The sequence below is a fragment of the Sphaerisporangium sp. NPDC005289 genome, assembly GCF_040607455.1.
GTDB lineage: Bacteria > Actinomycetota > Actinomycetes > Streptosporangiales > Streptosporangiaceae > Sphaerisporangium > Sphaerisporangium rhizosphaerae.
In genome coordinates, this window is record NZ_JBEXGS010000002.1 from 515,651 (window position 1) to 572,658 (window position 57,008).

Genomic DNA, 57,008 nt, shown 5'->3' on the forward strand with positions numbered 1-57,008 from the left:
ACTCCGACGGCCGCGCGCCGCCACTCCTCCCGGGTGCCGGGCGCGAAGCCCGCCCCCGGGCGGAACTCCTCATGCTCCACCGTCATGACATGGATCGTAATGGCCCCCCGTCATGACAGGAATCGGCGGTGGCGGCCGGCCGTGCCGTCCCCGGGACCGCGTCACCGGACCGCGCCGCCGGGCGGGCTCAGGTGATGGGGGCCTCGAAGGAGGCGTTCCAGGTCTGCCTGCCGACGATGCCGTCGGCGTCGAGCTTCTGCTGCTTCTGGAAGTCCAGGCAGACCTCCCGGGAGGCCGGGCCGTAGGCGCCGTCGGCGTCGATGGTGAAGCCGCGCTTGTCCATCTGGGCCTGCCAGGTGCGCACGTCGTCGCCGTGCATGACCGGCGGGTACTTCAGCAGCCTGCCGGGCCACTGCGGGTGCTGCTCCGGGGGGTTCTGCGGGCCGGGTCCGCCGGCGCCGCCGGGGCGCGGGGCGCCCTTGCGCACCCACGCGTACAGCGGCTCGCCGGGGCAGTCGGTGGAGTAGCCGTCGCGGTGCCCCTTGATCTCGGTGCCGGCCTTGCCCTGCTTGCGCAGGTATTCGATGGCGTCGACTATGCCCTCGAGCATGGCGTCCGGCGGCTGGACCAGGCCGCTGTTGCCCACCAGGCCGAGGACGGCGTAGTGGTCGCTGTTCAGCCCGGCGCCGTTGGCGGCGGGCAGGTGGTGGGGGCCGCGCCCGACGAAGACCTTGCGGTGGGGGCAGGCCACCATCGAGTATCCGATGTCGAGCCAGCCGTTGCCGTCCATGTGGAAGTTCTGGATGGACTTCACCATGGCGACGCATTTGGCGTGGTCGTTCACGATCGCGGGGTCGACCCGGCCGCCGGTGTAGTGCACCTTGACGCCACGATTCTCGGTCACCGTCGAATAGGAGCCGCGCGGGGCACGGGCGCCCCAGGCTTCGCGCGACACGAGGTCGATTGCCACAGAGTTCTCTCCTGGTGGTGCGACGTGTATGCGGACTCAGGGCCACTGTCCACCGGAAGAGACGTCAAACTGTCTCCGAAGGGTTCCCAGCGCATCGAATCCGCATGGACACCCTAGCTACCGACACAACACCACATGGGGTGATTTACCAATCACGCATCGGGAGTGGGCGGTTTCGGACAGGCGTACGGGAAAATCCGTGGACTCGCCCCATGGGCGGCCGGAATCATGAATATATGTCCGTTGTGGAGGAGGTCCGTTTCCCCGCCGCCGAAGCCCTGCCGATGAAGGTATGGCTCGACGACGGCGACTCGCCGGTCGATGTCATCGACGCGCTCGCGCTGTCCCCGTTCGCCACGGGGAACCAGCCGTGGGCGCGCACCGCCAACCTGGAGAGGGTGCGCCCCGACGCCCCGCTCATGCCCGCACGCGCCCGGCTCACCCGCTCCGCCAAGGAGGACGACGGCCGCGACTCGCGGCTGGCGTGCGGCGACGGCTGGACGCTGCGGGTCGTACGGTTCCGCAACCGCACGGCCGTGCTCACCGTCACCGCCGTCAGCGACGAGCTGGCGCGCTCTGTGCTGGAGGAGTCCACCAGGGACGCCGTCGAGCCGCTGCCGCAGGACACCGACCACGTGGAGATGGGGTTCTGGTGGACGGGCGCCCACGGCCCGCGCCGCACGCAGCGGCCGATCAGCGCGCCACGCTGGCCGTCGATCAAGGAGAACTACACCCGCGGGGCGGGCGAGTCGCTGGAGCGCCTGATGGCGGTCACCCCCACGGAGATCAACGGCCGGCTCATCCTCCTGCACGGGCCGCCCGGCACCGGCAAGACGACGGCCCTGCGCGCGCTGGCCAGGCAGTGGTCCGGCTGGTGCCAGGTGGACTGCGTGCTGGACCCCGAGCGGCTGTTCGCCGAGCCCGGCTACCTGATGGAGGTCGCCGTCGGGTACGACACCGACGACGACGACCACCGCTGGCGGCTGCTGGTGCTGGAGGACTGCGACGAGCTGATCCGCGCGGAGGCCAAGGAGGCCACCGGCCAGGGCCTGTCGCGGCTGCTCAACCTGACCGACGGCCTGCTCGGCCAAGGCAGGGACGTGCTGGTGGCGGTGACCACCAACGAGGACCTGGCCCGGCTGCACCCGGCGGTCGTGCGCCCCGGGCGGTGCCTGTCGCAGGTGGAGGCCGGCCGCATGTCGGCCGAGGAGGCCGCCGCCTGGCTCGGCGCCGCGGACGGCGTGCCGCGCTCGGGGGCGACGCTGGCCGAGCTGTACGCCCTGCGCTCCGGCCGCGCGCCCGCCGCGTCGGCGGCGCCGGCGGAGTCCACCGGCCTGTACCTGTGACCCTTCTGGGCGGGCGCCTCAGGCGCCCGCCCAGAAGGGCCCGACGAGGCCGAGCTCCTGGAACAGCGCTCGCGCCTCGTCGGGCGTGCGCCGGCGGTACTCCCTGGTGAGCCGGCCGGCGTACCAGCGGGTGGCCAGCAGCCACAGCGTGCGCATGTCGAGGATCGCGCCGCGCGGGCGGCGGTTCTGGCGCAGCCACCGCCCGACGTGCTCCTCCGAGCAGAACAGCGCCTGGTGCGCGCAGGTGTAGACCACGTCGTCCCACATGCGCGGAATGGGGACCAGGAAGTGGGCGACCAGGTCGACGGCCGGGTGCTCGTCGGGGCACACGTCCACGGCCAGCGCCCTGCCGCAGCCGGGACAGTGCGTCGCCACCAGGCACTCGCGGCCGACCAGCGCGGGGATGGCGAAGGAGTCCCAGGCGCAGCCGCCCCACCACTTCACCCGGTCGTCGGTGACGACGAAGCCGAGGGACACGGCCGACCACGGGTGGGCCATGAGGATGCCGCGCCGGTCGGCGTCCAGGACGATCAGGTGGCCGTCGTGCAGCGCCCCGAGCGCCTCCAGCGCCACGGGCACCTCCAGCCCGAACTCCCTGGCGACGTCCTGCGGGCGCGGCGGCTCCCCCCGCTCGGCGAACCACCGGTAGACGAACATCCGCACGTCGGCAAGATCGCGCATGGAACCGACCTACCCGCTCCGACCGGCCGCGATGCCACCCGGCCGGCCTAAAGGCCACTCGACCACAGCGCGGCGGCCCGCTCGTAGGCGTCGTGGACGTCGTCACCGAACCCCGGCGAGTAGATCCGGTCGAACCGCCGGTCGCCGTCGGCGTCGGCGTATCCGGCGACGACGCCCGCCACGTACCCGAGATGTTTCCCTTTGTCGTACCGGATGAGCAGGGGTCCGCCGTCGGCGCCGGGAGTGAACGGACAGGACAGCACATCTCCCCGCGGGATCCTGCCGGAGGAGGAGGCGGCCCGGATGGTGCCGGCACACCACTTGGGCGTCACGCCCGTGTAGCCGCGGTCGCCGTCGGGATGCGCCCCCGCCGGATACCCGAAGGCGTACGCCGAACTGTCGCCGTCGAGGTTCCAGGCCAGCCCTTGCCCGCCCACGGTGTCCCCGAGCCGTTCGCCGTTCGTGCCGTTGTACACGACCACGAAGGCGACGTCGTGCGCCTGATCCCCCGAACGCAGGAAACGCGTGTCCACCGAGGCCGCCCTGCCGACGTAGAGGCCGTAGGGCTTCCTGCCCTCGTAGAAGCCCGGGACGAATGCCCAGCCCTCGCGCGCGCGCCCCGTCGCCGGGTCATAGACGCAGTGGGCGGCCGTGAGGACCACGTTGTGGTACTTGGACTGCACCGAGGTGGCGGAACACCAGTGCCGCTCGCCCCCCACCCGGAAGAAGACCTTGCCGAGAGTTTTCGGGAACCGCACCTCGCCCGCCTTGTCGCGTAGCGGCGGCGCCACCTCCAGGCCCGTCTTGTAGGGGCGCACGCTCGGCGCGTAGGCGAAGTACGTGGCGGTCCTGAGCGCCGGGTCGGTCCACTCGGCCACCACGTCACGCCCCGCCTGCGTGGTGGCCGCCAGCGCGAGGGTCCCCTTGGGCAGGTCGGAGGCGGAGGTGTGGGAGGGCGAACCGCCCGGGGAGGGGGTGGAGGAGGGGTGGCCGGACGAGGTCGTGGCGTTCGGGCCGGGAGTACCGGCGAGCACGGTGGACAGCATTCCGGGCAGCACCGTCCACGCGGCCACCGCGGCCGCGGCGAGGGCACCCCCGGACGCCAGCAGCACCGGCACGCGTCGCCCCGGGCGGCCCCGTCTCGTCCCGGCGAGGAGCGCCGCCACGCCGAATCCGCGCCGGGCCGTGACGCGCCGGCCGGTGTCCCCGGCTCGGCCGCCGTGCACGGGTGTGCGCGTCTCCGAGTCCCGGCCGGACTCGCCGGACGTCCCGCTCTCCCCGGCCGGAAACCGCCCGGACTCAGGCTCTCCTGGCCTCCAGGGCGCCCGCGAGGGGCCGTCGTCCCCTCGCACGTGAGGTCTCGGGCTGCGGGCGACGTGGAGGGTGCCCTCGATGTCGCCGCGCATCTTGGGCGTCTGCTGCGGGAAGCCGGCGCGGACCCGGTCGTAGACGTAGTCGTACAGCTCCCCGACGTCCACGTAGCCGTCGCCGTCCCGGTCGGCCTCGCCGCTGCGCAGCCCGTGGATGAGCGCCTCGGAGAAGACCGACGAGGCGCCGCCGGCCAGGCGCGTGACGCCTGCCGGCCTGTTGCCGTCGTCCACCTCGAAGGCGTACTCCAGCTCGGAGGTGGCCGTGAGCACGACCCGCCCCCGCCCGGACAGGCGCTCGACCACGTCCACCGGGGCCGCGCCGCGGTGCCGCGTGCCGAAGGGGAACGCGCCGGAGTAACAGCAGTCCAGCGCGACGACGATGCGGCGCGAGCGCGACCGGTGCATCTGGGCGCGCACGAACTCGGCGGCGACCGACGTGGAGGCCATACGGGTTCTGAGCGAGTCGCGGGCGGCGAAGGACAGCACCCCGAAGTCGTCTTTGTACCCGTGACCGGACAGATACAGGAACAGCAGGTCGTCGCGTCCCCGGCCGTCGAAGAAGTCCTCGACGGCCAGGTGTAGTTCCCCGGCCGGCCGGTTGTGCAGGACGCGCACGGCGTAGCCGCCGATCAGCGGGTCCGCCAGCACCGCGGCGAGCGCCGCGGCGTCGCTGCCGGGCGTGCGCAGGTGGCCGAAGGCCGGGTCGTCGTAGTGGTCGGTGGCGATGAGGAGCGCGTACGCGCGGGTCCCGCCGGACGGGCTAACCACGCCGGTCCCGCTCCTGTCCGGCCTCCAGCGCGTCCGGCTTCGCCTCCGCCGCGTCCTTAAGCGCCTCCGCCGCGCGCCGCGTGGTCTCCGCGTCCATCGCGAGCAGCATGGCGTCGATGATCCGCCGCTGCTGCTCGGCGGTGAGGCCGGTGACCTCCAGCGACCGGTCGCCGTCGCTGATCTTCGCCTGCCGGCCGGCGCCACGCGTGGTCCATTCGCGGACGGCCTGCACGACCGCGACCAGGACGGCCGAGTTGGCCAAGGTCACGACCAGTGTGCCGATGAGGGACCCGTCGCCCTTGGCCCCGGCGGGCGCCCGCCCGGCCGGAAAGGCCACGTCGTCCACGGAAAGCTCCAGCAGGTGCGCCCGCAGGCGCGAGGCGGCCTCGTACACCTCCTGATCGTCCGCCCCTGCCATCAGCAGGTCCACCAAAATGGCATGCAAAATCGAACTCCCTATCACATGCCCCCGAATCACATCAAACCGACTGAAAGTAATGACGGCGCCAAAGAGTCAAATAAGCAGATAAACCGTCCCCTTTGCCTCCCTTGTCGCGCCGCGACACCGTAATGGACGGCCGAGAACGGAGGGAGGTTGCCAAGCGGCGCCCACCACCGGGCGGCTGGGCTCGCGGCGAGGTGTCAGATACGTAAACCATCCGATGCGCCGCACTGCGGGCGAAACCACAATCGACAGCGTGGTCAAGCCGTCCGCCGACACGCTTCCCGTGGCCTTCCACCGATGGACCGACGTGGTCCCCTCGGAGAGCGGCGTCACGTCCTACCTCGACCCCTTCGGCGGTTCGGCCACCACGTGGCCCTACCGCCGCTGGACCTCCGAGGAGCGCGAGATCGGCTTCCCGGCGACCGAGCTGGTGCCCTCGTGGACGGCCGCCGCGCCGCCGGGCTCCTGGCTGCGCGTCGAGCTGCGGGCGCGCACCGTCACCGGCGGCCTGACCAAGTGGTACGACATGGGGCGCTGGGCCGAGGGCGGCGGCGACATCCACCGCACCTCGCTGCCCGGCCAGGGCGACGAGGACGGCGACGTCGCCGTGGACACCTTCGTCGCCCGGCGGCCCGTCTCGAGCTACCGGCTGCGCGTCACGCTGCACGGCCCCGGAGCGGCGGTGCGCTCGGTCGGGGTGATGGCCTCGGCGCTGCCCACGCGCGCCGGCGTCCCGCCCAGCGTGCCCGGCCCCGCGGCCGGCGTCGAGCTGAGCGTGCCGCCGCGCTCGCAGCGCCTGCACGCCGGCCACTACCCCGAGTGGGGCGGCGGCGGCGAGGCGTGGTGCAGCCCGGCCTCGACGACGATGGTGCTGCAATACTGGGGACGCGGGCCCAGCGCCGACGACCTGCTGTTCGTCGATCCCGGCGACCCGTGTCCCGCCGTGGACCACGCGGCGCGCGACATGTACGACCACAGCTACCAGGGCACCGGCAACTGGCCGTTCGGCGTCGCCTACGCCGGGCGGTACGGGCTCGCGGGGTTCGTCACCCGCCTGCGCTCGCTCACCGAGGTCGAACGCCTCGTCGCGGCCGGCATCCCGGTGATCACCTCCCAGTCGTTCAAGGAGCACGAGCTGCCGGGGTCGGGCTACTCCACGCGCGGCCACCTGATGGTCGTCACCGGGTTCACCGCCGATGGTGACGTCATCGCCAACGACCCGGCCGGCGCCTCCGACGACACGGTCAAGAGAACCTATCCGCGGGCCGCGTTCGAGAACGTGTGGTTACGGACCACGAGCAGCGGGGGAATCGTCCATGTCGTCCACCCGCACGACATCCCGCTCCCATCCTCGGAGGGCAACTGGTGATCCGGTCTCCCATCACTGCCGTTGACGTCGCACGCGTGGACGCCCGCCCGTTCTGGGTGGAGATCGTGCCCACCGCCGGCGGTGAGGAGGTCTGGTGGGACGAGCCGCGCCCGGCCGAGGGCGGGCGGCGCTGCGTCGTCCGGCGCGGCCCGGACGGCGAGATCCACGACGTCCTGCCGCCGGGCTGGAACGCCCGCAACCGGGTGATCGAGTACGGCGGCCGCTCCTGGCGTCCACTGCCCGGCGGCGGCCTGGTCTTCACCAACTGGCAGGACCAGCGGCTGTACCTCCTGCGGCCCGGCGCCGGCCCCGTGCCGCTCACCCCTCCCGGCCCGTCGCGCTACGCCGACCTTGTCGTGTACGGCGAGGAGGTGTGGTGCGTGCGCGAGACCGAGGACGAGCGCGACCTGGTCGCCGTCCCGCTGGAGGGCGGGCCCGCGCGCGTGGTGGTCAAGGCGCAGCACTTCATCTTCAACCCGCGGGTCTCCCCCGGCGGCGGCCAGATCGCCTGGATCGGCTACGACCACCCCGCCATGCCCTGGGACGGCACCTCGCTGTGCGTGGCCCCGCTGCGGGAGGACGGCACCGCCGGGCCCCACCGCGTGGTGGCCGGCGGGCCCGAGGAGGCGGTGGCGCAGGCCGAGTGGCGCGACGACGGCGCCCTGTACGCCGTGACCGACCCGACCGGCTGGTGGAACCTCCACCTGGTCACGCTGGACGGCGCCCCGCCGCGCAACCTCACCCCGCGGCCGCAGGAGTTCGGCGACGCGGCCTGGAAGCTCGGCTACCAGTGGTTCACCCTGGCCGGCGACCGCGTCGTGACCGTGCACGGCACCGCCGACGGCAAGCGGCTGGGCGTGCTGGACCCGGCCACCGGCGAGATCGCCGACGTGGGCGGCGCCTACACCTACTGGGCGCCGGCGCTGTCGGCCTCCCCCGGCGGCGGCGCCGTCGTCGCGGTCGGCGGGTCGCCGCTCAGGCCGTTCGAGGTGGTCCGCGTCGAGCTGTCCACCGGGGCCCACGAGGTGCTGTCGCGTGCCAAGGAGCTGCCCGACCCGGCGGTGCTGCCGGTGCCGCGCGCGATGGAGTTCGACGGCGTGCACGCCCATGTGTACCCGCCGGCCGGCGCCGTGGAGGGCGTCGCCTCGCCGTACGTGATGTTCGTCCACGGCGGCCCCACCGGGTCCAGCCCGATGGTGTTCGACCTGGAGATCGCCTACTTCACCAGCAGGGGAATCGGCGTCGCCGAGGTCAACTACGGCGGCTCCACCGGGTACGGCCGGGCCTACCGCGAGCGGCTGCGTCACAACTGGGGCATCGTGGACGTGCGCGACAGCGAGAGCGTCGCCCGCGGCCTGATCGCCGCCGGGCTCGCCGATGCCGGGCGGGTGGCGATCAGGGGCGGCAGCGCGGGCGGGTGGACGTCGGTGGCCGCGCTGGTGCACAGCGACGTCTTCCGCGGCGCGGTGGCCCACTACGCGATCACCGATCCCGAGGGCTGGGCGCGGGAGACCCACGACTTCGAGTCGCGCTACCTCGACGGGCTCATCGGCCCGCTGCCCGAGACCCGGCAGCGCTACCTCGACCGCTCCCCCACCCTGCACGCCGCCCGCGCCTCCGGGCCCGCCCTGCTCATGCACGGCCTGGAGGACGCCATCGTCGACCCCGGCCAGGCCGAGCGCTTCATCGCCGCGCTGGACGAGCACGGCGGGCGGTGGGCGTATCTCACCTTCCCGGGGGAACAGCACGGCTGGCGGCGGGAGGAGACGATCGTCGCGGCGCTGGAGGCCGAGCTGGCGTTCTACGGGCTCATCTTCGGCTTCCCCACCGACGAGGTGCCGCCGCTGGCACTGAAAGGAAGAACGTGAGCGAGGCGAGGACGACCGGAGCGTACGGGGCACGGGCGAACGGGGCGGGGCCGACCGGCCCGGGCGCGGACGGCGCGACCGGCGTCGCGGGCATCTGCTCCGATCTGCTCAGGATCGACACCACCAACGACGGCACGCCCGGCGGCTCGGGCGAGCGCCAGGCCGCCGAGTACGTGGCCGGGCTGCTGTCGGAGGCCGGCGTGGAGCCGACGGTGTTCGAGTCGGCGCCCCGGCGCACCAGCGTGGTGGCGCGCATCCCCGGCGACAGCCCCGACGCGCTGCTCATCCACGGGCATCTGGACGTCGTCCCGGCCGACCCGGCCGAGTGGCGCACGCACCCGTTCTCCGGCGAGATCGCCGACGGGTGCGTCAACGGGCGCGGCGCGGTCGACATGAAGGGCTCGCTGTCGATGACGCTGGCGCTGGTGCGCGAGTGGGCCCGGCGCGGCGCGCGGCCGAAGCGTGACATCGTGCTGGCGTTCCTGGCCGACGAGGAGGCCACCGGCGAGTACGGCGCCGGGTACGCCGTCACCCGGCACCGCGACCTGTTCGAGGGCTGCACCGAGGCCATCAGCGAGTCCGGCGGCTTCAGCGTGACCGGCCCCCACGGAGGGCGGGTCTACCCGGTGGCGGTCGGCGAGCGCGGCACGGCGTGGATGAAGGTCACCGCGCACGGCGTGGCCGGGCACGGCTCCAAGCCGCCGGTGGACAACCCGGTGGCCGAGCTGTGCCGGGCGCTCGCCCGCCTGGCCGACCACCGGTGGCCGGTGCGCCTCACCCCGGCCGTCGCCACGCTGATCAGCGACCTGGGCAAGGCGCTCGGGACGAGCATCGACCTCGACCGGCTGGACGAGGAGGCCGAGCGGCTCGGCCGGGCCGGCACCCTGTTCAAGGGCGTGATCCGCAACTCGGCGAACCCCACCATGCTGGAGGCCGGCTACAAGGTCAACGTGATCCCCGGCACGGCCGAGGCGCACGTGGACGGCAGGTTCCTGCCCGGCTTCCGCGAGGAGTTCCTGGAGACCGTCGACCGGCTGCTCGGGCCCAAGGTCACCCGGGAGTTCGTCAGCTTCGGCGACGGAGTGGCCTCGCCCACCGAGGGGCTGTTCGACGAGCTGTGCGGGGCGCTGCTGGCCGAGGACCCCGAGGGGCGGCCGGTGCCGTACGTCATGACCGGGGGCACCGACGCCAAGTCCTTCGCCACGATCGGCATCCGCGGGTACGGCTTCGCGCCGCTGATGCTGGACCCGGGGCTGGACTACTTCGGCATGTTCCACGGCGTGGACGAGCGGGTGCCGGTCGCCGGACTGGAGTTCGGCGTCCGCGTGCTGGACCGCCTGCTCACCTCTCCCGCCGCCTGAGCCGTCCTGCTCGAAATGGACTAATCCCGACATTACGGGGGAATACTCCAAGCGAGATTTCCCGTAATGTCGGACATGTAGAACAAGGCGCGTTCTGTGCACGACGTGCCCTCGGAGAACAGGCCGAACCTCTCGCACACCTCGCGCCGGAAACGCCCGCCGCCCCTTCTCTCAGGCGGATCGGGCGGCGTGAGACCTCCATCCCTTCCACCGCCGCGCCCTTCGGCATGCGCGCATTCACCGGCGCCCACCGGGACACGTGGCGGTCCTCACCGTTGATCGGACGACGCGCGGATACGTTTGCTGCAGATCCACATCGGACGGGAGCACACGATGGGCCTTCATCGACATGGGCGGGCGTCGCTCCGCCTGGCTCTTGCGGCCGCCCTCGGCTTCGCCTCGACCGGCGCCGCCTCCCCCGCCATAACCTCATCCTCCGGCCCCGCCTCGCCCTCCGGCGCCGTGGCGGCCGCCCCGGGCCAGGCCCCGGCGCCGGCGGCGGCCATGCCCTTCCACACCGCGGACCTCGCCGCCTTCGCGCGCATCCGGCGCGCCCAGGAGGACGCCTGGGCGCGCGGCGACGGCAGGGCGTACGCGGCGCCCTACGCGCCCGACGCCGACCTGATCAACATCCTCGGCGAGAACCTGCACGGCCGCCAGGGCATCGCGGTGGCCCTCCAGCGCTACTTCCAGGGGGCGCTGCGCCACACGCGCGTGCTCGTCAACCAGGAGCGGGTGCGGTTCGTGTCACCGGCCATGGCCGTCATCATCCGCCAGGGCTGCGTGCTCTACGGCGCCGAGAAGGCCTGCCGTCCCGACACCCTGTCGATCAACACCAGCGTCGCGGTCAAGCAGGCCGGCCGATGGCAGATCACCTCCTTCCAGAACACCCTGGTCAGCCCGGCCGCACGAGAGCGGTTCCCGGCCAAGCCGCCTCCCTCCGGCTGACGGCGCGCCACCGGGCAGGCGTCCCTCCCCCCGCCCCTGACGGACGGACGCGCGCCGCCACGCGGCGGCCCGAGCGGACAGGACATCCCTCGGGACCGGTGGATCGACGCGCACGGACCGCGCACGTACGCGTACGTACGCGCACCGACGCGCGGCGGCCGAGCAGAAGAACCAGGCGGCATCGGACAGGAGGACAGCAGGTGTGAGGGCCTACCCCCGCAGGTGGGCGCCGGTGGCCGCCGCCGCCGCGCTGGCGGCCGGCGTCCCGGCGGCGGCCGTTCCCGCGGGCGGCGGCCCGGCGGCGGCCCTGCCCGGGGCCGGCGGCTCGGCGGCGGCGGACGACGTCGTCTTCCCCACCTCCGAGATGACCGGCCTGTCCGCGGTGAGCGGCGTGGTCACCCGCGACGGCGCCGCCCTGCCCGGGGCCGACGTGCTGGCCGTCGCCTACCCGGCCGGCGACGCGCTGGACGTGCCCGAGGGCCGCGCCGTCGGCACGCTGGTCGCCGGGGCGGCGAGCACCGACCGCCTGGGGCGCTTCTCGGTCAACATCGACCCCGCCGCGCTGCCCGCTCCGTACACCGGCGAACGGGGGCAGCTCAACCTGGAGGTGGCCATCTCGGACGGCGCCCGCGAGGTGCGCTGGATGACCACCGCGGTCCGCTCCTCGCACGCCCGCCCCATCGGCGGGACGCCCGCGCGGTGCGGCGCCGCCGTGGGGCGGAGCTGCGATCCCGGCGCCCCGGGCGACCCCGGCGACCCCGTCTATGTCGTCTCCGGCGCCGGCGGGTCGGAACGGCTGGTGGTGGTCGTCCCCACGGCGGAGGGGCGCCCGGTGGTGCCCGTCTGGTCCACCGCCTCCAGCGAGGCGGCCGGGGTGTCGGTCCCCCGGCAGCTCCGCGTCGACCTGGGCGCCGATCCGACGGCCGCCGACGCCAACGACGACCCGGCCGCCTGGGTGTCCGCGCCCGCCGGGGAGGAGGTCACCCCCGAGGGCGAGGCCGGCGGCCGGACGCCTCCCGGCACACCGTCCCCTCCCCCGTCACGGCCGTCCTCCGCACCGCCAGAACCCACCTCCACACCGTCACGACCGACCCCCGCCCCCTCACGGCCGGCCTCCACCCCCTCACGGCCGACCTCCACCTCGTCACGACCGACCCCCGCCCCCTCACGGCCGGCCTCCGCCCCCTCACGGCCGCTCTCCGCCCCGTCCCCGCCGCCGGCCCCGTCGCGGCCGTTCGGCGCGGCGGCGGCCCGGGGGATCGGCCGCGCGCTCGTCACGCCCCGCGCGCCCGCCTTCCCCGCCATCGCCGCCGCCCTGAAGGACGGCGCGGTCACCGCCGCGCAGATCTCCGCCGGGCGGCTGGCCGCGGCGCGCAGGTCGCCCGGTCCATGCATCCCGCGCGTGGTGAAGCGCCACGACGGGCGCGAGGAGACCTACATGGGGGTCTACGCCTGGTCGGGGGCGCTGGCGACGGTGACCCAGGCGAACGGCGCCGACCACACGCTGAGCACGGGCGCGGCGCGGGCCGGGGGCCGGTGGTCCTCCAACGGCTCGCTCACGCTGACGGTGCGGGCCGGCGACAGCCACACCGCCTCGCGGGTCGCCGACGCGTGGGCCATCGGCACCGTCAACTACGGCGTGCTCGCCAACGGCTGCGACGGCCGGCGGAACCTGGTGCCGCTGAGCCTTGGAGACCCGATCAAACGTTTCGCCCGCGCTTATCATCCGTCGCTGAAAGCGCAGTGCATAACCCTTTATGGGCATTCTTCGGTTTGGGACAAGGACCAGGCGAGAAACGTCGTCATCGGCGGCGGCGTCAGCGTGGCGGGTTTCACCGCTTCGGCGCAGAGCGGATACGATGTCCGCTCGAAACTGTCGTTCCGGCCGACGAAACTCACCCGCCTCTGCGGGAACAGGGGCGCAGGCGTCCGGCTTTCCTCCATCGTCGAGGCGCACAAGGGCTGAACACCATTCCGAGAACACCGCCGGCGACCCGTGGCAGGGGCTCGCCCCGATGGTCCTCCACCGTGGCGCGGTGCCTGGTGCTGCTGTCCGTGGCCGCCTGCGCGGGGCCGGGCGCCGCGCGGAACCCGCAGACGGTCCGGCTGATCGCGCCGCCCGGTGACGGCGGCCGGCAGTCCCTGACGCTGCGGCGCACCGTCCAGGGCATGCCCTACCTGTTCGGGAGCTTCGCCGTCTGCCTGGACCGCGCCGGCGCGGTCGAGGTCACCGGGGTCCGCTTCGAGAACTCGCGCGGGGGCCTGGCCGTCCAGGAGTTCGCGCTCCGGCCGTTCTACCGCGGGTTCGGCGAGGACGGCGTCGGCTGGGGCGAACCCGTCGGCCTTCGGCAGCGCGGCGTCTCCACCGCCTCCCGCACGGTCACCCAGGTCTGCCTGCCGGAGGACTACTCAAGGGTGGAGTTCAGCGAGGTCGTGCTGCAGATCTCCCGCCCCACCGCGACCAGCGCGTGGAGCCCGGGCTTCGTCATCACCTACGACAGCGGGGGCGCCGAGGGCGCCTTCCGAATCCCGTTCGGCATCACCCTGTGCGCGCCGACCGACCGGACCCTGCCCAACTGCCGGCCCGACGCCTGACCGAGCGCCACCCCGCGCTCGCGTGCGCACGAGGCGGGCGCCCGATCCGGCGCCATCCGCCGAGATCGGCTCTGCGAGTGTGGACGGGGCTCCGGCCCGGCGGGCGTGGACGGGCGCCGGCCCCGCCGCGCGCGGCCGGCGCCCGTCCCGGAGCGGTCGCGCTCATCCTCCGGGCTTGAGGACCGAGTCGATGATGTAGACCGTGGCGTTGCGGGTCTGGATCGGCCCGCAGGTCACCTTGGCGTTGTTGACCTTGTAGGTGTCATCGGACTTGCCGACGGTGAGCTTGCCGCCCTCCAGCGACGTGAGCGGGCCGTTCTCCAGGTCGGCCGGGGTCTTGCGCCCCTGGACGACGTGGAAGGTGAGCAGCCGGGTCAGCTGCTGCCGGTTGCCGATGATCCGGTTGAGCTGGTCCTGCGGCACCTTGTTGAACGCGGAGTTGGTCGGGGCGAAGACCGTGATGTCCTTGGCCGAGTTGAGCGTCTCCACCGCGCCCGCCTTCTTCGCGGCGTCGGCCAGCGTGGACAGGTCCGGAATGTGCGACACGGCGGTCGCCAGCGGCTCGCCGGCCAGCTGCGCCGGGCTGCCTGGGCCCGAGGTGGGCAGGGACGCGCAGCCCGGCCCCGAGGGCGAGGCGGCCGGAGCGGTCGGCGAGGGCGACCCCTCGCTCGGCGACCCGGAGGGCGACTCCGAGGGGATCGGCGACCCGGGAGACCCCGACGGCGAGCCCGGTGGCGTCGAGAAGGTCGAGGTGGGAGAGACCGGCGAGGGCACCGGCGTCCGCACCGCTCCCGGCGCCAGCGTGCCGGCTCCCGCGTCCCGTCCGCTCGTGGTGGCGCCGGCTCCGGCGACGGAGGCGGCCGTGAACGACAGTGCCGTTGCGAGCGGAAGGACGAGTAGACGAGTGTTCATGGGTTTCCCCTTTTTGCGCTCTCGTGACGGGCGGTCACCGGGCAGTGGCCACCCCGCGAAGGACGGGCCACCGGGCAGTGGCCACGGCTTCGCTGCCTGGACGGCGGCATGGGAGATCGGCAGAACGGAACGGTGTCGGGGCCGTGGCCGCGGCGGGCGCCCGGCCGGTGGTCTCACCGGCCGGTGATCGGGGCGGCGCGGGTTCGGCCGGCCTGATCGTGAGCCGGCGATCGTCACCGGCTCGCCACGGGCGGGGGTCGCCGGCCCTTCACACCGGCGACGCGACGGTCGGGCGCCGCTCCCGGCCCGCGCCTTCACGGGCCTCGTCCTTCGACGGCCCGCCGGCCGCGTCCGTCGCGGCCCCGGGTGTGTCAGCGGGCGCCCCGTCCCTCGCGCAATCCCCGCGGCGACGGCTTGTATGAGAGGGCCGCACGCGCGTGCCCTCGCTCAGTCAACTGCGCCTTGCGCGCGATCGTTTCGGCAGGCCCCGCGCATCAGCGTCCCTCTCATTATCACCGAGCGCCCTCCCCTCCACCCAAGCCGGCGACCTTGAACCGACAAAAGCTCCGCCATGTCGCCCGCGGCCCGACCGCGCATCACCGGCCACCGGCGTCGTCCGGCGTACCGCCGGTCCCACCGCTCCCATGCGCGGGAGGGCCGGAGCGGGCCGACGACCTTCCGGCGGTTGACCCGGCCGGTCCCCGGCGGCGCGCCGCACCCGAGCCGGCACGCTGCGGGGGGGACCTCGCCCGCTTCGCCACCTGATTCCGCCCGCTTCGCAGGTTCATGGAGGACGATCTCCTCCTCGGAACCTCCACCGCCGCCGGGCGGTAGTGAGGGCATGACGACACCTTCGATGTTCATCGCGGCCCTGGTGGTGGTCCTGACGGCGGGGGCCTGCGCCGATGGCGGCGCCGTGCGGGCCGCGCCCGCGGACGGGGCCTGCCAGGACCGCGCCGCCGGCTCATCGGCCGGGACGCGGGCGCCGGTCCCGTCGTGGGCGAGCGTCAACGCCCCGGGCGGGCTGCCCGTCAGGATGGGCGTGCGAGGCGACGCGCTCGGCTACCTGTTCGCCGATCCGCTGCGGGCCGGGCGGCCCACCGACCCGGCCAACAAGATCCTCTGGTACGTCCGGCAGCCCCGCGACGGCCACCCGCTGGAGATCACCGCCCGTCCGAAGGGCGCCCGGGCCCCGGTCGTCCGGGTCAGCGTGCCTGCCGACTCCGGGCCCGGGGAGATCTACCCGTCCATCGTGGAGGTCCCGTCGGCGGGCTGCTGGGCCCTGGACCTCTCCTGGGGCTCCAACCACGACTCCCTTGAACTGACCTACCTCTGAAGCGGCCTCCGCCTTGTGAGATGACCCGCGCCCTCCGGACCGGGCTCCGGCCGCCACGGACGGCCGGAGCCCGGTCCCGCCGGCGGCGGGCGGGGAAACTAACGTCGGAGGCATGACGACGCGGCCGCGAGACGGGGTCCGCCGGGTGGTCACGGGATGGCGGCGGATGGCCGCCTCCACACCGGCGGGGCGTGACCGGCATGTCGACCTGATCCGCGCCGTCGCGATCGCGGCCGTGGTCACCGGGCACTGGCTGGTCGTGTACGTGACCTGGGGCCCCTCGGGGCCGACGGGCCGCAGCATCCTGGAGCTGGTGCCGTGGACGCACCCGCTGACCTGGATCTTCCAGGTCATGCCGCTGTTCTTCCTGGTCGGCGGGTTCGCGAACGCGGCGTCGCTGACCTCCCACCTCGCGCGCGGCGGGAACGGCACCGGCTGGACGCTGGACCGGGCCGCCCGGCTCGTCCAGCCGACGACGGTCCTGCTGTGCGGGCTGGCGGCCGGGGCCTTCGTGGCCCGGTCCCTCGGCGCCCCGCCGGCGACGGTCGGCACGGCGGTGTGGCTGGCGTCGATCCCGCTGTGGTTCCTGGTGGCCTACATCGCCGTGGTGTTCCTGACCCCGTTCATGTACGGGTTGCACCGGCGGGCGGGGCTGGCGGTGCCCATCGTCCTGGCCGCCATGGTCGGCGCGGACGACGTGGCGCGGCTCGGCTTCGGCGTGCCGTATGTCGGGACGGCGAACTACCTGCTGGCGTGGCTGGCGGTGCACCAGCTCGGCTTCGCCGTGCAGGACGGGCGGCTGCCGTCGCGGTGGCGCGTGGCGCTGCCGCTTGCCGCCGCCGGGCTGGCCGTCCTGGTACTGCTCACCGTGGCCGGCCCCTACCCGGTCAGCATGGTGGGGGTCACCGGGGAGCGCACGCAGAACACCGCTCCGCCGACGCTGGCACTGCTCGCCCTCGCGGTTACGCAGACGGGCGTCGCGTTGTCGCTGCGCGGCCTCGGCAACCGGTGGCTGCGGCGTCCGGGCCCATGGACGGTCGTCGTCGCCGTCAACTCGGTGATCATGACGCTGTTCCTGTGGCACATGACCGCCGTCGTGTTCGGCGTCGCGCTGCTGTACGGCACCGGCGTGCTGCCCTCCGCCGCGCCCGGCTCGGCCTTCTGGCTGCTCCTGCGGATCCCGTGGGTCGCCTGCCTGGCACTGATCCTCGCCGTCCTGGTCGTGGTGTTCGGGCGCTTCGAACGCCGCGCGGACCGGCGGTCCCGCCCCGTCGAGCCGATCCCGGGAGTGTTGCCCGCCACGCTGACCGTCGCGGGGGCCGGCGCCGTGGTGGCCGGGCTGCTCGGCGTCGCGCTGGCCGGTCCCGGCCCCCACGGACCTGCGGGGCTGCCCGCGGGCGTCCTGGCCACCTACCTCGCAGGCGCCGCCCTCCTCGAACTCGTCCGGAGACATCGGCGCCCGGCATCCCGATGCACGACCGTCTCAAGATGATGACCATGGGCTGGATGGCCCAAGGCATCTACTCCCCTCGGGCCGGCCTACGGCCCCTTGGCCGAACTGGATCGAGTCCAGGTTCGCCGCCTGCGGCACTTCGCGCTGAGCGGTACCGACCACCATGATCTAGCACCTGGAGAAGGTGCGTTTCCCGTCTCCGTTGTCGTCCTTGAGGGTGCTGTGGAGGTTGTCGGCCGACATCCAGCCGTAGGTCGAGGTGCCCGCGACGCGAACCCACCACCATAGGTTGCCGTACGAGTTGGGGATGAAGCACCAGTAGTAGACCGTCGTGTACCGGCTGAGATGCCTGACGTTGCCGCACGCGGCGTAGGGCGACACCTTGAGATTGGCGGCGATCTTCATATAGCCGGACCCGTCGCCGTTGATTCCGTGGCCGGGTCTGGGGCAGGACGTCGCCGAAGCCTGGGCCGGCGCTGCCATTGCCGTTCCGGCCAGCAAACCCAGGCCGGCCACCAAGGCCGCTGCCCCGCGCCGGCCCTTTCGACGCCGGGCGGATCCGAACCTCTTCGCCCACATGCTGTCGGTATCCGTGCCGCCTGTCTGTCCCATCACGTTCTCCTTCCTGCCGTCATAGATCGAGACGTGGCACCCCTGGGTTCCTCCCGGGTAGGGCCTGGGGCGACGTGAGCGATCCAGAAGGTCGGTTCCGGCGACGGCCCGCGTACGGGCCGGTCGGCGCTGTTCTGCGGTCTCGGCCACCATCGCGCATCCGAGCGCCGGGAGGCGTCCACCGCAGGGTTGAAGAGCGCGGTAAACCTGCGCGGTACAACAGAAGATCACGGATGCCGCTCGCGGACCCTGACGGCGCACCGGCTTACGAGCCCGGGCGCCGGTGGGCCGTCAGACGCCGGCCAGGTCCGCCAGGATCCGGACCGTCCGCATGACCCGGCTCGCGCCGTCCTGGACGCCGTGCTCGACCGCCCACAGCGCCGTCTCGACGCGCCGGGCCACCGCCCACGCCTGCAGGCGCCGCGTGTCCTCGCCGAGGGCCCCGGCGACCAGCGCGAACCGTTCGCCGGTCACCCGAGGCGCGTCGGAGTGCGCGAAGGGGTCGTCGATCTGCTCGACCAGCGGCCAGGGGTCGTAGCCGGGGTCGCCGATCATGGGCTTGGCGTCGATGGCCAGCCAGGGTCGGCGCCGGGCGGCCAGCACGTTGCCGGGGTTGAAGTCGCCGTGCAGGACGACCCGGCGGGCGGCGCTGCCGGGCAGCTCGCGCAGCAGCCGGACGCCGTGCGCCACCAGCCCGGGGTCGAACCCGGGGCGCAGCCGCTCCATGCGCTCCTCCACCAGATCGGCCCATTCGGCGGTGACGTCGCCGAGGCGCTCCAGCGCCGTCTCGGCGGGCGGGGGCACCGCCCACAGCTCGTTCAGCACTTCGGCACCCAGCAGCAGACGCTCCTCGACTGCGAGGTGGCCGGCGTCGCCGAGCGGGTCGCCCGGCTCGCACCGCTCCAGGAGCAGCGCGTACCTGACGTGGTCGTGGCGGTGCACCCGCACGGCGCCGTGCCCGTCCCACCATCGCAGGGCCTCCGCCTCACCTGCGGCCTCCCGGTGCGGCCAGCTGATCTTGAGGACCGCGGGGCCGCCGTCCGGCAGCCGGGCAGGAGCCGCCCACGAGCAGCTCCCGCCGTGGAACGGCGCGCCGAGCCGGAGCGACCACTCTTCGCGCAACCCGTTCACCAGCGACGGAAGCACCGCCAGCCACGAGCGCCCGTCATCGCTCCTGCCCATCGTCTCCATGATCGGCAGCGAGTGCGGGAAGAGGTCCACGCTAGTCGGAGATGGCGATGCGGAGGCGGCGGAAGCCCTTGCCCTTGCTCTCGATCTTGGTGACCACGATGCGGCCGATCTGGGCGGTCGTCGCCACGTGCGTGCCGCCGTCGGCCTGGGTGTCCAGGCCCACGATGTCGACGATGCGGACCTGCTCGGCGTCCTCGGGCACGAGGTTGGTGGCCGTGCGGATGATGTCGGGGAGCGCGAACGCCTCGGCGCGGGGCAGCACCCGGACGTCGATGCGGCGGCCGGCGGCGATCTCGGCGTTGCAGGCGTCCTCGACGGTCTGCTTGAACCCGGGCGGCACCTCGGGCAGGTTGAAGTCCATGCGGGCGCTGAACGGCTCCATGTTGCCGCCGGTCACCAGCGAGCCATAGTCGCGGAAGACCACGCCGCACAGGACGTGCAGCCCGGAGTGGGTGCGCATCAGCGCCGAGCGCCGCTCGTCGGCGACGGCGGCGCGCACCTCGGTGCCCGCGGGCGGGATCGGGTCGCCCTCGGCGGGGATCAGGCAGAGGTCCTCACCCTTGCGGGCGCCCACGATGCGGGTCTCGACGCCCTGCCACACCAGGACCCCGTGGTCGGCCGGCTGGCCGCCGCCTCCGGGGTAGAAGGCCGACCTGTCCAGCACGATGCCCTCGGGCGTCGCCGCGAGGACGACGGCCTCGAAGGCGCGGAGGTTCTGGTCGGACATCTCGAGCCGCTGCGTTCGCCCGTGGAGATCGACGCTCATGACCGGACAGCCTAGGCCCTTTCCTCCCGGCAGTGCCCCTGGTACGACAACAGCCGGCCGATCAAGGGCAACGCGACCTCCACCTCCAGGCGGAAGCTCGGCGGACCGCCGTCCGGATCCTCCGGTCCGGTCCAGGCGCGGGCGTGGACGCGGGGCGCCAGGCGCGCGGGGACGGGGATCTCGTGCCGGCCGGCGCGCAGGACGGCGCCTAGCTGGACCACCTCGACGTCCGCGGCGCCGGCCACGGTGCGCGTGCGGACCTCCAGCGGCCCGTGCCGCTCCCACCCTCGCTCGCCGAGGCGGATCTGGTGGCTGAGCAGCCTGCGCCCGCCGATGACGCGCTCCCAGCGCTCCACCACGGGCACTTCCCGCCTGCCCGCCTCCCCGTCCGGGACGGGTCGCTCTAGAGAACCGGGGGCCGTCCGTTCCGGCCGGTGCGGTTGTGCGGGGGCCGTCCGCGCGGCCGTCAGGCGGGTCACGGTGACGTGCAGCGGGACGGCCGTGCCCGTGCGGGGGAGGCCGAGCAGGGCGCAGGCCAGCCGCGCCGGCGGGCCCGGCCCCCGGCGCACCGTCAGCACGCCGGTGCCCCGCACCGTCCGCTCACCCAGGTGGAACCGGAGCATCCACGCGTACGACCCCTCGTCCGGCTCCCCCACAGCGCCCCCTCACGTCCCTGATCCCATCGTGGCATGCGCCGACTCCGGGCGGCGCCCGCGCGGACTCCGGTGCGCGCCGTGGGTCCGCGCGGGCGCCCCGGGGCCCGGGATGGGCCGGGCCCCGGGCTCGGGGGTCACCTCAGGCCGAAGGCCCGGACGATGGTCTGGCCGACGGTGTTGCCCTTGGTGTCCTCGGCGTGGGTGCGCAAGGTGACCGCGTGGGCCGTGCGGGGCGCGTCCAGCCTGGTCCTCCAGCCGTCGCCGGAGCGGGCCAGGCGGGCGCTCCGCCAGGTGGCGCCGTCGTCGTAGGAGACCTCGACGGTGACGGCGCTGATCGGCCCGGCGTCCACCGCGTACGGCAGCTGCCGGGGAGTGACCGTCAGATCGGCCTTGCGCTGGGCCCGGCCGTCGGCGTCCACGTCGACGTCGTAGTCCACCTGGATGATCGGCAGCGTCAGCGTGTGGTCGGTCTCGACGTATCCGCTGGTGAAGCCCCACTCGGTGAGGGTGCGCGTCGAGTACGGGTACAGCGACGCGTCCCGGGCGGCCTCGTTGACCAGGCGGTAGGGCAGCCGGTCGGGGCTGACGATCGGGGCCAGGACGACCGAGCGGTCGGTGCGGTCGTTGGTGACGCGGTCCACCAGGGTGTCTCCCTGGTACAGCGACGCCGTCTGGGTGACGTGCTCGTTGAACAGCATCTCCCCCTGGTGGTCGCCGCCGGAGCTTCCCCAGGCGGGCAGGAAGAAGACCAGGGCGTCGCCGCCGCGCAGGGGGAACCAGCCGTTGGCGTCGTTCATCCGCGGGCGCACGATCGGGCCGAACCAGCGGGAGTCGCCGGTCGCGCCCGCCTTGTAGGTGACCAGGTCGGACTGCTCCTGCGCCCCGCCGTCCAGGGCGAGCGCGTACTCCATCCAGCGCACGCCGCCGTCGGCGGACACCCAGTCGGTGCGGGTGCCGCGCGCCGGCCCTTCGGTGAGGTAGCCGCTGAATCCGCGGGGCCAGTCGGGCAGCACGTCGGTGCGGAAGTCCCGCGCCGTGGCCTGCTCGTGGTTGGCGAACGACATCTCGACGCGCGCGAGGTCACGCTCGCCGGGCCGGTAGACCGGGTCGGCGGGCACCGCGCCGGTCCACCTGTGCACCAGGTCGAAGAGGTAGCCGGCGGCGGGGTGCGAGGTCACCTGCAGCGGGGCCTTGCCCTTGTTGAGGATGCGGCCGATCAGGCGCTCGCCCTCGTCCATGGTGACCGAGGCCACCGGCATCGGGGCGGGGGTCTGCACCGCGTCCCAGGCGTCGAGCCTGCCGCGGCCGTTGCCCACCAGGAGCAGCAGCCTGGCGCCGGCGGCGCGGGCGGCCTCGGCCATCGCGACCGGGTCGGCGGCGTCGCTCCAGCGCACGACCGCGACCTTCCCCTTGACCTTCGCCGCGGCCAGCTCGGCGGTGCTCCCCTGCCCGGCGAAGACGGCGTCGAAGGAGTGGCTGCCCTCCGGCAGCGGGGTGTACCGGGACTGGATCAGCAGGTCGTCGAAGTCGTCGTCCTTCGAGGAGACCGCCAGGCGGGGCTGCTCGTCGCGCCAGCGCGCGGCGAGGTCCAGCCGGCCGCCGGTCACCTTGCCGCCGGTCGGCAGCACCCACATGCTGTCGTGCTGGACGCCGAGGAGGCGGCTGTCGGCGACGGCCTCCTCGCCGCCGAAGCCGCGGACGAAGTCCACGCGGGTGTCGACCGTGGTCCGCGGCCGGTCCATGCCCTTCGGCAGGACGGAGGAGAGCTGCCGGGCGCCGCCGGCGTCCAGGGTGACGGTGGTATCGGCCTTCAGGTCGACGCTGGGCTTGGCGAGCAGGGCCACGCCGAGCGAGTGCGGGCCGTTCGCGCCCTGCACCTCGCCCCACATCCAGATGGAGTACGTGCCGGTCGGCAGCCGCAGCGTGCGGGTGCCGGACTCGTCGATCGCGTACGCGTCGAGGCTCTGGTGCCCGTTGGGAAGCTGACGGGTCACGACCATCTCGCCGGCGAGCGGCTTGCCGGACCGGTCCTTGGCGTGAACGGTGAGCTGGGCCCGCTCGCCCTCCTTGTAGTAGCCGAGCACGGTGTGGGCGCGCAGCACGCCCTCCTGGTCCACCGCGTCGAGCCGCGCGGCCAGGTGGCCGTCCAACTCGGCCCGGTCGACGTCCAGCGTCACCTCGGCGGTGGCGGTGCCGTGCGCGGGGACGGTGACCGTGCCGGCCGACGGCTCGAACAGGCCCTCGGGGGCGCCTCCGGTGACGTTGAGGTTCAGGGTGACCGGGGCGTCGCCGGTGTTGGTGTAGGTCACCTGCCGGGTCGCCTTCTGGCCGGTGGTGTAGGGCCAGTGGGTGGTGATGTGGGCGGTGCCGGTGGCGAAGACCGTGCCGCCGACGGCGGCGCTCGCGTCCACCAGGCCACCGCCGGCCTGGTAGGGGCCGAACTGGAACAGGACCTTGCTGCTGCTGATCAGCGCGTCCTTCAGCCGCTGCCCGGTCCAGTCCGGGTGCGCGGCGGAGAGCAGCGCGGCGACCCCGGCGACGTGCGGGGTGGCCATGGAGGTGCCGCTCATCGTCTGGTAGGCGCCCTCCCCCTCGGGGGCGTACTGCGAGCGGGCCGCCAGCACGTCCACACCGGGCGCGGAGATCTCCGGCTTGAGGCCGTAGTCACCCACGCGCGGGCCCCTGCTGGAGAAGGCGGCGAGGGAGGTGCCCTTGCCGCCGACGCTCACCGCGGCGACCGAGAGCGCGGCGTCGGCCGTGGACGGCGCGCTGACGGTCTCGTCCTCGGGGCCGGAGTTGCCGGCCGCGATGGTGAACAGCGCGCCGGTCTCCTCGCTGAGCCGGTTCACGGCCTGGCTGAGCGGGTCGGTGCCGTCGGACGGGCCGCCGCCGAGGCTCATGCTGACGACCTTGGCCTTCTGGTCGCGGGCGGCCCACTCCATGCCCGCGATGATCCAGGAGTCCTGGCCGCTGCCCGCGTTGTCGAGCACCTTGCCGATCAGCAGGTCGGCGCCGGGGGCGACGCCCTTCTCCACGCCCTCGGACGCGGCGCCGGTGCCGGCGATCGTGGAGGCGACATGGGTGCCGTGGCCGTTGCGGTCGGTCACGTCCTGGCCGGGGACGAAGGTGGCCGTGCCGGTGATCCGGTCCTTCAGGTCGGGGTGCGCGGCGTCGACGCCGGTGTCCAGCACGGCCACCTTGACGCCGGTGCCGGTGTTCCCGGCGGCCCACACCTCGGGGGCGTGCACCTGGGCGACGGTGTCGGCGAGGTCGGCCTTGGCCTTGCCGTCCAGCCACACCTTGGCGATGCCGCCGGCGAGAGCCGTGCCGGGCGCGGCGCGGCGGGAGGAGGCGCCCGCGCCGGCCGTGCCGGTGAGGGAGTTCCAGAAGTCCGCGGCCCGGTCGTGGCCGGCGGTCAGCGCCGCGCCCTGGATGCTGCTGAGCGTACGGACCTTCGCCGCGCCGCCCGGCACCGGCTCGGCCCGCTTGCGGGCGGCGGCGTCGGTGTAGGTGACGATCAGCGGGATGTGGTCGCTGCTCGCGTCGTCGTAGCCGTAGGCGGCGAGCTTGGTGACGTCGAACAGCGACCGGTCGACCAGTCCGGCGGTCACGTACGGGGCGGCCGTGTCCGGCACCACGTACACCTCGTCGCCGACGGTGGTGATGCGGGCCGCGGCGCGGCCGCCGTGCGGTCCCTGGACGGAGACGATCGCCGGGGTGTCGCCGCCGGACCGGTAGGTGACCTTGTCACCGCTGATGAGCGTGACGGTCCGCGTGCCGGCGGACGGGCCGGTCGCGGCCCGGGAGGCCGTGGCGAGCCGGGAGGCCGTGGCGGGCCGGGAGCCGGGGCCGTCGGCGGAGGCGGTCCCGCCGGTGAGCGGCGAGGCCGCCATGACGAGGCTGAGTCCCGCGGCCAGGGAGGTGAACCCGAGCCGTAGGGAAGGGGGGCGCTGCACGAAGCCACTCCAAAAATTAGGCAAATCGCCAGAAATCTCTGCAATGGTGACGAAGCGCATGTGACGCCAGCAACGGGAGCGACTTGTCGGAAATATGACATGTCGTATCTGCGACAGCCGCCCTGGTGCGGCCCCGGCCGTCAGGCGTGTAGAGCACGCCGGCGACCGGCGAAGGGGATCGCCGCGCAGGCCGGGTGCGTCAGCGCAGCTTGGGGTCGAGAGCGTCGCGGACGACGTCGCCGAGCATGAGGAAGCTGAGGACGGTGGCGGTGAGGAACAGGGCCGGGAACAGCAGCAGGTGGGGATACTCGGCGAAGAACGACTGGGCGACGTTGAGCTGCAGGCCCCAGGACACGTCCGGGTACTGCAGGCCGACGCCCAGGTAGTCCAGGGTCGCCTCGCCGGAGATCACGTTGCCGATGTTGAGCATGGCGACCACGAACACCGGGGCGATCGCGTTGGGCAGGATGTGCTTGACCATGATGCGCAGGTCACCGGCGCCGAGCGCGCGGGCGGCCTGCACGTAGTCGGAGTCGCGCACCGCGATGACCTGGCCGCGCATGAGGCGGGTCATGGTGGTCCAGCCCAGCAGCACCAGCACCGCGGTCATCGCCCAGATGCCGTGCCCGGGGAAGGCGACCAGGACGACGGTCGCCCCGAGGACGAACGGGATGCCGAAGAACACGTCGGTCACCCGGGCGATGATCGCGTCCAGCGCGCCGCCGTAGTAGCCGCCGACCAGGCCGAGCAGGACGGCGATCAGCAGGGCGAAGACGGTGACGGCGATGCCGATGAGCACCGAGGCGCGGGTGCCGTGCACGATCTGGGACCAGTAGTCGCAGCCTTGCAGGTCGTAGCCGAACAGGGCGCCGCCGCCCGGGCCCTTCTTGGACATCCGCAGGTTGCAGTCGTCGTTCGGCCCGAACCGGGCGAACAGCGAGGGGAAGGCGGCCATCGCGCAGGCGAGCAGCAGGATGGCCATCGAGATCCAGAACACCACCCGGCCGCGCAGCTCCAGCCACGCGTCGTACCAGAGGGAGCCGCGCTCGCCGCGGCGGGCCTTCGGGCCCGGGGCGGCGGACTCGACGGAGGCCTTGAGGTCAACCACGGCGGATCCTCGGGTCGAGCACGCCGTACAGCAGGTCGACGAGCAGGTTGGCCAGAATGAAGATCATCACCAGCAGGGTGGTGACGCCGACGACGACCGGTCCCTCCTGGAGCTGGATGGACTGGAAGACCTGCTGGCCGATGCCCGGCAGGTTGAAGATGCCCTCGGTGACCACCGCCCCGGCCATGAGGTTGCCGAAGTCGACGCCGAGGTAGGTGACCACCGGGATCAGCGAGTTGCGCAGGGCGTGCCTGCCGATGACCCGCGAGCGCCGCATCCCCTTGGCCGTGGCGGTGCGGACGTAGTCGGCGCGCAGGTTCTCCACCACGCTGGCCCGGGTCAGCCGGGCGACGTACGCCAGGCCGAACGAGCCGAGCACCATGCCGGGCAGCAGGTAGCTGACCGGCCAGCCCTCGTCGGTGCCGGCGGTCGGGAACAGGCCGAGGTTCAGGCCGAGCAGGATCTGCGCGGTGTACCCGACGACGAAGACCGGGACGGCGATGACGAACGTCGTGCCGGCCAGCACCGCGGTGTCGGCGAGCCTGCCGCGCCGCAGCGCCGCCAGCACGCCGAGCCCGATGCCGACGACCAGCTCGAAGACCCAGGCGGTGACGGCGAGCTGCGCGGTCACCGTCCAGCGGTCGGTGAGCAGCTCGCTGACCTTCTGGCCGGTGAAGGTCTCCCCCAGGTCGCCGCGCAGGAACACCCCCGCCATGTAGAGGCCGTACTGGACGATCAGCGGGTCGTTGAGGTGGTAGTGGTCGCGGAGCGTCTGCAGGACGTTCTCGGGCAGCGGCTTGTCACCGGCGAGCGCGAGGATGGGATCGCCCGGCAGGGCCCACACCATGGCGTAGATGAGGAAGGTGGTGGCCACGAAGACCGGGACGGCCTGCAGCAGCCGCTGGACGGCGTACCTCACCGGCGGCCCTCCCCCTCGCGCGCGGCCGGGCACCCCGCCCGGCCGCGGGAGATGACCAGGTGCGGAGTGCCCATCGCGTGCATTCTTGCTCGACCATGCCTTACTAGACGGTGCCTTGCCCGACCCGCGCCTGCTCGTCGGTGCCTTACTTGACGGTGATCGTGTCGAGGTTGGGGCTGTAGGCGTCGATGCGCACGTCGCCGACCTTGTTGCTGAAGCCCGCCTGGTCCTGCCAGTTCCACAGCGGGATCATCGGCATCTCGGCGAGCGCGATGTCCTCGGCCTGCTGGTACAGCGGGATGCTCGCCTCCATGCTGGGCGCGGCGTTGGCCTTGGCGACCAGGTCGTTGAACTGCTTGTTGTCCCAGCCCATCCGGTTGCCCGCGCCCCACATCGACTCAAGGTAGTTCTGCGGACTCGGGTAGTCCATGACCCAGTTGTTGCGGTAGGGACCGTCCTCCTTCTTCTCCCGCAGCGTGGACAGGTAGTCGGCGGCCGGGATCTTCTTGAACTGGATGTCGGTGATGCCGAGGTTCTGCTTGAGCTGGTTGGCGACGGCCTGCATCCACTGCTCGTAGCTGGGGTCGGCGTTGGAGAAGTAGAGGTTGAGCGTGCCGGAGAACCCACCGGCCTTGTCGAACAGCGCCTTGGCCTTGGCGGCGTCGTAGGTGCACGCCTCGCCGCAGGGGTTGTCGCGGTAGCCGGGCACCAGCGGCGCCACCAGCGAGGCCATGGGCTTGAACGCGCCGTTGTAGACGGCGTCCACGATGCCCTGCCGGTCGATGGCCATCGAGATCGCCTTGCGCAGGTCGGCGTTCTGGAACCGCTTGTCGAAGGTCGGGAAGCCGAGGTAGTCCATGGTGCCGCTGGGCGTGGGCACGAAACGGTCGCCGAGCAGCTTCTTGGCCTCGGACGCGCTCGCCGGCGGGATGGTCTGCAGCAGGTCGACCTTGTTGGCCCGCAGGTCGGTGTACGCGGTGTCGCGGCTGGCGTAGATCTTGAACAGGACGGCGCCGGACTTGGCCGGGCGCGGACCGGCGTAGCCGTCGAACTTCTTCAGCTTGATCTGCTGGTTGTGCGCCCAGTCGCCGTCCAGGGCGAAGGGGCCGTTGCCGATCGGCTTCTGGTCATAGGCCTTCAGGTCGGTGAAGGCGGCCTTGGGCATCGGCGCGAAGCCGGTGTAGGCCAGGGTGATCGGGAACTGGCTGAAGGGCGCGGTCAGGTGGACCTCGAGGGTGGCGGGGTCGACGACCTTGAGCCCGCTCAGCTTGTCGGTCTCGGGCTTGGCGCCCTCGGCCTCGGGGTTGAGCTTGTCGTAGCCCTCGATGTTGGCGAAGTAGTAGTTGTTGGTCCACGCGTTCGGGGCGTAGGCGGCGGCGTTCCACGCGTCGGCGAAGCTCTCGGCGGTCACCGCCTCGCCGTTGTGGAACTTCTGCCCGGTCTTGATCTTGATGGTCCAGGTCTTCTGGTCCTGGCTGGTCACCGACTCGGCCGCGCGCATCTGCGGCTTGCCCTGGGGGTCGATCACGACGAGCGTGTCGAACAGCGCCTGCAGTACGGTGATGGAGTAGCTGCTGGAGGTGTTGCCGGGCGTCAGGTGGTCGGGCTCGTTGAGCGCGACGGAGAACTGCTTCGGCCCCTGTCCGCCCTGGTCGCCGCCCGTGCTCCCGCCCGAACCGCCGCACGCGCTCAGCGCGAGCGTCGCCGCGAGGAGGACGGCGGCACCTCGCGCCTTGTTGTGGACCGTCACTGTTCCTCTGCCTCTCCGTCGCTCCGGCGTGATGCCGGAGAGGCTAAATAGCAAGGCAGTGGTCTGCATCGGATGGTTTACGTATTCCGTGAAAAGATCTGTGTCGGGCAAGCTGAGCGCGGAGGACTGATGGATCAGATCACCCTGAGCGCAGGTCACCTCCACGCGTTCACCGAGGTGGGGTTCCAGGTGGCCGGAGGGTCGGGGGCCCACGGCGCCATGACGGCCCTGCGGAAGATCATCCCGGTGGAGGCGTACGAGTTCGTCGCGTTCGACCCGGCGACCGGGCGCCACCGCAGCCTGGTCTCCTCGGGGTACGCGCGGGTGGACGAGGACGCCGCCGAGGAGTACGCCGGGCTTGATCCCTATCGGCGCGCCATGAGCTCGCGCGTCCCGCTGTCGATGGGCTCCCCGGGCACCGAGCTGTACTACCGCAGGCACCTGGAGCCGTACGGCTGGCGTTCGGGGCTGACCGCGCCGCTGTTCGTGAACGAGGGCCGCTACACCGGTCTGCTGCACGTCAGCAGCCGCGACACGCTGCCGCCCGAGACCGCGACGGTGCTCAGCGCGGTCTCGGGCACCCTGGCCCACGTCACCGACCTGACCAGGTGCGTGATCGACCCGATGGGCCTGCCGCCCGGCTTCCACGCGGTCGCCTTCGAGCGCGGCGGGCGGCGCCGCTCGGTCGCCGGATGGCCCCCGTCGCGGGCCCTGGAGCACGAGCCGGCGATGGCCGAGCTGGCCCGGGACTTCATCGACTCCCGCGAGCTGTCGCGGCGGGGGCTGTGGCTGGACTCCTGCGGCCAGTGGCGCGAGGTGCGGGTGCACCGCGCGGGCGTCGGCTTCCACGGCGCGATCCAGGGCGCGGTCATCGCCGAGCGGCCGTGCGCCCTGCCCTACGACCTGACCTCGCGGGAGGTGGAGGTGCTCACCCGGGTCGCGCTGGGCGACTCCAACCCCCAGATCGCCGCGGCGCTGGTGCTCAGCGTGCGCACGGTGACCACGCACCTGGAGCACATCTTCGCCAAGCTGGGCTGCGACAGCCGCACCCGCCTGACCACCAAGGTGCTGGCCGAGGGCCTGTGCCGCCTCGACCTGCCCTGACCCGCCCCCGACCTGCCCTGACCCGTCCTCGCCGGGTCAGCGGGCGACCCGCAGGGAGCCGTTGGAGGGCGCCGAGGGGTTGAGCAGGTCGATGTGCATCTCGAACCAGACGTTGTTGGTCCCCGCCTCCCTGATGAACCCCCAGCGGTGGGCGAGCGCCTCCAGCAGGAGCAGGCCCCGGCCGCCGGTGTCGAGCGGCGAGGAGGGCCGCCACCCGAACGGCGGGTCGAGGGAGCCGGCGTCCTGGACGGCGATGCGCACCCAGTCGGCGGAGTAGGACACGCTGAGGGTGAAGGTGCCCCCGTGCCCGGAGTCGGAGTGCACCACCGCGTTGGTGGCGATCTCGCTGGTCAGCAGGACGCAGTCGTCGTGGAGCGGGTGGCCCTTGCCCAGCGCCGAGGAGACCAGGCGCCGGGCGCGGGCGACGGCGTCAGGGTCCCCGGCCAGGTGCAGGACGCGGTCGCTGTCCGGTTGCGCCCTGCCAAAGCCTGATGAAGTCATGCGACCCCCCGGTAGTCATCTGCCCGCACCGTGTTAAGGACGCCCGGGTGGCGTTGTGAGATGTCGCCGAAAGGTAGGAATGCCGTCTCCAACGCGGTCGCTCCCACTCACCGGGCCGCGTTCGCGGCGGCGCGGGCGGCATGGGCGGCATGGGTGGCATGGGTGGCATGGGTGGCATGGCGTGGCGTGGTCATCTCGCTTTCCCGGTCTCGGCGGCGGGCAGGTCCAGCGGGCCCCCTTCGCGGTCCGACTTGTCCTCATCGACGATGTCGGCGGCCGAGCGGACGATGAGCGGGTCGGGGGCGCCGACGACCTCGTGGTCCTTGTTCGCGTACTCGAACAGGCTGAGCACGTGGCGCATGGCCTCGATGCGGCCGCGCTTCTTGTCGTTGCTCTTGATGACGGTCCAGGGCGCGTCCTCGGTGTCGGTGTTGAGGAACATGTCCTCCTTGGCCCTGGTGTAGTCGGTCCACTTGTCCAGCGACTGCAGGTCCATCGGTGACAGCTTCCACTGCCGGACCGGGTCGACCTGGCGGATGACGAACCGGGTGCGCTGCTCGCGTCGCGACACCGAGAACCACAGCTTGACCAGGCTGATGCCCTCTCGCACGAGCATCCGCTCCAGCAGCGGGGCCTGGAGCATGAACTCCTGGTACTCCTCGGGGCTGCAGAAGCCCATGACCCGCTCGACGCCGGCGCGGTTGTACCACGACCGGTCGAACAGGGCGATCTCCCCCGCGGCGGGCAGGTGGGCGATGTACCGCTGGAAGTACCACTGCGTGCGCTCGCGTTCGCTGGGCTTCTCCAGGGCGACGACGGTCGCCCCGCGCGGGTTCAGGTGCTCCATGAACCGCTTGATCGTGCCGCCCTTGCCCGCGGCGTCGCGGCCCTCGAAAAGGATCACCAGGCGGCCGCCGGTGTCCTTGATCCAATATTGGAGTTTCAGCAGCTCGATCTGCAGCAGCCGCTTGGTCTGGTCGTATTCCGAGCGCGACATCCGCTCGGTGTAGGGATAATGCTCGCGCCAGGTGTCCACGGTGCGCCCGTCGGCGTACAACAGGACCGGATCGTCGTCGTCGCTGGCGTCCACCCACAGGCCAGGGGTGCGGTCGAGCAGCTCGCTCGACTCGATGGACTGGGGATAGGCGGTTTCCGAAGGTGCCGACTCCATATCGTCAGCATTACATATAAAAATGACCCTGCTGGCGTACGGTGCGATACCAGGTCTCGATCCAGGTACATAGCGCGCCTAAGGGAGCCGGAGGCGATGGCCCGATGCGACGATGGAGAACGACAGGAACGATGACAACCCCGTCCATGTGAGCTGACGCTGCCGTCTTCGACGTTCGGCAAAGGGAGCGGCCGGATGCCTTTGAAGCTGGCGATCGTCCCCCACCGCGACCCCGCCTGCACGGTGGTCACGCTGGATGGCGAGCTCGACGCGACCACGCGGGCCAAGACGGGCCAGGCTCTGGACGGCCTGCTGGCGCAGGGGTGCGACCGCGTCATCCTGGACGTCGCGGGGCTGCGGTTCTGCGACTCGGGCGGCGTGTGGCTGCTGCTGGACCTCCGCCAGCGGGTGGCCGCGTCGGGGGGCTGGGTGCGGCTCGCGGGCGCCGAGGGGTTCCTGCGCCGGCTGCTCGCGCTGACCCGGCTGGACACGGCGTTCGCCCTCGATCCGGACGTGGCCGCCTCGATCGCCGCCGTCGCGGGCGGCGCGCCCGGCTCCCCGCGCGACGCGCGAAGCTGAACCCCGGGACGGGGCCCGGGCTCCCCGTGACCTCGGTGGCCGGGTGGGCGCGAGGCTTCGGTGGCCGGGTGGGCGCGAGGCTTCGGTGGCCGGCTGGGCGCGAGGCTTCGGTGGCCGGCTGGGCGCGAGGCTTCGTCAGATGGGCAGGCCGGTGACCGGGCGGGGGTCGTCCTTCTCGCCGGGCCGGCCCCGGACGCGGCGGCTCTCGCGGGCGGCGCTCAGGCGCAGCACGGCCCAGGCGCCCGCCGTGCTGGTGAAGATCGACCCGGCCACGTCCGTCGGGTAGTGGACGCCCAGGTACAGTCGGGCCAGCGCCTGCGCGACCACCAGCAGCACGCCCGCCGCGGCGACCACGGGGAAGTACCGGGTGCCGTGGGCGAGGTAGGCCGCGGCGAACGCCAGTGACATGGTGAGGGCCACGTGGCCGCTGGGGAAGCTGTCGTGCCCGAGCTCGGGGACGAGCTGGAAGGCGACCGGCGGCCGGGGCCGGTCGATGAGCGCCTTGACCACCGAGTTGACCGTCCATCCGACGGTGACCAGCAGGAACGTGACGACCGCCGTGCGGGGCCGCCGGACCAGCAGCAGGACGGCCGTGAGCAGCGCGATCATGGTCACTCCGGCGGGCGGGGTGAAGGCCGCGTGCAGGGCGTGGGCCAGCTCGGTCAGCGGGGCGGACCGCGTCGCGCGCACCGTCTCGTCCAGGCGCAGGTCGGCGCCGGTCCACTCGGAGGTCCGGGCGGCCAGGCCGAGGGCCGGCGCGACGGCGAGCAGCAGCAGGGGCGGCCCCAGGATGTCGAGCGCTCTTCTGATCACCGGCGGTGCTTCCGATCTGGCCGTGTTCGTGCCCGGAACGCCTGGTGCGCCCGGCTACCGCCACGTTAGGAAGACACCGGTCACGCACCGGCCAATTCAAGGTCATCCCGCCGCCCTGCTTCACCCAACCCCCGCCGCCGGGCCGCGACCGGGGTCAGCCGCCCGGGAGACGGGAGCGGTCGCCCGGCGGCGGGCGGTCAGCCGTCCGGGGAGAAGGGGACCGGTCGCCCGGCGGGTGGTCAGCCGCCCGGGAGAAGGGGACCGGTCGCTCGGCGGCGGGCGGTCAGCCGGCCGGGAGGAGGCGGACGGCCTCCAGGGCCAGGGCGAGCTCGACGATGTCGCGGGGACGCGACACCGAGCGCCCGGTGAGCCGCTCGACGCGGCGGATGCGGTTGAAGACCGTGTTGCGGTGGCAGTACAGCTGGCCGGCGGCGCGCACGGCCGAGCCCTCGCAGCGCAGCCAGGCCGACAGGGTGGCCAGCAGCACCTCGCGGTCGGCCGCGTCCAGCGCGAGCAGCGCGCCGAGCACCTCGCCGGTCAGCCGGCCCGACAGCTCGGGCTGGGCGACCACCAGCGCGGCCGGCAGCCGCCGGTCCAGCCGGGCGATCTCGGGCCCGCATCCCGCGCAGGTGCGCATGGCCAGCTCGGCGAGCTTCCTGGCCGAGGCCAGCTCCTCCAGCCCCTCCACGACCGGGCTGACCCCCGCCGGGCCGCAGACCACCGGGGCCATGCCCTCGACCAGGCGGTCGAGGGTGCCGTCGCCGAGCGCCACGACGGCGACCTCGTAGTGGGTGCGCATGCGCCAGACCAGCCGCATCGCGCCGAGCGTCTCGGGGTGGGAGTCGGCGCAGGGGGTCTGGCGGACCGGCAGCCTGATTGTGACGACCGCATAACGCCCCCGCTCGGGCAGGTCGAGGGCGGCCGCGGCCGAGCGGGCGACGGCGGCGTCGCCGGTGCCCTCCAGCAGGTCGTCCAGCAGCGCGTTCACCCGCTCGGTGCCGCGGCCGAGCAGTTCCTTCTCGCGCCGCCGGTAGGTCTCGGCCGCGGTCAGCGCCTGCCGGTCGATGGCGTGCCAGACGTGGGTGGCGGTGCGCACGAGCGCGCCGAGCAGTTCGGGGTGCTCGCGCTCGACCAGGTCGACGAACCCGGCCCAGGTGACCTGCGCCGCCAGGCGGTACATGCGCATGAGGGAGTCCATGGGCAGCCCCTGCTCGGCGCGGCGGCGGGCCATGGACCGGGCGAATTCCAGGTCGCGGCGCTTCTGGGGCCGTTGCAGGATGGCGGAGATGCCGATGCGCAGGCCCTCTTCCGTGCTCTGCCGGTGCTCCTCCGGCGAGACGAGCCTGCGGTAGGCCTCGTCGCCTTCGCGCACCCGGGCCACCAGCTCGTCGGCCAGCTCCGGGAGCCGTTCGAGCAGCCGGGCGGCGACGATGCGCAGGACGTGCCGCACATCGTCGTCAACGTGCTCGTTTCGCTTGGCGGGCATCTTTCGTAGATTGCCATCCGCCGCCCGGACGGAACAAGGTTCGGTTTCGTTTCGTGACGCGCCGTTGTGCGGGCGCACAACGGCCCTCCCGCGGCGGTGGGCACCGGTTGCGACTTCACCGCCGCATCTGGACGACGGTGCGCGAGCGGCGTTCGTATGTGGCTCACCGACCCGAAGGAGGAGCGATGGCGGCCACGGCGCCCCCGGCCGACGCCGGGCTCACGGTCAGCGGACTGGCGGTGAACTACGGAGCGGTGCCCGCGCTGCGCGGGGTGTCCTTGAGGGTGCCTCCCGGGGCGATCGTCGCCGTGCTGGGCGCGAACGGCGCGGGCAAGAGCACGCTTCTGCGGGCCATCTCCGGGACGCTGCGCTTCCACCGGGGCGCGATCGGAGGCGGGACGGTCCGCTGGGCGGGGACACGGCTGTCGGGGCTCGCGGCCCCCGCCGTGGTGGCGCGCGGGGTGACGCAGGTCCCCGAGGGCCGGCGGGTGTTCGCCCGGATGACCGTCGAGGAGAACCTGCGCGCCGGCGGGCTCGGCGGCGGCCGGCGCTCGGCGGCGGCGCGCGAGGAGGTCCTCGGCCTGTTCCCCGTGCTGGCGGAGCGGGCCCACCAGCGGGCGGGGCTGCTGTCGGGCGGCGAGCAGCAGATGCTCGCGATCGGCCGGGCCCTGATGGCGCGCCCGTCGATGCTGCTGCTGGACGAGCCGACGCTGGGCTTGGCGCCGATGATGGCCGCCCGCATCGCCGAGACGGTCAGGGAGATCAACGCGCGCGGCACCTCGGTGCTGCTGATCGAGCAGAACGTGGCGCCGGCGCTGTCGCTGGCCTCCTACGCCTATGTGCTGGAGGTCGGCGAGGTGGCCCTGGAGGGCCCCGCCGCCGAACTGGCCGCGGGCGACGAGGTGCGGCGGCGCTACCTCGGCATGGGCGACCCGGCGGACGGCCGGCCCCTGGACGGCCCCGCCGGACGGCGGGCGATCGGGAGGTGGCAGGGATGACCCCGTCATACCAACCGGACGGTATCCCGGACCGAAGCGGCATGACCCCCTCGCCCCTACCGGACGACGTGACGGACCGAAGCGGCATGACTTCCTCGCCCCTGCCCGACGACGTGACCGACCGAAGCGGCATGAGTTCGTCGCCCCGACCGGACGGCACCACTGACCGAAGCGGCGTGACCGGGTCATACCAACCGGACGGTATGCCTGGGCCGCGGGACGGGACGAGTGACCCGGCGCTGCTGGAGGTCCGGGAGGTGACGGTGCGGTTCGCGGGGCTGACCGCGCTGTCGGAGGTGAGCTTCACCGTGGCGCCGGGCAGCGTCCACGCGGTCATCGGGCCGAACGGGGCGGGCAAGTCCACCTGCTTCAACGTGCTGTCGGGGGTGTACCGGGCGGCCTCGGGCAGCGTCCGCTTCGCCGGCGCGGAGCTCACGGCGCTGGCGCCGCACCGCATCGCCGCGCTCGGGGTCGCGCGGACGTTCCAGAACATCGCCCTGTCCGGTCACCAGCCGGTGATCGACAACCTGATGCTCGGACGGCACCGGCTGACCCGGGCCGGGTTCGTCTCCTCCGGCCTGCGACTGCCCGCCGCCCGCCGCGAATGGGCCCGGCACCGGGAACGGGCGGCCGAGATCGCCGAGTTCGCGGGCCTCGGCGGCCTGCTCGGCACGCCGGTCGGGCTGCTGCCCTACGGGGTGCGCAAGCGCGTGGAACTGGCCCGCGCCCTGTGCATGGAGCCGCGGCTGCTGCTGCTGGACGAGCCGGTGGCCGGGATGAACGCCGGCGAGCGGGCCGAGATGGCCGGGCTGATCGCCGAGGTCCGCCGCGGCCTCGGCATCTCGGTCCTGCTGGTCGAGCACGACATGGGCATGGTCATGCGCCTCGCCGACCGGATCACCGTGCTCGACTTCGGGCGCCGCATCGCCGACGGCACGCCCGGACAGGTGCAGGACGACCCCGAGGTCATCCGGGCCTACCTCGGCCCGAGCGCCGACCAGGAGGACAAGTGATCACATTCCTGGAGCTCCTGCTCAACGGGATCTCCATCGGGGCCGTCTACGCGCTCATCGCCCTCGGCTTCGTCGTCATCTTCAAAGCCACCGAGGTGGTGAACTTCGCCCACGCCTCGCTGCTGCTGGCCGGCGGCTACCTGGTGGCCCGGCTCCAGCCGGTCACCGGCTTCTGGGCCGCGCTGCTGGTGGGCGTCGCCGCCGCGGCGGCGGTCGGGGCGTTGATCGAGTTCCTCATCATCCGGCGGGCCGGCGCCGGGTCCCACAACGTGCTGGCCATCGTGACGATCGGCGTCGACATCGTCCTGACCACCGAGCTGACCCGCCAGATCGGCACCGAGATCCTCGCGCTCGGCGATCCCTGGGGCGACGCGGTCGTCCACCTCGGCCAGGTGACCGTCGCCGAGACGCGGCTGGTCGCGCTCGGCACGGCCGCGACGCTGATCACGCTGTTCCTGCTGGCGTTCAAGTACACCGGCTGGGGCATCGCGATGCGCGCGACCGCCGAGGACGCCGAGACCGCCGCCCTGATGGGCATCCGCCTCGGCCGGGTCTCGCTGAGCGCGTGGGCGGTCGCCGGGGCCCTCGCGGCGGTGGCCGCGCTGTTCCTGTGCGTGTTCCCCACGCCCGGGCTGGACCGCGGCACCTCCCTGGCCGCGATCAAGGCGTTCCCCGCGGCCATCCTCGGCGGGCTGGACTCCACCACCGGCGCGCTGGCCGGGGGTCTGATCGTCGGGGTCACCGAGGCGCTGATGAGCGGCTACCAGAACCAGCTCGCCTTCCTCGGACGCGGCATCGGCGACGTCGCGCCGTTCCTGGTCATGGTCGTCATCCTGCTGCTGCGCCCGGCCGGCCTGTTCGGCACCAGGGAGACCGTCCGTGTCTGACGGCCGCTCCCGGGCGCGCCGGGCACTGGTGTGGGCCGCCGGGGCGGCGGCCGCGATCGCGATGCCCTTCTACCTGGAGGGGTTCTGGCTGCAGACCGGGCTGTTCGCGATGTCGGCGGCGGTCGGCGCCATCGGCATCGCCCTGCTGACCGGCTCGACCGGGCAGCTGTCGATGGGCCACGCCTTCTTCCTCGCCGTCGGCGCCTACTCCTACGTCTACTTCGCCGACGACCCGGCCGCGGGCGCCTCGCACGCGGCGGCGGGTCTCGGGCTGCCCACCCCGCTCGCCGCGGCGCTCGCGGTGCTGACGGCCGGGGTGGCCGGCGGGCTGTTCAGCCCGATCGCCGGGCGGCTGAAGGGCGCCTACCTGGGCATCGCCACGCTGGCGCTGATCTTCCTCGGCCAGCACGTGCTGTTCAACGCCGAACCGCTCACCGGCGGGTACAACGGGCGGGCCGTCCCGCCGATGGAGCTGTTCGGGCTGGTCTTCGCCGACACCCCGTCCCTGGTGCTGTTCGGCGTGCCGTTCGGCTCGCTGGAGCGGCTGTGGTTCCTCGGACTGCTGCTCGTGCTCGGCGCCGCGGCGTTCGCCCGGGGAGTGCTGCGGGGACGGCCCGGCCGGGCGATGAACACCATCCGCGACCACGAGATCGCCGCCGGGGTCATGGGCGTCCCGGTCGCCCGCTATCGGGCCGGGGTGTTCGTGCTGTCGTCCATGTACGGCGGGCTGGCCGGGGTGATGCTCGCCCTGGTGTTCCAGCGGACCGTGCCGGACTACTTCGGCGTGCTGCTGTCCCTGGACTACCTCGCCATGATCGTCATCGGCGGCCTGGGGTCGGTCGGCGGCGCGGTCCTCGGCGCGGTGTTCGTCTCGGTGCTGCCCCAGCTCCTCACCCGCTACAGCGACGACCTGCCGCTCATCGCCGAGCCGGGCTCCGGCGGCCTCTCCCCCGCCGAGGCGGCCCGCATCCTGTACGGCGCCGCCGTGGTCGCCGTGGTGCTCTTCCTGCCCGGCGGCCTGGCCGGGCTGCTCGCCCGGCTGCGCGCGGCGGCCGGAGCCCGGGCGACCCTCCTCGCCCGCGCCCCGCGGGCGCCCGCCCCCCACTCCCCCACTCCCTCTCCCTCCCCCGACACCAGGAGCTGACATGGGCAGATCCGGCATGCGTACGGCAGGCGTCCCACTGGCCGTGCTCGCGCTCGCGCTGACGGCCGGCGCGTGCGCGAGCGGCAAGGCCACGGGCGGCGAGCCCGCCACCGGAGGAGACGGGGTGAAGACCGGCCCCGGCGTGAGCGCCGACGCCATCACCCTCGGCATCCTCACCGACCTGACCGGCCCCTACGCCTCCTTCGGCAAGAGCCTCACCCAGGCGCAGCAGCTGTACTTCGAGCAGGCCAACGCGGCGGGCGGGGTGTGCGGGCGCAAGCTCGCGGGCATCGTCCGCGACCACGGCTACGACGTGCAGAAGGCGGTGGCCGCCTACACCGAGATCGCGCCGAAGTCCGCGGCCGTCCCCCAGTTCATCGGCTCGCCGATGGTCACGGCGCTCAAGCGGCGCATCGAGGACGACAAGATGCTGACGCTGCCCATGGCCTGGGCCACCAGCCTGCTCGGCGGGCAGGCCGTCCAGGTCACCGGCACCACCTACGACATCGACATGATCAACGGGGTGGACTTCCTCGCCAAGGACAAGGGCATCAGGTCCGGCGACAAGATCGGTCACCTGTACTTCGAGGGCGACTACGGCGAGAGCGCGCTCAACGGGTCCAAGTACGCCGCCGGCAAGCTGGGGCTCACCGTCGTCGAGCAGAAGATCAAGGCCACCGACCAGGACATGAGCGCCCAGGTGTCGGCGTTCAAGGACGCCGGCGTCAAGGCGATCATGGTGTCGGTGGGCCCGAGGCAGGCGGCCTCCCTGGTCGGCGTGGCCGTCGCCAAGGGCATGGACATCCCGTTCGTCGGCAGCAACTCGGCCTACAGCCCGCAGCTGCTCGGCACCCCGGCCGCGCCCGCGCTGCTGAAGAGCTTCTACGTCATGACCGCCGCGGCGCCCATGAGCGCGCCCATCCCGGCCGTCCAGAAGCTGGTGGCCGACTACCGGGCCAAGTACCCCGGGCAGCCCGTCGACAGCGGCGTCGGCGCGGGCTACGGCGCGGCGATGATCGTGGGTGACGCGCTGAAGCAGGCGTGCGCGAACAAGGACCTCAGCCGTGACGGCATCGTCAGGGCGCACCGGTCGCAGCCGTCCTGGGACGGCGGATTCGGCCGGCCGATGGACTTCTCCCACGTCGACCAGCCGGCCTCCCGCGCCTCTTACGTCGTCGTCCCGGACAAGATGGCGGTCGGCGGCACGGTCATCCTCAAGGAGGCCGCCGTCTCCGACCTCGCCAGGGACTACCAGGTCCCGGTGGGCTGAGCGCCGCGGCGCGGGCGTCTTACCGGAAGACGCCCGTGTGGCCGAGGGAGTGGGCGCCCGGCTGGGGGTAGACGGCCAGGCCGTGGGGTCCCGCGTCGACGCGGATGGTGTGGATCAGCCGGCCCTTCTCGGTGTCGAAGACGTAGACGACGCCGTGGTAGCGGCCGGCCAGCCACAGCCTCCGTCCGTCGGCCGACACCCCGCCCATGTCCGGCGAGCCCCCGCCGGGGATGCGCCAGGTGTCCACCGGACGGCGGCGGGCGAAGGACACCACCGACACCGAGCCCGCGCCCCGGTTGGAGACGTACAGGTTCCGCGAGTCGCGGCTGACGTAGAGCCCGTGGGCGCCGGCGCCGGTCCTGACGAAATCCTCCACCTTGAAGTCCCGGGCGTCCACGAGCCACACCCCGCCCGCGGCCATGTCGGCGACGTAGAAGGTCGTGCCGTCCGGGGACAGCTTGACGTCCTGCGGCATGTTCGGGTGGTGGGCCATGCCGCGGTGCGGCAGGCTCACCACCTCGCGCACCTTGCGCCGGGCCAGGTCGATCGCCACCAGATGCCCGGAGAACTCGCAGCTGGCCAGCATCGTCTCGCCGTCGGCGGTGAAGTCGGCGTGGTTGATCCCCCGGCACGGCATCGGCAGCGAGCCGCGCAACGCGAAGGTGTGCGGGTCGCGGAAGTCCAGCCGGTTGAGCCGCTCGGCCATGACCAGCGCCGATGCGCCGTCCGGGGTGAAGTACAGGTTGTAGGGGTCCTCGACCCGGATCGGCTTGCCCGGCTCGCCGGTCGCCGGGTCGATCGGCGTCAGCGTGTTGCCGTCGTTGTTGTTGACCCACAGCGTCTTCAGGTCCCAGGAGGGGACCACGTGCTGGGGCCGGCGGCCGACGTGGAAATGGCGCACGACCTTGTAGGTCCTTGGATCGATGACGCTGACCGTGCCGCTCTCGCTGTTCGGCACGTACACCAGCGACGGGAAGGAGGCGACGACCGGACTGAGCATCCCGGCCCGATCCCCGGCGTAGACGTTGCTTGCCGGCGCCTTCTTCGCGCCGCCGTGCGGCACGGGCGCGGCGGCGGCGGCCGTGGGCGCCGGGGCGGACGGCGTGGCCGCGGGACGCGGCCCCTCACCGGCGCAGGCCGACATGGTCGTCGTCAAGGTAAGGGCGCAGGCGGCCAGGAGCGGCCGGGCGGCCCCGCGTCGGGCCTCCCGCATCAGCTACGACCCCCGGGCGACCGAACCGGCAACGTGCGCCGCTGCATGACTCCCCTTCGCGCTCCGAGCACCCGGCTTACGGCCGGCCATCGAATCGAAACGCTAGGGGGAGGAAGGTCAGCCGACGATCAACGCCGGGTCATCGGACGGTCGGCGTTCACCGGCCGCCCGCACGGCCGGCGCCGCCCGCGTCCCACGCACGGCGGGCGAGGGCCGGCGCCGGGCGGGACCGTCGGGCGGGGCGGCCGAGGGGGTCAGCGGGCAGGCAGGTCGTCCCGGGTGACGACGCGTTCGCGGACCTGCCAGGTGTCGGCGCAGGGGGTCAGGAGGTCCTCGCACACGGTGCTGCGGTGGACGCTGGACGCCTTCCCCAGCGGGGTCTCGATGACCAGGGCGTAGGAGCGGGCGCGGACGGTGCCGTCCTCGCCCGGCTCGACGGTGAGCATGCCCATCCAGTGGCGGTGGACGACGCCGGCCGCCGCCCGGGCCCTGGCCGCCTCCCGCGCCCCCGCGGCGATGGCGGCCCGGCCACGGACCGGCTCGGCGAACGTCGGCACGCTGAAGGTGCCGTCCTCGGTGAACGTCTCGGCCCACTCGCCGGTGGCTCCGGTGTCGAGGAGGCGCATCTGCTCGGCGTAGAAGCGCTGCACGCGCACGTGCAGTTCGTCGATCGACAGGGTGCCGATGACCGATGGCAACACCATGGGGCCGTCCCTTCCGCGGTGGTGGCGTGACCCGCCCAGCGTGACCGCGCCGGCTGGAGACCGCCTCGAGCGCCTTTCGAGCAGCACGGTGGACGGTGACGGCTGTGAGCCCCGGCTCGCCCGAGCCGGCCGCCGACCTGTGACGCGGGAGTTGGAATGCGGCTGATCGACCTGTCCTCGCCCATCGACGCGCGCTTCTGGGAACCCGACCCGGTCCTCCACACGGCCATGTCCCCGGCCGAGGGGGCGCGCCACATGAGCGAGGAGCTGCGCGCCCACATGGGCATCGAGTTCGACGTGGACGCCCTGCCCGGCGGGGAGTTCCTCAACAACGACACCCTCTCGCTGACGGTGCACACCGGCACCCACGTGGACGCGCCCGCCCACTACGGCTCGACCGCCTCCTACGGCACGCCGAGGACGATCGAGGCGATGCCGCTGGAGTGGTTCTTCGCGCCCGGGGTGGTCCTGGACCTCACCTCGTTCGGGACGGGCGCCGCCGGGCCGACGGTGATCGAGAAGGAGCTGGCCAGGATCGGGTACACCCCGAGCCCGGGCGACATCGTGCTGCTGAACACCGGTGCGGCGGCCCGGGTGGGCACACCGGCCTACTTCACCGACTTCACCGGGCTGGACGGGCCGGCGACGCGGCTGCTGCTCGACATGGGCGTGAAGGTGATCGGCACCGACGCCTTCAGCCTGGACGCGCCGTTCCCGCACATCATCAGGACCTACCACGAGACCGGCGACACGAGCGTGCTGTGGCCCGCGCACTTCCTGGGCAGGCAGCGCGAGTACTGCCAGATCGAGCGGCTGGCGAACCTGGACGCGCTGCCCGAGCCGTTCGGCTTCCAGGTCGTCTGCTTCCCCGTCAAGATCGCGGGCGCGGGCGCCGGCTGGGCGCGGGCCGTCGCCGTGCTGAACGACTGAGCGCTGAACGACCGAGCGCTGAACGACCGAGGGCTGGACGACCGAGGGCTGGACGACCGAGGGCTGGACGACCGAGGGCTGGACGACCGAGGGCTGGACGACCGAGGGCTGGACGACCGAGGAGGCACGGCGATGCGCGAGGCGACCCTGGGACAGGGACTGACGGTGCCGGCGGTGGGCCTGGGCTGCATGGGCCTGGCCACGCCGGCCGGGCGCGGGGAGCGGGCGGCGGCCACCGTGGCACGCGCCCTGGACCTCGGAGTGCGGATGTTCGACACCGCCGACTATTACGGCGGCGGCGCGGGCGAGGAGGCCCTCGGACGGCTGCTCGGCAGCCGGCGCGAGCAGGCCGTCGTCGCCACCAAGACCGGCGTCGTGCACCGCGACGCGGGCCCGCCCGGCCTGGACGGGCGCCCTGAGGCGGTCCGGCGATCCTGCGAGGCGTCGCTCAAACGGCTGGGCACCGACGTCATCGACCTGTACTACCTGGCGCGCGTCGACCCCGCGGTTCCCGTGGAGGACTCCATGGGGGCGATGGCGGAGCTGGTGGCGGAGGGCAAGGTGCGCCACGTCGGGCTGTGCGAGGCCGCCGCGGCGACGATCGAGCGGGCGCACGCCGTCCAGCCGCTCACCGCCGTGCAGACCGAGTACTCCCTGTGGGAGCGCCACGTGGAGCGGGAGATCCTGCCCGCGTGCCGGCGGCTCGGCATCGGGTTCGTCGCCTACCGCCCGCTCGGCCTGGGCATGCTCACCGGGGAGCGGCCCGACATGGACGCGCTGCCGCCCTACGACTGGCGTCACCGCGACCCGCGCCACCAGGGCGAGGCGCTGGCCCGCAACCTGGACCTCGCCGCGCGATTCGCCGCCCTGGCCGCGGAGCTGGGGCACGGCGCGGCCGAGCTGGCGCTGGCCTGGCTGCTGTCCGGGGGCGGCGACGTCGCGGTCATTCCCGGGACGCTGGACCCGGGCCACCTTGGGCGCGACGCGGCGGCGGCCGCGATGCCGGTGACCGCCGCCGAGCTGCGCCGGGTCGAGGAGCTGTTCCCGCCCGGCTGCGCCGCCGGCGAGCGTTACGCCCCGCCGATGATGCGCATGGTCGACCAGGGGTGACCCGGCGCGGCGCCGGCCCGACGCCGTCCGGTGCCGCCGCAGGCTGGCCCCCTACCTGGTCAGCGCGCTGTCCAGGAACGCTCACCGGCTCAGGCGCCGCAACCGGCGCCGACATCGCCGTACCACGACCCGCCGGCCCGGCGCCGATCATCTGCGGCACGTGGCGGGGGGAGAGCCGCGCCCGGTGAACATAGGTGGTCACCGCGCCAGGTACCGGCCCGTCCCCGGGCGCGGGTGCCGGTCGGCGCCGGCTCAGCTGGCCAGCGCCGACCGGGCGGACGGGGAGGGCGAACGCAGGTGGTCACCGCGCCAGGTACCGGCCCGTCCTCGGCGCGGATGCCGGCTCAGCCGGTCAGCGCCACCGGTGGGACGGGGAGGGTGCACGTAGATGGTCACCGCGCCAGGTACCGGCCCCTCCCCGGCGCGGGTGCCGGGTCAGCCGGTCAGGGCGACCGGGCGGACGGGGATGTTGGCCATGCCCTTGACGGGCATGGGGAGCACGGTCAGCCGGGCGCCGTGCTCGGGGAGCTCGCCGAGCCGGGTGAGCTGCTGCACGACGCACATGCCCGCGCCGAGCAGGAGGTTCTGCGCGGGCTTGTGGTTGTCGGTCCCGTCGTCGATGTTGTGGGAGTCGATGCCGACGAGCACCGGGTCGGCCGCGATCACGTGCTTGACCGCGTCGGCGGTCAGGAAGGGCGAGGCGGCGAAGAAGGCCTCGCCGCCGTAGTGGCGGTCGTGGCCGGTGTTGATCAGCAGCGCCGCGCCGGAGAGGTCGCCGAGCTCGCCCAGCGCCTCGGGGTCGATCGCGACGACGCCCTCGGGCACCCGGACGACCCGCACGGGCAGGTCGACCAGGCGCGCCAGGTCGAGTGCGGCCAGGTCGGGGCCGTCCTGGTGGAACATGTACGGGGCGTTCAGGTAGGTGCCGGTGTTCCCGACCACCTCGATCTTCGACATCAGGCACGACACCCCCTCGGCGAGGAAGCGGGCCGACTGGGCGCGGTCGAGCATCGCGCCGATGACGGGCCTGGGCATGAACGGGCTCACGACCATGTCCTCGGCCACCACGTGCGCGAGGTCGACGATTCGGCGTTCCACGGCTTTCCCTTCGGCCGTTCCGGTGGGAACCACATGCTCACAGCGGCCTCTCGAAAGCCGGTCGAGGATCAGCAGGCGAGGCACTTACGGCTGAAGATGGTCTTGCCGTCCACCTTGCCGACGAAGACGCCGTCGTCGTCGTGGGAGTCCTCGGCCACGTTCTTGGCGGTCAGGGTGGCCTTCTTGCCGTCCTTGGTGCGGCCGGTGCAGTCGACGTCGTACTTGACCGCGCCCTTGGACTTGGCCGTGCAGTCGAGCCCGTGGGCCAGGGGGTGGCCGGCGTCCGCGAAGGCGTCGGCGCCGATGCGGGCGACCGAGTCGGCGGTGATGGCCGCCCCGGCGCCGCAGCCGCCCGGGGCGGCGAGGAGCACGAACAGCAGGGCCGCCGCCATGGGGGTCGTCGTACGCAACCGCATGATGCGCATGGTGATCGTCCTTCCTTGCCGGGGGCGCTAGCGGCCTCCGGCGACCGTGAGGAGCTGACCGGTGATGTTGCCGTTGGCCGGGGAGCCGAGGAAGGCCACCGTCCGCGCCACGTCTTCGGGCGAGCTCAGCCGGCCGGTCGGCGTGCGCGCCGCCTCGGCCTCCCTGACGTGGTCGGGCAGGCCGGTGCGGGCGCGCTCGGTGAGGGTCAGGCCCGGGCACACGACGTTCGCCAGCACGCCTTCCCCGCCGGCCTCCCAGGCGAGGCTGCGGCAGAAGCCGTGCAGCGCCGCCTTGGCCGCCCCGTAGAACTCCTGGCCGGGGTGGCCGTTGAGCGCGACGTGGGAGGAGATGAGCACGACGCGGCCGAAGCGCCGGGCCGCCATGCCGCGGACCGCGAGCTGGACGGTGCGCAGGGTCGGCGCGACGTTGTGGCCGATCACCGGCTCCCAGTCGTGTTCGGGCACCTCCCAGAGCCGCTGCCCGAGGGCGCGCCGGGTGCCCCAGCGGACCGCGTTGGCGACGAGCACGTCCGGGCCGTCCCAGCGTTCGAGGGCGGCGACGGCGGCGGCCACCGTCGCCGGGTCCTCCAGCGAGTAGCGCACGGTCATGACGTCGGCCGCGCCGCTCCGGGTCAGCTCCTCGGCGAGCTTCTCGGCCCGTTCCGCACCGGTGTGGTAGGTCAGGGCCACCTTGGCGCCCTCGGCGGCGTAGACGCGCGCGATGGCCTGCCCGATGCCGCCGCTCGCCCCGGTGACCAGCACCGACCGGCCCCGCAGATTCAGATCCATGTCCGCTCCTGTCGTCGTGGGTCCTGTCACGATGCCGGTCGCCGGTCGAGCCCCGCCGGAGGCCCGCGGACGAGGTCAGCGGGCGGGGTCAGCGGGCCATGGCGTTGCGGAAGCGGTGGATCGCCAGCGAGGCGAACACCGCCAGCAGCACCGCCGACCAGGCGAAGGTGGCAAGGACGGGGTGTTGCAGCGGCCAGGCGGGGGCGCCGCCCTGCGGCATCACGCTCGGGTTGCCGAACAGCGTGCGCGCGCCCGCCGCGGCGGCGCTGATCGGGTTCCACTCGGCGATGGGGCGCACGAGCGCGGGCATGCCCTCGGTCGGCACGAAGGTGTTGGCGACGAAGGTCAGCGGCAGCAGCACGGCCATGGTCACGCCGGTCGCGGCCTCGGGCCCGCGGGTGACCAGGCCGACGTAGGTCGCCACCCAGCTCACCGCGTAGGCCAGCACGAGCAGCATGGCGAACCCGGCGGCGGCCGAGCCGAGGTCGGTGTGCACCCGCCAGCCGACGATGAGCCCGCACAGCGCCATGATGACCAGGCTGATGGCGCTTTCGAACAGGTCGGACACCGTGCGGCCGAGCAGCACCGCCGACCGCGCCATCGGCAGCGACAGGAACCGGTCGTTGATGCCGCGGGTCATGTCCAGCGAGACGTTCACCGCCGTGCCGCCGGCGGTGAAGAAGATGGACTGCACGAAGATGCCGGGCACCAGGTACTCGCGGTAGTCGCCCCCGCTGATGTGGATGGCGCCCGCGAAGACGTAGGCGAACAGCAGCACCAGCATGATGGGCTGCAGGGTGACGTCGATCAGTTGCTCGGGCACCTGCCTGATGTGGCTGAGGTTGCGCCGGGTGATGGTCAGCGAGTCGGCCACCGTCCAGCGCAGGCGCGAGCGCCAGCCGCGCGGGGGCAGCGGCAGGACCAGAGTGCCGGGGATGCTCATCGTGCCGCTCCCTGCGAGGTCAGTTCGTCGGTGGTGGGGGTGTCGCCCGACCGGTCGGCGAGCCGCCCGGTCAGGCGCAGGAAGACGTCGTCGAGGGTGGGGCGCCGCAGGGAGATGTCGTCGATGCCGACCGAGCGGGCGTCCAGCTCGCGGACCGCCTCGACCAGGGCCGCGGGCCCGCCGGTCACCGGGACGGTGATGCGCCGCAGGTGGCGCTCGACCCGGGGGCGCGCCGAGGCCAGGCGGGCGAGGGCGGCGCGGGCGGTCTCGACCTCGTCGTCGCGGCGCACGACGACGTCCACGTGCTCGCCTCCGGTGGCGGCCTTCAGCTCGGCCGGCGAGCCGGTGGCCAGCACCTTGCCCGCGTCGATGACGACGATCTGGTCGGCCAGGCGGTCGGCCTCCTCCAGGTACTGGGTGGTGAGCAGGACCGTCGTGCCGGCCTCGACCAGCTCGGCGATCAGCGTCCACATGCCCGCGCGGCTGCGCGGGTCGAGGCCGGTGGTGGGCTCGTCCAGGAACAGGATGGGCGGCTCGACGGTGAGGCTGGCCGCCAGGTCCAGGCGGCGGCGCATGCCTCCGGAGTAGGTCTTGGCCAGCCGCTCGGCCGCGTCGGTGAGGGCGAAGCGGTGCAGCAGCTCGTCGGCGCGCCGCTGGGCCTCCTTGCGGGGCAGGTGGCACAGGCGGCCGATCATCTCCAGGTTGGCGCGGCCGGTGAGCAGCTCGTCCACCGCGGCGTACTGGCCGGCGAGCCCGACGCGGTAGCGCACGAGCTCGGCCTGCTTGACGGTGTCGTAGCCCGCCACCCGCGCGGTGCCCCCGTCGGGGCGGAGCAGGGTGGTGAGGATGCGGATCACGGTCGTCTTGCCCGCGCCGTTCGGCCCGAGCAGGCCGCAGATGGTGCCGGGCTTTATGGCCAGATCGACGCCGTCGAGCGCGATGGTCTTCTTGTATCGCTTGCGCAGGCCCTCCGCCTCGATCACGGGAGCCTCTGTGTCCGCCATCGCCTGCCTCCTCTCCGCCATTGCCATGCGTACTTAGTACGCTTTATGATACGAGCGTACGCCCCAGGGTGCGGTGTACGCAACCCGGATAATGGACGGTGGGGGAACTCGCCGGAGCCGCAGGGCGTCCGGGCACGTGAAGGGAGATGCGCATGGGCGAGCGACAAGGCGGGGGGCCCGCGCCGCGCGCGGGGCTGGTGTGGTCGCGCCTCGGGCGTTCCGGCTCGGCCCGCCGCCCGGCGCTGACCAGGGAGCAGATCGTGGCCGCGGCGATCGAGATCGCGGACGCCGAGGGGCTGGGCGCGCTGTCGATGCGCGCCATCGCCGTGCGGCTCGGCGCGGGCACCATGTCGCTCTACCGGCACATCCCCGACAAGGACGACCTGCTCGACCTGATGGTCGACGAGGTCTACGGCATGATCGAGCTGCCCGAGAGGTCCGCGGGAGACTGGCGCGCGGCGCTGGTGCTCATCGCCACCCAAACCCGCGCGGTGCTGCGCAGCCACCCGTGGTTCGTCGCGGCCGCCTCCTCGCGGGCGCCGCTCGGCCCGCACGCGCTGCGCCACCTGGAGTACACCCTGGCCGCCCTGGACGGGCACGGGCTGCGCCTGCCCGAGATGGCGCGCATGGTCGGCGCCACGACCAGCTACGTCACCGGCTTCGTCCTGCAGGAACTGGCCGGCGAGGAGGCCAAACGGCGCAACGGGATGACCGAGGAGCAGTGGGCGGCCACCGTGCAGCCCTACATCGAGGAGGTGGTGGCCGGCGGCGGCTACCCCACCTTCAGCCGCCTCATCGAGCAGGAGGGCGAGGAGAGCGATCCCGACCTCGACTTCGCCTACGGGCTCGACTGCCTGCTCGACGGCTTCCTGCCCCGGCTGCGCGGCGCCGCCGCCCGCCCTTCCTGACCTCCCCGCCGGCGCCCGGGGACGGCGAAGGGCCCGCGCCGCCCTCTGCGGGGACGCGGGCCCTGGTCGCGTCTAACGGCGGGTGAGCCGGAGCACGTCCCAGTGGGTGGGCGGGTCGGGCAGGGTGAGGGTGTCGCTGATCTGGAAGCCGGCGCCCTCGATCAGCGCCGTCCACTCCGCCAGCGTGCGGATCTTGCCGCCCGACTGGGCGAGCATGTTGAAGCTGCCCAGGTACAGGCCGATGAGGAAGTCCTTGTTGCCGTAGGCGTCCGCCGGCATGATCCAGTCGATGAGCAGCACCTCGGTGCCCGGCGTGGTCGCCCGGTGCAGGTTGGCCAGGATGCGCGCGACATGCTCGTCGTCCCAGTCGCACAGCACCGTCTTGATCGTGTAGAGGTCGCCGCCGGAGGGCAGCTCGGAGTGGAAGTCACCCGCCACGAACTCGGCGCGGTCGGCCAGGCCCTGCTCCTCCATGTACTTGCGTGCCCCGGCCACCGTCTCGGGCATGTCGAACACCACCCCCGTGGTGTGCGGCGCGGCCTCCAAGATGCGGCTGAGCAGCATGCCGTGCCCGCCGCCGATGTCGATGATCTTCCGGTAGGGGCCGAAGTCGAAGGTGGTGGCCAGCGCCTCGGCGCAGCCGTGGGTCATCAGCGCCATCATCTCGCCGAACCGGGCGCCCTCGACCGCGTTGGCGGCGTAGTAGTCGTAGAAGTCCAGGCCGAAGGCCGACTTGGCGACCGGCTGCCCGGTCATCACCACCTCGGTGAAGTACTCGCCCATCCGGTACATGCCCGGGCCGGCCGCGCCGAGCGCCACCTTGGAGATCGCCGAGCCGGCGTGGGTGTCGGTCCGCAGGAACTCCCCGAGCGGCGCGAGCGCGAACCGCTCGGGCTCGGGCTCCTCCAGCAGGCCGATCGCGGTGCACGCCTTGAGGAAGCGGCTCAGCGCGTCGAGATGGCCGCCGATCTCCTCGTTGAGCTCACCCGCGGTGCGCGGGCCCCCGGCGAGCCGGTCGGCGATGTTCAGCTCCACGGCGCTGCGCACGAGCTGCGCCCGGGAGTAGTTCATGATCATGTCGATGAGCTTCTCGGCTGTCGCCTGGTCTGCGGTCATGCCGCGTCCTCCTGAAAGGGCCGTGGATTCGCCTTCGGTCTCTGCTGCCGCATGGTGCGGCGCCGCTCTCGAGCCCTCCTGGAGGTAGAGCCGAGGACCGGACGGGAGCGCGGGCTCGAGCGGGAGTCGAACCCCGCCCGAACGGACCTCCGGATGCTCGACCGAGACCGTTGAGCGCGAGGAGTGAGCCGGTGGAGATCGTCGGGCGCGGGTTCGTCGCGCGAAATCTGGAGCCGATCGCCGGCTCGCACCCCGGGACCGTGGTGTTCGCGGCGGGGGTGTCCAGCGGATCGAACGCCTCGATGGAGGACTTCGCGCGCGAGGCGACCATGCTGTACGAGGTCGTCGAGCGCTGCCGCGCCCGCAGGCGCCGGCTGGTCTACCTGTCGACGGCGTCCAAGGGCATGTACGGCACCCACGGCCCGCCGGGCCGTGAGCGGGGCCCGGTCTTCCCCAGCACGCCGTACGCGCGGCACAAGCTGGCGATGGAGGCCGTACTGCGCGACTCGGGGCTGGACCACCTGGTCCTGCGGCTGACGCACCTGGTCGGCCCGCACCAGAGGCCGCACCAGTTCCCGCCGGCGCTCGTGCGGCAGATCCTGTCCGGCACCGTGTACATCCACCGCGGAGTGTGCCGGGACCTCATCGACATCGCCGACGTGGTGATGTGCCTGGACCGGCTGCTCGCCCTCGGCGTGCGGCGGGAGGTCGTCAACGTCGGCTCGGGCGTGGCGATCCCCGTGCAGACCGTCGTCGCCCACCTGGAGGAACGGCTCGGCATGGTCGCCGACAAGCGTCTGGTCGAGGTGCGCGACGAGGGAAGGCACGACATCTCCATCGCCAAGCTCACCGAGCTGGTGCCCGAGGTGAAGCTGTGCGGATTCGGCCCCGGCTACTACGCCGGGGTGTTCGAGAAGTACCTGCCGGGCTATGTCGCCGAGGCACGGCGCGGCACGGCGGACGCCCGGGCCGGGGCCCGGTGAGCCGACCTTACGCGGAGGGAGCCCCCATGACAGACCAAGCGCCGAGGACCGCACTGGTGACCGGAGCCACCAGCGGGATCGGGCTGTGCGTGGCGCGGGCGCTCGCACGCTCGGGCATCCGGGTGTACATCTGCGCCCGCACCGCCGCCGACGTGGCCGCCACCGTCAAGGACCTGGCGGAGGAGGGCCTGGAGGTGGACGGCACGAGCTGCGACGTGCGGTCCGCGCAGGAGGTGCGGGCCCTGGTCGCCGCCGCGACCGACCGGTACGGGCCGGTCGACATCCTGGTCAACGCGGCCGGGCGCAGCGGCGGCGGGGTCACCGCGGAGATCCCCGACGAGCTGTGGCACAGCGTCATCGACACCAACCTCACCGGGGTCTTCCTGGTCACCCGGGAGGTCCTGTCCGCCGGCGGCCTGGCCGGCCGGTCCTTCGGGCGCATCGTCAACATCGCCTCCACCGGCGGCAAGCAGGGCGTCGTGCTCGGCGCGCCGTACTCGGCCTCCAAGCACGGCGTCGTCGGCTTCAGCAAGGCCCTGGGCCTGGAGCTGGCCCCGACCGGCGTCACCGTCAACGCGGTGTGCCCCGGGTACGTCGAGACGCCGATGGCCGAGCGGGTCCGGCAGGGGTACGCCGCCCACTGGGGGATCTCCGAGGAAGAGGTGCTGCGCCGCTTCGAGGCCAAGATCCCGCTGGGCCGCTACACGACCCCCGAGGAGGTGGCGGCGATGGTGTCCTACCTGGTCAGCGACGCGGCGGCCCCGGTCACGGCCCAGGCGATCAACATCTGTGGCGGGCTCGGCAACTACTGAGGCGCGGAAAGGGCGAGCAGCTGTGGAGACCACGTACGTCACCGAACACACCGTCACGATCGCGGCGCCCTCGGACGCCGTCTACGGGCTGATCGCCGACGTCGGCGCCTGGCCTCTGCACTTCGGGCCGACGATCCACGCCGAGCGGGCCGAGGGCGACGACACCGAGGAGCTGATCAGGATCTGGGCGACCGCCAACGGAGAGGTGCGGAGCTGGACCTCCGCCCGGTCCCTGCGCCGCGAGGAGCGCCGGGTGGCCTTCCGCCAGCGTGACCCGCGCCCGCCGGCCGCGTCCATGGGCGGCGAGTGGGTGATCCGCCCCCTGCCCGGCGGGCGGACCGAGGTCGTGCTCAAGCACGACTTCGCGGCCGTCGGCGACGACCCCGAGAAGGTCGAGTGGATCCGGCGCGCGGTCGACCGCAACAGCGACAAGGAGCTGGCCGGGTTGAAGGAGTCGGCCGAACGCAGCCTGGCCTTCGGCGAGCTGATGCTGTCGTTCGACGACACCGTGCTCATCGACGGCCCGGCGAAGGACGCCTACGACTACATCTACCGGTGCCAGGACTGGCCGGAGCGGCTGCCGCACGTGGCGCGCGTCGAGCTGACCGAACAGGTGCCGGGCCTGCAGGTCATGGAGATGGACACCAGGTCCCCCGACGGGTCGACGCACACCACCTCGTCGGTGCGGGTGTGCACGCCCTGCTCGCGCATCGTCTACAAGCAGGTCGTCGTGCCCGCGATCATGACGGCGCACACGGGGTGCTGGTCGTTCCGCGAGAGCGGCGAGGGCGTCGAGGTGACCTCCTCCCACACGGTGGTGATCCGCCCCGAGGCGGTCAAGGAGCTCCTCGGCCCGGACGCCACCCTCGCCGAGGCCCGCACGCGGGTGCGGCAGGCGCTGAGCGCGAACAGCACCACGACGCTGCGGCACGCGAAGTCCTTCGTCGAGTCCCGGACGGGCGCGGGGGCGCGCGGTGAGTGACCCGCTCACCGCGCCCGACCCCTCCGTGCGGCTCGACGGGAGGGTCGCGCTCGTCACCGGGGCCACCCGCGGCCTCGGGCTGGCCATCGCGCGCAAGCTCTGCGCCTCCGGCTGCGATGTGATCCTCAACTACGCCCACTCCGACAAGGACGCCGACGAGGCGCTGCGCGGCCTGGCCGGGCTGCGCGGCACCGCGCTGACCATGCGGGCCGACATGACGGCCCGCGACGCGGTGGCCCGCCTGCTCGGCGCGATCCGCCGCCGCTTCGGCCGGCTGGACGTGTTCGTGCACAACGCGGCGTCCTGGCGTCCCATGCCGGCCATCCGGCCCGACGTCGCGGCGCTGCACGGGGACGTCGCCGCCGCCCTGAACCCGCTGCTGTTCGCGGCACCGGCCTTCGAGGGGCTGATGGGCGACGACGGGCGGGTCATCGCCGTGTCCAGCGTCGGCGCGCACAGCGTGATCCCCATGTACGTCAGCCTCGGGGTGGCCAAGGCCGCGCTGGAGAGCCTGGTGCGCTATCTGGCGGTCGAGCTCGGCCCGCACGGCGTCACCGTGAACGGCGTCTCCACCACCAAGCTGGACAAGGGGCCCGACACGCCGAACCCCGAGGCGATCCGCTTCCTGGCGCGGCGCACGCCCGCCGGGCGGCTGACCACGCCGGAGGACGTCGCCGCGGTCGTCGCCCTGCTCAGCACGGGCGAGGCCGCCTGGATCAACGGCCAGGTGATCAACGTGGACGGCGGCCTGGGGCTGCTTTCATGACCGGGGTTGGGCCGGGCGGCCCCGCCGCGGTGACAGGAACGAGGACGGCGATGACGGACACCGGCCGACACACCACGGCGGACACCACGGAGGACACCACGGCCGACACCAGGCGGGACACCACGGCGGACACCAGGGTGGACGCCGATCAGGACACCGATCAGGACGCCGGGAAGAGTCCCGAGAGGCAGATCGAGACCGACTTCTGCGTGGTCGGCGGCGGTCCCGCCGGTCTGACGCTGGCGCTGGTCCTGCTGCGCTCGGGCGCGCGGGTCACGCTCGTCGAGCGGGCGTCGTCCTTCGACCGCGAGTACCGCGGCGAGATCCTGCAACCCGGCGGGACGGCGCTGCTGGACTCGCTCGGCGTGCTCGCCGGGGCCCGCGAGCGCGGCAGCCACGAGCACGACAGGTTCCAGCTCGTGGACCGGGGCAGGGTGCTGCTGGACGGCGACTACCGCCGGTTGCCCGGGCCGCACAACCACCTGCTCGCCATCCCGCAGCCCCACCTGCTCCAGGAGCTGCTGGAGCACTGCCTGCGCCACGACCGCTTCACCTACCTCGGCGGGACCCGGGTCACCGGACTGCTGGAGGAGGACGGCGCGGTGAGGGGCGCGCTGTGCGAGGGACGGGGCGGCCGGCACGCGATCGTCGCGCACTGCGTGGTCGGCGCGGACGGCAGGTACTCCAAGGTGCGCCGCCTGGCCGGCATCGGCTACACCCGCCTTGACGTCTTCGACCAGGACGTGCTGTGGTTCAAGCTGCCCGCCGCCGGGGCGCCGCCCCGCGTGGTCAGGGTGTTCCTGGACGGCGGAAACCCGGTGCTCACCTACGCCTCGGTGCCCGACGGCGTGCAGGTCGGCTGGACGCTCCCGCACAAGGGCTACGCCGCTCTGGCCGCCGAGGGCGTGGACCACGTCAAGCGGCAGATCTGCGCGGCGATCCCCGAGTACGCCGACCTGGTGCGCGAGCGCATCGGCGCGCTCACCGACCTGACCCTGCTGGACGTGTTCGCCGGCGGCGCCGACCGGTGGGTGCGGGACGGGCTGGTGCTGATCGGCGACAGCGCGCACACCCACGGGCCGATCGGCGCCCAGGGCATCAACCTGGCCATCCAGGACGCGGTGGCGGTCCATCCGATCCTGCTGGCCTCCCTGCGGTCCCACGACGCCCGGGCGTCGTTCCTCGGCGCCTTCACCCTCAGGCGCAGGCCCAGCGTGGACAGCATGACCAGGATCCAGCGCGCGCAGAGCAGGGTCATGCTCTCCACCGGCGGGTTCGCCTCGATGGTGCGGCCGGCGCTGGCGCGGGTCGTGTCGCGCTCCCCCGTCTACCGCTCGATGCTCAAGAAGATCGCCTACGGCGACCCGGGCCTGCGCGTCTCGGCGGAGCTGTTCGTCCCCGGCGCCGCCTCACCCGCCTCACCCGCCTGACCCGCCCGTCCGACCGACCAGGCCCCGGCCCACCCGGCCGGGGCCTTCCGCCGTCTCCTAGGACTCTTCCCGGTCGACGGGTTCCTCCCGCTCGGCGGGCCTCTTGCCGGTCGGCGGGTCCCTTCCGGCCGGCGGGGCTCTTCCCGGGTGCAGGGCTTTTTCCTGGGGGGACGTCCGGCCGTTCCGGGCATGGGTGAGGGGGCGGGCACGATCCGCTCGTGCCCGCCCCCCTCGCCTCCGTCCCGCGCCGCGCGGGTCAGGCGCCCGGCACGGTGCTCTCGATCATGTGCAGGTACGGGCCGACCCGGCGCAGGCCGGTGACCTCCAGCCCGGCCTGGCCGATCAGCCCGACCAGCCCGTCCTTGGTGTGCCGGCGCCCGCCGACGTTCAGCAGCAGCAACAGGTCCATGGCGGTGGCGAACTTCATCTCAGGGCTGCCGTCGACCAGGTTCTCGATGACGACGACCTTGGCGCCGGGACGCGCGGCGGCCCTGACGTTGCGCAGGGCGCGCAGCGTGCTCTCGTCCTCCCACTCCAGGATGTTCTTCAGCACGTACACGTCGGCCCCGGGGGTGACCGACTCGCGGCAGTCGCCGGGCACCAGCCGGGCGCGCCCGGCCAGGGTCCCGCCCTCCGCCAGCCGCGGGTCGGGGTTCAGCAGCACCTTGTGCAGGTCGAACAGCACCCCCTGCACCGTGGGGTGGCGCTCCAGGAGTGTGGCCAGCAGGTAGCCCTGGCCGCCGGCGATGTCGGCGACCACGCCCGCCCCGTCGAGGTCCAGCATCTCGGCCACCATGCGCGCGGACATGACGCTCGACTGGGTCATGGCCCGGTCGAACACCTGCGCCGAGTCCGGGGCGTCCTCGTGCAGGTGGGTGAAGAAGTCCTTGCCGTAGACCTCGCCGAACACCTCGCCGCCCCGGCGCACGGCCTCGGCGAGCCGGCCCCACAGCGCCCACGTCCAGGGCTCGGTGGCCCACAGCACCATGTAGAGCATGCTGCGCGGCGCGTCGGCCCGCAGCAGCCGCGACATCTCGGTGTGGGTGTAGCGTCCCTGCCCGTCCTCGGCGAAGACGCCGTGCACGGCCAGCGCGCGCAGCAGGCGGGCGAGGGCCTCAGGGTCGGCGTCCACCTCCAGGGCCAGTTCGGTGACCGTGGCGGGGGCCTCGCCGAGGGCGTCGGCGAGCCGCAGCTCGGCGGCGGCGCGCAGGATGCCCGCGTAGCCGGCGCTCAGCGCCAGCTCCCGCATGAGCATCACCGTGTGGAGCCCGGCGTCGGTGGTCATCGGCGATCAGTCCTCGACCGTCTGGTAGAGGTCGATCTCGGCCTTGGCGTGCTTGATCAGCTCCGGGAGGACCTCCTGGAACCCGCTGCCCATCACGGCCTGCTGGTGGGAGGCCATGTCCTCCCACTCGCCGGTCTCGACGAACACGTTGGGGTCCTTCAGCGAGCGGTACAGGCGGTGGCTGACGAAACCGGGGCGGCTCTTCATGTAGCCGCTGATCTTGCCGAGCAGCTGCTCGAACTCGATCGGGTCCCCCGTGACGGTGAGCTTGTTGATGATGGTGACCACGGACTTGCTCCTCTCATCGGTGCCACGGCCCTCCGGTCGCCCGGCGCCCCGGCTCTGCGGTGCCGCGCCGGCACCGGGCCCGTCCAGCAGCCGGGCGCGCAGCTCCCGGCGCTGGATCTTGCCGTTCTGCGAACGCGGGATCGTCTCGACGAGCTCGACGTGCCGCAGCCGCTGGTAGTAGGGGACCTGGTCGTCGACGAAGCGGGCCAGCTCCGCCGGGTCGGTCCCGGGGACGCAGCTGACGACCAGCGCACAGGCCACCGCCCCGCTGAACTCGTCCGGCCGGTCGAGGACCACGCAGTCGGCGACGGCGGGGTGGCGGGCGAGCACCCGCTCGATCTCGGTGGGCGAGACGAGGAAGTTGTCGCACTTGAAGACGTCCTTGAGCCGGTCGACCACGAACAGGCGGCCTTCGGGGTCCATGCGGCCGATGTCGCCGGTGGAGAACCAGCCCTCCTGGTCCAGGTGCGCCGACGGGGGCTCGCCCAGGTACCCCAGCATGAGCTGCGGCCCGCGCACCTGGATCTCCCCTTTCTCGCCCACGGGAAGCACGCGGCGGGTGTCCACGTCCACGACGCGGCACGCCGTACCGGCCGACGGCGGCCCGCACGACCCCGCCCGGGGGTCCTCCAGCAGGTCGAAGTGGGTCTGCGGCGAGGCCTCGGCCAGGCCGTAGCCCTGCGCCACCGGGACGCCGAAGTGGGCGGCGAGCCTCTTCGTCACCGCGGGCGCCAGCGCGGAGCCGCCGGACAGGATGGCGCGCACGCCGGGGAGCCGCATCTCGGCCAGGCGCGGGTCCGCCGCGAGCCGCGTCAGCCGCATGGGCAGGCTGTAGTAGTGCGTGACGCCCTGGCGGACGGCCGCCTCGGGGGAGGC

The 57,008-nt window shown here is 73.1% G+C and carries 52 protein-coding genes (2 of these 52 running past the window's edge); 24 read left to right on the forward strand and 28 right to left on the reverse strand.

What is annotated here, in order from left to right:
* Positions 1-86, reverse strand: partial view of a methylmalonyl-CoA mutase family protein gene (locus tag ABZT47_RS05020; RefSeq protein ID WP_354836294.1) — the beginning only. It extends 1,732 nt beyond the left edge of the window; the window shows 86 of its 1,818 coding nt (coding positions 1-86); its start codon is at positions 84-86; the stop codon falls past the left edge of the window.
* 101 nt (positions 87-187) lie between these two features.
* Positions 188-970: an N-acetylmuramoyl-L-alanine amidase gene (locus ABZT47_RS05025; protein WP_354836296.1), complete on the reverse strand. Its 783-nt coding sequence runs from the start codon at positions 968-970 to the stop codon at positions 188-190.
* A 236-nt stretch (positions 971-1,206) separates the two neighbouring features.
* On the opposite strand from ABZT47_RS05025, the gene ABZT47_RS05030 reads away from it, so the two are divergent.
* On the forward strand, positions 1,207-2,316 hold the full coding sequence (locus ABZT47_RS05030; RefSeq protein WP_354836298.1) for a DUF5925 domain-containing protein: 1,110 nt from the start codon (positions 1,207-1,209) through the stop codon (positions 2,314-2,316).
* Positions 2,317-2,334: 18 nt separating this feature from the next.
* Here ABZT47_RS05030 and merB read toward each other — a convergent pair whose 3' ends face one another.
* From merB to ABZT47_RS05045, 3 genes are read right to left on the reverse strand one after another with little or no spacing between them, the layout of a single operon-like run.
* Positions 2,335-2,997 carry an organomercurial lyase gene (gene merB / locus ABZT47_RS05035; RefSeq protein WP_354836300.1) on the reverse strand — a complete coding sequence of 221 codons (663 nt, stop codon included), beginning with the start codon at positions 2,995-2,997 and terminating at the stop codon, positions 2,335-2,337.
* Positions 2,998-3,044: 47 nt separating this feature from the next.
* Complete coding sequence (locus ABZT47_RS05040; protein WP_354836302.1) at positions 3,045-5,135, reverse strand: caspase family protein; 2,091 nt, start codon at positions 5,133-5,135, stop codon at positions 3,045-3,047.
* Positions 5,128-5,580 carry a hypothetical protein gene (locus ABZT47_RS05045; RefSeq protein WP_354836304.1) on the reverse strand — a complete coding sequence of 151 codons (453 nt, stop codon included), beginning with the start codon at positions 5,578-5,580 and terminating at the stop codon, positions 5,128-5,130. The genes ABZT47_RS05040 and ABZT47_RS05045 overlap by 8 nt, the downstream gene beginning before the upstream one ends.
* A 253-nt stretch (positions 5,581-5,833) precedes the next feature.
* Here ABZT47_RS05045 and ABZT47_RS05050 point away from each other — a divergent pair, with 253 nt between their 5' ends.
* From ABZT47_RS05050 to ABZT47_RS05075, 6 genes are all read left to right on the forward strand, one after another.
* The gene (locus tag ABZT47_RS05050) at positions 5,834-6,949 is read left to right on the forward strand and encodes a C39 family peptidase (protein WP_354836306.1); all 1,116 of its coding nucleotides are present in this window, start codon (positions 5,834-5,836) and stop codon (positions 6,947-6,949) included.
* Positions 6,950-6,984: 35 nt separating this feature from the next.
* Positions 6,985-8,817, forward strand: coding sequence for a prolyl oligopeptidase family serine peptidase (locus ABZT47_RS05055; RefSeq protein ID WP_354836308.1), 1,833 nt, complete (start codon positions 6,985-6,987; stop codon positions 8,815-8,817).
* Complete coding sequence (locus ABZT47_RS05060) at positions 8,814-10,178, forward strand: M20/M25/M40 family metallo-hydrolase (protein ID WP_354836310.1); 1,365 nt, start codon at positions 8,814-8,816, stop codon at positions 10,176-10,178. Before ABZT47_RS05055 ends, ABZT47_RS05060 begins: the two co-directional genes overlap by 4 nt.
* A gap of 333 nt (positions 10,179-10,511) precedes the next feature.
* A complete protein-coding gene (locus ABZT47_RS05065) occupies positions 10,512-11,126 on the forward strand; it encodes an SgcJ/EcaC family oxidoreductase (protein WP_354836312.1) in 615 nt (204 codons plus the stop codon).
* Between the two features lie 202 nt (positions 11,127-11,328).
* A complete protein-coding gene (locus ABZT47_RS05070) occupies positions 11,329-13,092 on the forward strand; it encodes a hypothetical protein (RefSeq protein ID WP_354836314.1) in 1,764 nt (587 codons plus the stop codon).
* A gap of 62 nt (positions 13,093-13,154) precedes the next feature.
* Entirely contained in the window at positions 13,155-13,721 is a 567-nt protein-coding gene (locus tag ABZT47_RS05075) for a hypothetical protein (protein WP_354836316.1), read from the forward strand.
* A gap of 162 nt (positions 13,722-13,883) precedes the next feature.
* On the opposite strand, the gene ABZT47_RS05080 is transcribed toward ABZT47_RS05075, so the two are convergent.
* Positions 13,884-14,633 (reverse strand): fasciclin domain-containing protein, encoded by a 750-nt coding sequence (locus ABZT47_RS05080; protein WP_354836318.1) that lies wholly within the window; start codon positions 14,631-14,633, stop codon positions 13,884-13,886.
* An 841-nt stretch (positions 14,634-15,474) separates the two neighbouring features.
* On the opposite strand from ABZT47_RS05080, the gene ABZT47_RS05085 reads away from it, so the two are divergent.
* Together ABZT47_RS05085 and ABZT47_RS05090 are read left to right on the forward strand one after the other, a co-directional pair.
* Positions 15,475-15,969, forward strand: a complete 495-nt coding sequence (locus ABZT47_RS05085; RefSeq protein ID WP_354836320.1) for a hypothetical protein — start codon at positions 15,475-15,477, stop codon at positions 15,967-15,969.
* Between the two features lie 112 nt (positions 15,970-16,081).
* Positions 16,082-17,461 (forward strand): acyltransferase, encoded by a 1,380-nt coding sequence (locus ABZT47_RS05090; protein ID WP_354836322.1) that lies wholly within the window; start codon positions 16,082-16,084, stop codon positions 17,459-17,461.
* Positions 17,462-17,590: 129 nt separating this feature from the next.
* Here ABZT47_RS05090 and ABZT47_RS05095 read toward each other — a convergent pair whose 3' ends face one another.
* The 8 genes from ABZT47_RS05095 to ABZT47_RS05130 all read right to left on the reverse strand — a co-directional run bounded on the left by ABZT47_RS05095 (position 17,591) and on the right by ABZT47_RS05130 (position 28,380).
* Complete coding sequence (locus tag ABZT47_RS05095) at positions 17,591-18,034, reverse strand: hypothetical protein (RefSeq protein WP_354836324.1); 444 nt, start codon at positions 18,032-18,034, stop codon at positions 17,591-17,593.
* Positions 18,035-18,325: 291 nt separating this feature from the next.
* Positions 18,326-19,216, reverse strand: a complete 891-nt coding sequence (locus ABZT47_RS05100; protein WP_354836326.1) for an aminoglycoside phosphotransferase family protein — start codon at positions 19,214-19,216, stop codon at positions 18,326-18,328.
* Positions 19,217-19,256: 40 nt separating this feature from the next.
* Positions 19,257-19,991: an alanyl-tRNA editing protein gene (locus ABZT47_RS05105; protein WP_354836328.1), complete on the reverse strand. Its 735-nt coding sequence runs from the start codon at positions 19,989-19,991 to the stop codon at positions 19,257-19,259.
* 11 nt (positions 19,992-20,002) lie between these two features.
* Complete coding sequence (locus ABZT47_RS05110) at positions 20,003-20,647, reverse strand: DUF4166 domain-containing protein (RefSeq protein WP_354836330.1); 645 nt, start codon at positions 20,645-20,647, stop codon at positions 20,003-20,005.
* Between the two features lie 134 nt (positions 20,648-20,781).
* Positions 20,782-24,603 carry a S8 family serine peptidase gene (locus tag ABZT47_RS05115; protein ID WP_354836332.1) on the reverse strand — a complete coding sequence of 1,274 codons (3,822 nt, stop codon included), beginning with the start codon at positions 24,601-24,603 and terminating at the stop codon, positions 20,782-20,784.
* Between the two features lie 199 nt (positions 24,604-24,802).
* Positions 24,803-25,711 carry an ABC transporter permease gene (locus ABZT47_RS05120; RefSeq protein WP_354836334.1) on the reverse strand — a complete coding sequence of 303 codons (909 nt, stop codon included), beginning with the start codon at positions 25,709-25,711 and terminating at the stop codon, positions 24,803-24,805.
* Entirely contained in the window at positions 25,704-26,630 is a 927-nt protein-coding gene (locus ABZT47_RS05125; RefSeq protein ID WP_354836336.1) for an ABC transporter permease, read from the reverse strand. Before ABZT47_RS05125 ends, ABZT47_RS05120 begins: the two co-directional genes overlap by 8 nt.
* Positions 26,631-26,775: 145 nt before the next feature.
* Positions 26,776-28,380, reverse strand: a complete 1,605-nt coding sequence (locus tag ABZT47_RS05130; RefSeq protein ID WP_354836338.1) for an ABC transporter substrate-binding protein — start codon at positions 28,378-28,380, stop codon at positions 26,776-26,778.
* 129 nt (positions 28,381-28,509) lie between these two features.
* Between ABZT47_RS05130 and ABZT47_RS05135 the strand changes: the two genes are divergently transcribed.
* The gene (locus tag ABZT47_RS05135) at positions 28,510-29,484 is read left to right on the forward strand and encodes a LuxR C-terminal-related transcriptional regulator (RefSeq protein WP_354836340.1); all 975 of its coding nucleotides are present in this window, start codon (positions 28,510-28,512) and stop codon (positions 29,482-29,484) included.
* Positions 29,485-29,520: 36 nt separating this feature from the next.
* Here the strand turns inward: ABZT47_RS05135 and ABZT47_RS05140 are convergent, their stop codons facing one another.
* Both ABZT47_RS05140 and ppk2 read right to left on the reverse strand, forming a co-directional pair.
* Positions 29,521-29,985 carry an ATP-binding protein gene (locus ABZT47_RS05140; RefSeq protein ID WP_354836342.1) on the reverse strand — a complete coding sequence of 155 codons (465 nt, stop codon included), beginning with the start codon at positions 29,983-29,985 and terminating at the stop codon, positions 29,521-29,523.
* A 190-nt stretch (positions 29,986-30,175) separates the two neighbouring features.
* Positions 30,176-31,156 (reverse strand): polyphosphate kinase 2, encoded by a 981-nt coding sequence (gene ppk2, locus ABZT47_RS05145; RefSeq protein ID WP_354836344.1) that lies wholly within the window; start codon positions 31,154-31,156, stop codon positions 30,176-30,178.
* A 195-nt stretch (positions 31,157-31,351) separates the two neighbouring features.
* On the opposite strand from ppk2, the gene ABZT47_RS05150 reads away from it, so the two are divergent.
* On the forward strand, positions 31,352-31,735 hold the full coding sequence (locus ABZT47_RS05150; RefSeq protein ID WP_354836346.1) for an STAS domain-containing protein: 384 nt from the start codon (positions 31,352-31,354) through the stop codon (positions 31,733-31,735).
* A 135-nt stretch (positions 31,736-31,870) separates the two neighbouring features.
* Here the strand turns inward: ABZT47_RS05150 and ABZT47_RS05155 are convergent, their stop codons facing one another.
* Positions 31,871-32,548: a phosphatase PAP2 family protein gene (locus tag ABZT47_RS05155; protein ID WP_354836348.1), complete on the reverse strand. Its 678-nt coding sequence runs from the start codon at positions 32,546-32,548 to the stop codon at positions 31,871-31,873.
* A gap of 283 nt (positions 32,549-32,831) precedes the next feature.
* Positions 32,832-34,034, reverse strand: coding sequence for a helix-turn-helix domain-containing protein (locus tag ABZT47_RS05160; RefSeq protein ID WP_354836350.1), 1,203 nt, complete (start codon positions 34,032-34,034; stop codon positions 32,832-32,834).
* Positions 34,035-34,219: 185 nt separating this feature from the next.
* Here ABZT47_RS05160 and ABZT47_RS05165 point away from each other — a divergent pair, with 185 nt between their 5' ends.
* From ABZT47_RS05165 to ABZT47_RS05185, 5 genes are all read left to right on the forward strand, one after another.
* Positions 34,220-35,032, forward strand: coding sequence for an ABC transporter ATP-binding protein (locus tag ABZT47_RS05165; protein WP_354836352.1), 813 nt, complete (start codon positions 34,220-34,222; stop codon positions 35,030-35,032).
* Positions 35,033-35,235: 203 nt separating this feature from the next.
* Positions 35,236-36,045: an ABC transporter ATP-binding protein gene (locus ABZT47_RS05170; protein ID WP_354836354.1), complete on the forward strand. Its 810-nt coding sequence runs from the start codon at positions 35,236-35,238 to the stop codon at positions 36,043-36,045.
* Complete coding sequence (locus tag ABZT47_RS05175) at positions 36,042-36,932, forward strand: branched-chain amino acid ABC transporter permease (RefSeq protein WP_354836356.1); 891 nt, start codon at positions 36,042-36,044, stop codon at positions 36,930-36,932. Before ABZT47_RS05170 ends, ABZT47_RS05175 begins: the two co-directional genes overlap by 4 nt.
* Complete coding sequence (locus tag ABZT47_RS05180) at positions 36,925-38,076, forward strand: branched-chain amino acid ABC transporter permease (RefSeq protein WP_354836358.1); 1,152 nt, start codon at positions 36,925-36,927, stop codon at positions 38,074-38,076. The genes ABZT47_RS05175 and ABZT47_RS05180 overlap by 8 nt, the downstream gene beginning before the upstream one ends.
* Position 38,077: 1 nt before the next feature.
* Positions 38,078-39,346 carry an ABC transporter substrate-binding protein gene (locus tag ABZT47_RS05185; protein WP_354836360.1) on the forward strand — a complete coding sequence of 423 codons (1,269 nt, stop codon included), beginning with the start codon at positions 38,078-38,080 and terminating at the stop codon, positions 39,344-39,346.
* Between the two features lie 19 nt (positions 39,347-39,365).
* Here ABZT47_RS05185 and ABZT47_RS05190 read toward each other — a convergent pair whose 3' ends face one another.
* Positions 39,366-40,559, reverse strand: a complete 1,194-nt coding sequence (locus tag ABZT47_RS05190) for a hypothetical protein (RefSeq protein ID WP_354836362.1) — start codon at positions 40,557-40,559, stop codon at positions 39,366-39,368.
* Between the two features lie 254 nt (positions 40,560-40,813).
* Positions 40,814-41,263, reverse strand: coding sequence for a nuclear transport factor 2 family protein (locus ABZT47_RS05195; RefSeq protein WP_354836364.1), 450 nt, complete (start codon positions 41,261-41,263; stop codon positions 40,814-40,816).
* Between the two features lie 156 nt (positions 41,264-41,419).
* Here ABZT47_RS05195 and ABZT47_RS05200 point away from each other — a divergent pair, with 156 nt between their 5' ends.
* Both ABZT47_RS05200 and ABZT47_RS05205 read left to right on the forward strand, forming a co-directional pair.
* Positions 41,420-42,193 (forward strand): cyclase family protein, encoded by a 774-nt coding sequence (locus ABZT47_RS05200; RefSeq protein WP_354836366.1) that lies wholly within the window; start codon positions 41,420-41,422, stop codon positions 42,191-42,193.
* 132 nt (positions 42,194-42,325) lie between these two features.
* Positions 42,326-43,303 carry an aldo/keto reductase gene (locus ABZT47_RS05205; protein WP_354836368.1) on the forward strand — a complete coding sequence of 326 codons (978 nt, stop codon included), beginning with the start codon at positions 42,326-42,328 and terminating at the stop codon, positions 43,301-43,303.
* Between the two features lie 435 nt (positions 43,304-43,738).
* Here the strand turns inward: ABZT47_RS05205 and ABZT47_RS05210 are convergent, their stop codons facing one another.
* The 5 genes from ABZT47_RS05210 to ABZT47_RS05230 form a co-directional block, all read right to left on the reverse strand.
* Complete coding sequence (locus ABZT47_RS05210) at positions 43,739-44,401, reverse strand: cyclase family protein (RefSeq protein WP_354836370.1); 663 nt, start codon at positions 44,399-44,401, stop codon at positions 43,739-43,741.
* A 68-nt stretch (positions 44,402-44,469) separates the two neighbouring features.
* Positions 44,470-44,826 carry a hypothetical protein gene (locus ABZT47_RS05215; RefSeq protein WP_354836372.1) on the reverse strand — a complete coding sequence of 119 codons (357 nt, stop codon included), beginning with the start codon at positions 44,824-44,826 and terminating at the stop codon, positions 44,470-44,472.
* 27 nt (positions 44,827-44,853) lie between these two features.
* Positions 44,854-45,615, reverse strand: coding sequence for an SDR family NAD(P)-dependent oxidoreductase (locus tag ABZT47_RS05220; RefSeq protein WP_354836374.1), 762 nt, complete (start codon positions 45,613-45,615; stop codon positions 44,854-44,856).
* Positions 45,616-45,703: 88 nt separating this feature from the next.
* The gene (locus ABZT47_RS05225) at positions 45,704-46,558 is read right to left on the reverse strand and encodes an ABC transporter permease (RefSeq protein ID WP_354836376.1); all 855 of its coding nucleotides are present in this window, start codon (positions 46,556-46,558) and stop codon (positions 45,704-45,706) included.
* Positions 46,555-47,562 carry an ATP-binding cassette domain-containing protein gene (locus ABZT47_RS05230; RefSeq protein WP_354836378.1) on the reverse strand — a complete coding sequence of 336 codons (1,008 nt, stop codon included), beginning with the start codon at positions 47,560-47,562 and terminating at the stop codon, positions 46,555-46,557. The genes ABZT47_RS05225 and ABZT47_RS05230 overlap by 4 nt, the downstream gene beginning before the upstream one ends.
* A gap of 152 nt (positions 47,563-47,714) precedes the next feature.
* Between ABZT47_RS05230 and ABZT47_RS05235 the strand changes: the two genes are divergently transcribed.
* On the forward strand, positions 47,715-48,470 hold the full coding sequence (locus tag ABZT47_RS05235; protein WP_354836380.1) for a TetR/AcrR family transcriptional regulator: 756 nt from the start codon (positions 47,715-47,717) through the stop codon (positions 48,468-48,470).
* A gap of 72 nt (positions 48,471-48,542) precedes the next feature.
* Here the strand turns inward: ABZT47_RS05235 and ABZT47_RS05240 are convergent, their stop codons facing one another.
* Positions 48,543-49,586 carry a methyltransferase gene (locus ABZT47_RS05240; RefSeq protein WP_354836382.1) on the reverse strand — a complete coding sequence of 348 codons (1,044 nt, stop codon included), beginning with the start codon at positions 49,584-49,586 and terminating at the stop codon, positions 48,543-48,545.
* A 191-nt stretch (positions 49,587-49,777) separates the two neighbouring features.
* Here ABZT47_RS05240 and ABZT47_RS05245 point away from each other — a divergent pair, with 191 nt between their 5' ends.
* From ABZT47_RS05245 to ABZT47_RS05265, 5 genes are read left to right on the forward strand one after another with little or no spacing between them, the layout of a single operon-like run.
* Positions 49,778-50,569: an NAD-dependent epimerase/dehydratase family protein gene (locus tag ABZT47_RS05245; protein WP_354836384.1), complete on the forward strand. Its 792-nt coding sequence runs from the start codon at positions 49,778-49,780 to the stop codon at positions 50,567-50,569.
* Positions 50,570-50,595: 26 nt separating this feature from the next.
* Positions 50,596-51,381: a 3-oxoacyl-ACP reductase FabG gene (gene fabG / locus ABZT47_RS05250; RefSeq protein WP_354836386.1), complete on the forward strand. Its 786-nt coding sequence runs from the start codon at positions 50,596-50,598 to the stop codon at positions 51,379-51,381.
* A gap of 22 nt (positions 51,382-51,403) precedes the next feature.
* The gene (locus ABZT47_RS05255) at positions 51,404-52,363 is read left to right on the forward strand and encodes an aromatase/cyclase (RefSeq protein ID WP_354836388.1); all 960 of its coding nucleotides are present in this window, start codon (positions 51,404-51,406) and stop codon (positions 52,361-52,363) included.
* Positions 52,356-53,129 (forward strand): SDR family oxidoreductase, encoded by a 774-nt coding sequence (locus ABZT47_RS05260; RefSeq protein ID WP_354836390.1) that lies wholly within the window; start codon positions 52,356-52,358, stop codon positions 53,127-53,129. Before ABZT47_RS05255 ends, ABZT47_RS05260 begins: the two co-directional genes overlap by 8 nt.
* Positions 53,130-53,179: 50 nt before the next feature.
* Complete coding sequence (locus ABZT47_RS05265) at positions 53,180-54,559, forward strand: FAD-dependent monooxygenase (protein WP_354836392.1); 1,380 nt, start codon at positions 53,180-53,182, stop codon at positions 54,557-54,559.
* 256 nt (positions 54,560-54,815) lie between these two features.
* Here the strand turns inward: ABZT47_RS05265 and ABZT47_RS05270 are convergent, their stop codons facing one another.
* Both ABZT47_RS05270 and ABZT47_RS05275 read right to left on the reverse strand, forming a co-directional pair.
* Entirely contained in the window at positions 54,816-55,844 is a 1,029-nt protein-coding gene (locus ABZT47_RS05270) for a methyltransferase (protein WP_354836394.1), read from the reverse strand.
* Positions 55,845-55,850: 6 nt separating this feature from the next.
* A protein-coding gene (locus ABZT47_RS05275) for an AMP-binding protein (RefSeq protein WP_354836396.1) crosses the window boundary here: on the reverse strand, positions 55,851-57,008 show its 3' portion. Its footprint extends 804 nt past the window's final position; 1,158 of the gene's 1,962 nt are visible here — the last part of the coding sequence; the start codon falls outside the window, past its right edge; the stop codon is at positions 55,851-55,853.

Coding starts and splice junctions, on each gene's coding strand:
- ABZT47_RS05225 (WP_354836376.1), bottom strand. CDS start 46,558: ATGAGCATCCCCGGCACTCTGGTCCTGCCGCTGCCCCCGCGCGGCTGG.
- ABZT47_RS05185 (WP_354836360.1), top strand. CDS start 38,078: ATGGGCAGATCCGGCATGCGTACGGCAGGCGTCCCACTGGCCGTGCTC.
- ABZT47_RS05195 (WP_354836364.1), bottom strand. CDS start 41,263: ATGGTGTTGCCATCGGTCATCGGCACCCTGTCGATCGACGAACTGCAC.
- ABZT47_RS05030 (WP_354836298.1), top strand. CDS start 1,207: ATGTCCGTTGTGGAGGAGGTCCGTTTCCCCGCCGCCGAAGCCCTGCCG.
- ABZT47_RS05240 (WP_354836382.1), bottom strand. CDS start 49,586: ATGACCGCAGACCAGGCGACAGCCGAGAAGCTCATCGACATGATCATG.
- ABZT47_RS05190 (WP_354836362.1), bottom strand. CDS start 40,559: ATGCGGGAGGCCCGACGCGGGGCCGCCCGGCCGCTCCTGGCCGCCTGC.
- ABZT47_RS05065 (WP_354836312.1), top strand. CDS start 10,512: ATGGGCCTTCATCGACATGGGCGGGCGTCGCTCCGCCTGGCTCTTGCG.
- ABZT47_RS05200 (WP_354836366.1), top strand. CDS start 41,420: ATGCGGCTGATCGACCTGTCCTCGCCCATCGACGCGCGCTTCTGGGAA.
- ABZT47_RS05215 (WP_354836372.1), bottom strand. CDS start 44,826: ATGCGCATCATGCGGTTGCGTACGACGACCCCCATGGCGGCGGCCCTG.
- ABZT47_RS05100 (WP_354836326.1), bottom strand. CDS start 19,216: ATGGGCAGGAGCGATGACGGGCGCTCGTGGCTGGCGGTGCTTCCGTCG.
- ABZT47_RS05235 (WP_354836380.1), top strand. CDS start 47,715: ATGGGCGAGCGACAAGGCGGGGGGCCCGCGCCGCGCGCGGGGCTGGTG.
- ABZT47_RS05080 (WP_354836318.1), bottom strand. CDS start 14,633: ATGAACACTCGTCTACTCGTCCTTCCGCTCGCAACGGCACTGTCGTTC.
- ABZT47_RS05140 (WP_354836342.1), bottom strand. CDS start 29,985: ATGACTTCATCAGGCTTTGGCAGGGCGCAACCGGACAGCGACCGCGTC.
- ABZT47_RS05105 (WP_354836328.1), bottom strand. CDS start 19,991: ATGAGCGTCGATCTCCACGGGCGAACGCAGCGGCTCGAGATGTCCGAC.
- merB (WP_354836300.1), bottom strand. CDS start 2,997: ATGCGCGATCTTGCCGACGTGCGGATGTTCGTCTACCGGTGGTTCGCC.
- ABZT47_RS05265 (WP_354836392.1), top strand. CDS start 53,180: ATGACGGACACCGGCCGACACACCACGGCGGACACCACGGAGGACACC.
- ABZT47_RS05230 (WP_354836378.1), bottom strand. CDS start 47,562: ATGGCGGACACAGAGGCTCCCGTGATCGAGGCGGAGGGCCTGCGCAAG.
- fabG (WP_354836386.1), top strand. CDS start 50,596: ATGACAGACCAAGCGCCGAGGACCGCACTGGTGACCGGAGCCACCAGC.
- ABZT47_RS05220 (WP_354836374.1), bottom strand. CDS start 45,615: ATGGATCTGAATCTGCGGGGCCGGTCGGTGCTGGTCACCGGGGCGAGC.
- ABZT47_RS05135 (WP_354836340.1), top strand. CDS start 28,510: ATGGATCAGATCACCCTGAGCGCAGGTCACCTCCACGCGTTCACCGAG.
- ABZT47_RS05205 (WP_354836368.1), top strand. CDS start 42,326: ATGCGCGAGGCGACCCTGGGACAGGGACTGACGGTGCCGGCGGTGGGC.
- ABZT47_RS05160 (WP_354836350.1), bottom strand. CDS start 34,034: ATGCCCGCCAAGCGAAACGAGCACGTTGACGACGATGTGCGGCACGTC.
- ABZT47_RS05085 (WP_354836320.1), top strand. CDS start 15,475: ATGACGACACCTTCGATGTTCATCGCGGCCCTGGTGGTGGTCCTGACG.
- ppk2 (WP_354836344.1), bottom strand. CDS start 31,156: ATGGAGTCGGCACCTTCGGAAACCGCCTATCCCCAGTCCATCGAGTCG.
- ABZT47_RS05150 (WP_354836346.1), top strand. CDS start 31,352: ATGCCTTTGAAGCTGGCGATCGTCCCCCACCGCGACCCCGCCTGCACG.
- ABZT47_RS05270 (WP_354836394.1), bottom strand. CDS start 55,844: ATGACCACCGACGCCGGGCTCCACACGGTGATGCTCATGCGGGAGCTG.
- ABZT47_RS05170 (WP_354836354.1), top strand. CDS start 35,236: ATGCCTGGGCCGCGGGACGGGACGAGTGACCCGGCGCTGCTGGAGGTC.
- ABZT47_RS05095 (WP_354836324.1), bottom strand. CDS start 18,034: ATGGGACAGACAGGCGGCACGGATACCGACAGCATGTGGGCGAAGAGG.
- ABZT47_RS05165 (WP_354836352.1), top strand. CDS start 34,220: ATGGCGGCCACGGCGCCCCCGGCCGACGCCGGGCTCACGGTCAGCGGA.
- ABZT47_RS05090 (WP_354836322.1), top strand. CDS start 16,082: ATGACGACGCGGCCGCGAGACGGGGTCCGCCGGGTGGTCACGGGATGG.